The 55,499-nt window shown below is 64.6% G+C and carries 55 protein-coding genes and 1 tRNA gene (2 of these 56 running past the window's edge); 33 read left to right on the forward strand and 23 right to left on the reverse strand.

What is annotated here, in order from left to right:
* Positions 1-1,992, forward strand: partial view of a putative bifunctional diguanylate cyclase/phosphodiesterase gene (locus tag AC1DMY_RS05235; RefSeq protein ID WP_477163932.1) — the 3' portion only. Its footprint begins 759 nt before the window's first position; only the last 1,992 of its 2,751 coding nucleotides appear in the window; its start codon lies beyond the left edge, outside the window; the stop codon is at positions 1,990-1,992.
* 169 nt (positions 1,993-2,161) lie between these two features.
* On the opposite strand, the gene msrA is transcribed toward AC1DMY_RS05235, so the two are convergent.
* Positions 2,162-2,869, reverse strand: coding sequence for a peptide-methionine (S)-S-oxide reductase MsrA (msrA, locus tag AC1DMY_RS05240; protein WP_477163933.1), 708 nt, complete (start codon positions 2,867-2,869; stop codon positions 2,162-2,164).
* 179 nt (positions 2,870-3,048) lie between these two features.
* On the opposite strand from msrA, the gene AC1DMY_RS05245 reads away from it, so the two are divergent.
* Entirely contained in the window at positions 3,049-3,873 is an 825-nt protein-coding gene (locus AC1DMY_RS05245; RefSeq protein WP_477163934.1) for an arylamine N-acetyltransferase family protein, read from the forward strand.
* On the opposite strand, the gene AC1DMY_RS05250 is transcribed toward AC1DMY_RS05245, so the two are convergent.
* The 6 genes from AC1DMY_RS05250 to AC1DMY_RS05275 form a co-directional block, all read right to left on the reverse strand.
* Positions 3,874-4,095, reverse strand: a complete 222-nt coding sequence (locus AC1DMY_RS05250) for an RNA-binding S4 domain-containing protein (protein ID WP_441603426.1) — start codon at positions 4,093-4,095, stop codon at positions 3,874-3,876.
* Positions 4,096-4,109: 14 nt separating this feature from the next.
* Positions 4,110-4,544 carry a barstar family protein gene (locus AC1DMY_RS05255; protein WP_477163935.1) on the reverse strand — a complete coding sequence of 145 codons (435 nt, stop codon included), beginning with the start codon at positions 4,542-4,544 and terminating at the stop codon, positions 4,110-4,112.
* Entirely contained in the window at positions 4,541-4,957 is a 417-nt protein-coding gene (locus AC1DMY_RS05260) for a guanyl-specific ribonuclease (protein WP_477163936.1), read from the reverse strand. Before AC1DMY_RS05260 ends, AC1DMY_RS05255 begins: the two co-directional genes overlap by 4 nt.
* Positions 4,958-5,020: 63 nt before the next feature.
* Positions 5,021-5,863, reverse strand: a complete 843-nt coding sequence (locus tag AC1DMY_RS05265) for a DUF72 domain-containing protein (RefSeq protein ID WP_477163937.1) — start codon at positions 5,861-5,863, stop codon at positions 5,021-5,023.
* A gap of 87 nt (positions 5,864-5,950) precedes the next feature.
* On the reverse strand, positions 5,951-6,766 hold the full coding sequence (locus AC1DMY_RS05270; protein WP_477163938.1) for an AraC family transcriptional regulator: 816 nt from the start codon (positions 6,764-6,766) through the stop codon (positions 5,951-5,953).
* Between the two features lie 49 nt (positions 6,767-6,815).
* Positions 6,816-9,251, reverse strand: coding sequence for a DUF3772 domain-containing protein (locus AC1DMY_RS05275; protein WP_477163939.1), 2,436 nt, complete (start codon positions 9,249-9,251; stop codon positions 6,816-6,818).
* A gap of 86 nt (positions 9,252-9,337) precedes the next feature.
* Here AC1DMY_RS05275 and nfi point away from each other — a divergent pair, with 86 nt between their 5' ends.
* The gene (nfi, locus tag AC1DMY_RS05280; RefSeq protein ID WP_477163940.1) at positions 9,338-10,027 is read left to right on the forward strand and encodes a deoxyribonuclease V; all 690 of its coding nucleotides are present in this window, start codon (positions 9,338-9,340) and stop codon (positions 10,025-10,027) included.
* Positions 10,028-10,030: 3 nt separating this feature from the next.
* Here nfi and AC1DMY_RS05285 read toward each other — a convergent pair whose 3' ends face one another.
* Positions 10,031-10,387 carry a Fur family transcriptional regulator gene (locus AC1DMY_RS05285; protein ID WP_477163941.1) on the reverse strand — a complete coding sequence of 119 codons (357 nt, stop codon included), beginning with the start codon at positions 10,385-10,387 and terminating at the stop codon, positions 10,031-10,033.
* Positions 10,388-10,391: 4 nt separating this feature from the next.
* Positions 10,392-11,036, reverse strand: a complete 645-nt coding sequence (locus AC1DMY_RS05290) for a PadR family transcriptional regulator (protein ID WP_477163942.1) — start codon at positions 11,034-11,036, stop codon at positions 10,392-10,394.
* Positions 11,037-11,307: 271 nt separating this feature from the next.
* Between AC1DMY_RS05290 and AC1DMY_RS05295 the strand changes: the two genes are divergently transcribed.
* Together AC1DMY_RS05295 and AC1DMY_RS05300 are read left to right on the forward strand one after the other, a co-directional pair.
* On the forward strand, positions 11,308-13,164 hold the full coding sequence (locus AC1DMY_RS05295) for an ABC transporter ATP-binding protein (RefSeq protein WP_477164193.1): 1,857 nt from the start codon (positions 11,308-11,310) through the stop codon (positions 13,162-13,164).
* A gap of 131 nt (positions 13,165-13,295) precedes the next feature.
* A complete protein-coding gene (locus AC1DMY_RS05300) occupies positions 13,296-13,829 on the forward strand; it encodes a DUF6496 domain-containing protein (protein ID WP_477163943.1) in 534 nt (177 codons plus the stop codon).
* Positions 13,830-13,832: 3 nt separating this feature from the next.
* On the opposite strand, the gene AC1DMY_RS05305 is transcribed toward AC1DMY_RS05300, so the two are convergent.
* From AC1DMY_RS05305 to AC1DMY_RS05320, 4 genes are all read right to left on the reverse strand, one after another.
* Positions 13,833-14,276 carry a PaaI family thioesterase gene (locus AC1DMY_RS05305; RefSeq protein ID WP_477164194.1) on the reverse strand — a complete coding sequence of 148 codons (444 nt, stop codon included), beginning with the start codon at positions 14,274-14,276 and terminating at the stop codon, positions 13,833-13,835.
* Positions 14,277-14,278: 2 nt separating this feature from the next.
* Entirely contained in the window at positions 14,279-14,872 is a 594-nt protein-coding gene (locus tag AC1DMY_RS05310; RefSeq protein ID WP_477163944.1) for a TetR/AcrR family transcriptional regulator, read from the reverse strand.
* 84 nt (positions 14,873-14,956) lie between these two features.
* A complete protein-coding gene (locus tag AC1DMY_RS05315) occupies positions 14,957-15,583 on the reverse strand; it encodes a cytochrome b (protein ID WP_477163945.1) in 627 nt (208 codons plus the stop codon).
* A complete protein-coding gene (locus AC1DMY_RS05320; protein WP_477163946.1) occupies positions 15,583-16,668 on the reverse strand; it encodes a catalase family peroxidase in 1,086 nt (361 codons plus the stop codon). Before AC1DMY_RS05320 ends, AC1DMY_RS05315 begins: the two co-directional genes overlap by 1 nt.
* Positions 16,669-17,140: 472 nt before the next feature.
* Between AC1DMY_RS05320 and AC1DMY_RS05325 the strand changes: the two genes are divergently transcribed.
* From AC1DMY_RS05325 to AC1DMY_RS05375, 11 genes are all read left to right on the forward strand, one after another.
* Positions 17,141-18,259 (forward strand): acyltransferase family protein, encoded by a 1,119-nt coding sequence (locus AC1DMY_RS05325; protein ID WP_477163947.1) that lies wholly within the window; start codon positions 17,141-17,143, stop codon positions 18,257-18,259.
* 130 nt (positions 18,260-18,389) lie between these two features.
* Positions 18,390-18,815, forward strand: a complete 426-nt coding sequence (locus tag AC1DMY_RS05330) for a MerR family DNA-binding protein (protein WP_477163948.1) — start codon at positions 18,390-18,392, stop codon at positions 18,813-18,815.
* Positions 18,812-21,238 (forward strand): heavy metal translocating P-type ATPase, encoded by a 2,427-nt coding sequence (locus AC1DMY_RS05335; RefSeq protein ID WP_477163949.1) that lies wholly within the window; start codon positions 18,812-18,814, stop codon positions 21,236-21,238. The genes AC1DMY_RS05330 and AC1DMY_RS05335 overlap by 4 nt, the downstream gene beginning before the upstream one ends.
* Positions 21,239-21,336: 98 nt before the next feature.
* Positions 21,337-21,495, forward strand: coding sequence for a hypothetical protein (locus AC1DMY_RS05340; RefSeq protein ID WP_477163950.1), 159 nt, complete (start codon positions 21,337-21,339; stop codon positions 21,493-21,495).
* A gap of 86 nt (positions 21,496-21,581) precedes the next feature.
* On the forward strand, positions 21,582-21,986 hold the full coding sequence (locus AC1DMY_RS05345) for a ketosteroid isomerase-related protein (protein ID WP_477163951.1): 405 nt from the start codon (positions 21,582-21,584) through the stop codon (positions 21,984-21,986).
* A 3-nt stretch (positions 21,987-21,989) separates the two neighbouring features.
* A complete protein-coding gene (locus AC1DMY_RS05350) occupies positions 21,990-22,586 on the forward strand; it encodes a GNAT family N-acetyltransferase (protein ID WP_477163952.1) in 597 nt (198 codons plus the stop codon).
* Between the two features lie 11 nt (positions 22,587-22,597).
* Positions 22,598-23,890: a bifunctional tetrahydrofolate synthase/dihydrofolate synthase gene (gene folC / locus AC1DMY_RS05355; RefSeq protein WP_477163953.1), complete on the forward strand. Its 1,293-nt coding sequence runs from the start codon at positions 22,598-22,600 to the stop codon at positions 23,888-23,890.
* 61 nt (positions 23,891-23,951) lie between these two features.
* Entirely contained in the window at positions 23,952-25,016 is a 1,065-nt protein-coding gene (locus AC1DMY_RS05360; protein WP_477163954.1) for an SPOR domain-containing protein, read from the forward strand.
* Between the two features lie 35 nt (positions 25,017-25,051).
* On the forward strand, positions 25,052-25,657 hold the full coding sequence (locus tag AC1DMY_RS05365) for a CvpA family protein (protein ID WP_477163955.1): 606 nt from the start codon (positions 25,052-25,054) through the stop codon (positions 25,655-25,657).
* Between the two features lie 16 nt (positions 25,658-25,673).
* The gene (gene purF, locus AC1DMY_RS05370) at positions 25,674-27,149 is read left to right on the forward strand and encodes an amidophosphoribosyltransferase (protein ID WP_046971130.1); all 1,476 of its coding nucleotides are present in this window, start codon (positions 25,674-25,676) and stop codon (positions 27,147-27,149) included.
* 108 nt (positions 27,150-27,257) lie between these two features.
* The gene (locus AC1DMY_RS05375) at positions 27,258-28,067 is read left to right on the forward strand and encodes a ferritin-like domain-containing protein (RefSeq protein WP_477163956.1); all 810 of its coding nucleotides are present in this window, start codon (positions 27,258-27,260) and stop codon (positions 28,065-28,067) included.
* A 107-nt stretch (positions 28,068-28,174) separates the two neighbouring features.
* Here the strand turns inward: AC1DMY_RS05375 and AC1DMY_RS05380 are convergent, their stop codons facing one another.
* The gene (locus tag AC1DMY_RS05380) at positions 28,175-30,205 is read right to left on the reverse strand and encodes an acyltransferase family protein (RefSeq protein WP_477163957.1); all 2,031 of its coding nucleotides are present in this window, start codon (positions 30,203-30,205) and stop codon (positions 28,175-28,177) included.
* A 342-nt stretch (positions 30,206-30,547) separates the two neighbouring features.
* A tRNA-Pro gene (locus AC1DMY_RS05385) sits at positions 30,548-30,624 on the reverse strand.
* A gap of 200 nt (positions 30,625-30,824) precedes the next feature.
* On the opposite strand from AC1DMY_RS05385, the gene hisS reads away from it, so the two are divergent.
* Both hisS and AC1DMY_RS05395 read left to right on the forward strand, forming a co-directional pair.
* On the forward strand, positions 30,825-32,210 hold the full coding sequence (gene hisS, locus AC1DMY_RS05390; RefSeq protein WP_477163958.1) for a histidine--tRNA ligase: 1,386 nt from the start codon (positions 30,825-30,827) through the stop codon (positions 32,208-32,210).
* Between the two features lie 97 nt (positions 32,211-32,307).
* The gene (locus AC1DMY_RS05395; RefSeq protein ID WP_477163959.1) at positions 32,308-34,200 is read left to right on the forward strand and encodes an HAL/PAL/TAL family ammonia-lyase; all 1,893 of its coding nucleotides are present in this window, start codon (positions 32,308-32,310) and stop codon (positions 34,198-34,200) included.
* 124 nt (positions 34,201-34,324) lie between these two features.
* Here the strand turns inward: AC1DMY_RS05395 and AC1DMY_RS05400 are convergent, their stop codons facing one another.
* The 3 genes from AC1DMY_RS05400 to AC1DMY_RS05410 are packed head-to-tail and all read right to left on the reverse strand — an operon-like array spanning position 34,325 to position 36,960.
* Positions 34,325-34,951: a DUF998 domain-containing protein gene (locus tag AC1DMY_RS05400; protein ID WP_477163960.1), complete on the reverse strand. Its 627-nt coding sequence runs from the start codon at positions 34,949-34,951 to the stop codon at positions 34,325-34,327.
* A gap of 9 nt (positions 34,952-34,960) precedes the next feature.
* Positions 34,961-36,505: an MDR family MFS transporter gene (locus tag AC1DMY_RS05405; RefSeq protein ID WP_477163961.1), complete on the reverse strand. Its 1,545-nt coding sequence runs from the start codon at positions 36,503-36,505 to the stop codon at positions 34,961-34,963.
* Entirely contained in the window at positions 36,502-36,960 is a 459-nt protein-coding gene (locus AC1DMY_RS05410; RefSeq protein WP_477163962.1) for a MarR family winged helix-turn-helix transcriptional regulator, read from the reverse strand. Before AC1DMY_RS05410 ends, AC1DMY_RS05405 begins: the two co-directional genes overlap by 4 nt.
* 284 nt (positions 36,961-37,244) lie before the next feature.
* Between AC1DMY_RS05410 and AC1DMY_RS05415 the strand changes: the two genes are divergently transcribed.
* The 14 genes from AC1DMY_RS05415 to AC1DMY_RS05480 all read left to right on the forward strand — a co-directional run bounded on the left by AC1DMY_RS05415 (position 37,245) and on the right by AC1DMY_RS05480 (position 50,562).
* Positions 37,245-37,580 carry a YerC/YecD family TrpR-related protein gene (locus AC1DMY_RS05415; protein WP_477163963.1) on the forward strand — a complete coding sequence of 112 codons (336 nt, stop codon included), beginning with the start codon at positions 37,245-37,247 and terminating at the stop codon, positions 37,578-37,580.
* Complete coding sequence (gene hisG, locus AC1DMY_RS05420; RefSeq protein ID WP_477163964.1) at positions 37,577-38,470, forward strand: ATP phosphoribosyltransferase; 894 nt, start codon at positions 37,577-37,579, stop codon at positions 38,468-38,470. The genes AC1DMY_RS05415 and hisG overlap by 4 nt, the downstream gene beginning before the upstream one ends.
* Positions 38,471-38,497: 27 nt before the next feature.
* The gene (gene hisD / locus AC1DMY_RS05425) at positions 38,498-39,805 is read left to right on the forward strand and encodes a histidinol dehydrogenase (protein ID WP_477163965.1); all 1,308 of its coding nucleotides are present in this window, start codon (positions 38,498-38,500) and stop codon (positions 39,803-39,805) included.
* Complete coding sequence (gene hisC / locus AC1DMY_RS05430) at positions 39,802-40,899, forward strand: histidinol-phosphate transaminase (RefSeq protein WP_477163966.1); 1,098 nt, start codon at positions 39,802-39,804, stop codon at positions 40,897-40,899. Before hisD ends, hisC begins: the two co-directional genes overlap by 4 nt.
* Positions 40,896-41,960: a bifunctional histidinol-phosphatase/imidazoleglycerol-phosphate dehydratase HisB gene (gene hisB, locus AC1DMY_RS05435; RefSeq protein ID WP_477163967.1), complete on the forward strand. Its 1,065-nt coding sequence runs from the start codon at positions 40,896-40,898 to the stop codon at positions 41,958-41,960. Before hisC ends, hisB begins: the two co-directional genes overlap by 4 nt.
* Positions 41,960-42,550 carry an imidazole glycerol phosphate synthase subunit HisH gene (gene hisH, locus AC1DMY_RS05440; RefSeq protein WP_477163968.1) on the forward strand — a complete coding sequence of 197 codons (591 nt, stop codon included), beginning with the start codon at positions 41,960-41,962 and terminating at the stop codon, positions 42,548-42,550. The genes hisB and hisH overlap by 1 nt, the downstream gene beginning before the upstream one ends.
* The gene (hisA, locus tag AC1DMY_RS05445; RefSeq protein ID WP_477163969.1) at positions 42,547-43,275 is read left to right on the forward strand and encodes a 1-(5-phosphoribosyl)-5-[(5-phosphoribosylamino)methylideneamino]imidazole-4-carboxamide isomerase; all 729 of its coding nucleotides are present in this window, start codon (positions 42,547-42,549) and stop codon (positions 43,273-43,275) included. The genes hisH and hisA overlap by 4 nt, the downstream gene beginning before the upstream one ends.
* On the forward strand, positions 43,269-44,039 hold the full coding sequence (gene hisF, locus AC1DMY_RS05450) for an imidazole glycerol phosphate synthase subunit HisF (RefSeq protein WP_477163970.1): 771 nt from the start codon (positions 43,269-43,271) through the stop codon (positions 44,037-44,039). Before hisA ends, hisF begins: the two co-directional genes overlap by 7 nt.
* 25 nt (positions 44,040-44,064) lie before the next feature.
* Positions 44,065-44,697 (forward strand): bifunctional phosphoribosyl-AMP cyclohydrolase/phosphoribosyl-ATP diphosphatase HisIE, encoded by a 633-nt coding sequence (gene hisIE / locus AC1DMY_RS05455; protein ID WP_477163971.1) that lies wholly within the window; start codon positions 44,065-44,067, stop codon positions 44,695-44,697.
* Between the two features lie 256 nt (positions 44,698-44,953).
* Positions 44,954-46,348 (forward strand): FAD/NAD(P)-binding protein, encoded by a 1,395-nt coding sequence (locus AC1DMY_RS05460; protein ID WP_477163972.1) that lies wholly within the window; start codon positions 44,954-44,956, stop codon positions 46,346-46,348.
* Positions 46,349-46,474: 126 nt separating this feature from the next.
* The gene (locus tag AC1DMY_RS05465; protein ID WP_477163973.1) at positions 46,475-47,476 is read left to right on the forward strand and encodes a sulfate ABC transporter substrate-binding protein; all 1,002 of its coding nucleotides are present in this window, start codon (positions 46,475-46,477) and stop codon (positions 47,474-47,476) included.
* A 4-nt stretch (positions 47,477-47,480) separates the two neighbouring features.
* On the forward strand, positions 47,481-48,305 hold the full coding sequence (gene cysT, locus AC1DMY_RS05470; RefSeq protein WP_477163974.1) for a sulfate ABC transporter permease subunit CysT: 825 nt from the start codon (positions 47,481-47,483) through the stop codon (positions 48,303-48,305).
* Positions 48,302-49,165, forward strand: a complete 864-nt coding sequence (cysW, locus tag AC1DMY_RS05475; RefSeq protein WP_477163975.1) for a sulfate ABC transporter permease subunit CysW — start codon at positions 48,302-48,304, stop codon at positions 49,163-49,165. The genes cysT and cysW overlap by 4 nt, the downstream gene beginning before the upstream one ends.
* A gap of 278 nt (positions 49,166-49,443) precedes the next feature.
* Complete coding sequence (locus AC1DMY_RS05480; protein ID WP_477163976.1) at positions 49,444-50,562, forward strand: sulfate/molybdate ABC transporter ATP-binding protein; 1,119 nt, start codon at positions 49,444-49,446, stop codon at positions 50,560-50,562.
* 9 nt (positions 50,563-50,571) lie between these two features.
* On the opposite strand, the gene AC1DMY_RS05485 is transcribed toward AC1DMY_RS05480, so the two are convergent.
* The 4 genes from AC1DMY_RS05485 to AC1DMY_RS05500 form a co-directional block, all read right to left on the reverse strand.
* Entirely contained in the window at positions 50,572-51,603 is a 1,032-nt protein-coding gene (locus tag AC1DMY_RS05485; protein ID WP_477163977.1) for a C13 family peptidase, read from the reverse strand.
* A gap of 17 nt (positions 51,604-51,620) precedes the next feature.
* On the reverse strand, positions 51,621-52,307 hold the full coding sequence (gene mtnC / locus AC1DMY_RS05490) for an acireductone synthase (RefSeq protein ID WP_477163978.1): 687 nt from the start codon (positions 52,305-52,307) through the stop codon (positions 51,621-51,623).
* Positions 52,308-52,427: 120 nt separating this feature from the next.
* On the reverse strand, positions 52,428-52,994 hold the full coding sequence (locus AC1DMY_RS05495; RefSeq protein ID WP_477163979.1) for a 1,2-dihydroxy-3-keto-5-methylthiopentene dioxygenase: 567 nt from the start codon (positions 52,992-52,994) through the stop codon (positions 52,428-52,430).
* The gene (locus tag AC1DMY_RS05500; RefSeq protein WP_477163980.1) at positions 52,991-53,638 is read right to left on the reverse strand and encodes a methylthioribulose 1-phosphate dehydratase; all 648 of its coding nucleotides are present in this window, start codon (positions 53,636-53,638) and stop codon (positions 52,991-52,993) included. Before AC1DMY_RS05500 ends, AC1DMY_RS05495 begins: the two co-directional genes overlap by 4 nt.
* A 163-nt stretch (positions 53,639-53,801) precedes the next feature.
* Between AC1DMY_RS05500 and AC1DMY_RS05505 the strand changes: the two genes are divergently transcribed.
* On the forward strand, positions 53,802-54,134 hold the full coding sequence (locus tag AC1DMY_RS05505; protein WP_441603380.1) for a high-potential iron-sulfur protein: 333 nt from the start codon (positions 53,802-53,804) through the stop codon (positions 54,132-54,134).
* A gap of 464 nt (positions 54,135-54,598) precedes the next feature.
* Here the strand turns inward: AC1DMY_RS05505 and AC1DMY_RS05510 are convergent, their stop codons facing one another.
* Positions 54,599-55,499, reverse strand: partial view of an amino acid permease gene (locus AC1DMY_RS05510; protein WP_477163981.1) — the 3' portion only. 542 nt of this gene lie beyond the right edge of the window; 901 of the gene's 1,443 nt are visible here — the last part of the coding sequence; its start codon lies off the right edge, out of view; its stop codon occupies positions 54,599-54,601.

Here is a 55,499-nt window from a genome sequence, read left to right on the forward strand (position 1 = left end):
GCCATCCTGATGGTGGACGAAGAAAGCGGCCGCATCCTGGAGGCCAACCGCACGGCCATGCAGTGGACCGGCCGCGATGTGGACAAGCTCACTGGCGAGGCCCTGTCCACGTTCTTTACGCCGCTGCTGCATCGCGCCGATGGCGCCATCACCGGCGAGCTGCGCATGGCGGACGGCGAAATGCGCCCAGTCGAGATGCGCAGCAGCGTGACCCACTGGGGCTCGCAGAGCGTGCGGCAATCGATCCTGCGCGATATCACCGAACGGGTGAACCTGGAGCAGCAGCGACGCATCGCGTCGGAGGCGCTGGCCAGCATCGCCGAGGGCGTGATCATCGCCGAGGCGGATCGACGGGTGACGCGAGTGAATGCCGCGCATATCCGCATGACCGGCTTCACCGTGCAGGCCCTGCAGGGGCTGCGCTTCGACGATCTGCGTTGCCTGGCCGACGGCTCGCCGCTGCCCAACTCGGTGTGGGATGTGATCGAGGCCGAGGGCAACTGGGTCGGCGAGGTGCGCAGCCGCCGCATGGATGGCACCAGCTACCCCGAGCTGCTCAGCATCAGCGCCATCCGCAACCAGGAAGGCGAAGTGCAGCATTACGTGGCGGTGATCAACAACATCAGCACCGCCAAGGCAAACGAACAGCGCCTGCAATACATGGCCGCGCACGACACGCTCACCGGCCTGCCCAACCGGGCCGAGTTCGAGCGTCGCTGCGTGCAGGCGGTGACGACTGCCGAGCGGGAGCGTGGCATGGCGGCCGTCGTGTTCATCGACCTGGATGCGTTCAAGGCGGTCAACGACAGCTATACCCATGCGATCGGCGATCACCTGCTGGTGAAGGTGGCCGAGCGCATCGTCTATGAGCTGGGCGATCGCGGCGTGGCCGGGCGTATTGGCGGCGATGAGTTCACCGTGCTGCTGTCGGATCTGCACTCGCGCGAACAGGCGAGTGCGCTGGCGGGTCGTCTGCTCACGGTGCTGTCGACACCGTTTGCCGTCGGCGACTACGAGCTCGCGCTCAGCGCCAGCATCGGCATTGCCTGCTTTCCGCTCGACGGCACCGATGTGCCCACCCTGATCACCAATGCCGATGCCGCCATGTACGCGGCGAAGACCGAGGAGCGCAACGCGTTCCGCTTCTACTCGCCGCGCATGCAGGCCGACGCACGCCGACGTATCGCGCTGGCCTCGGAACTGCGCAAGGCGCTGTCGGAAAACGAGTTCCGCCTGATGTACCAGCCCACCGTGGAAATGCGTACCGGGCGCATCGTGGCGGTGGAGGCCCTGTTGCGCTGGTATCACCCGCAGCGCGGGCTGATCGCGCCGGGCGAATTCATCCCTATGGCGGAGAAGCTCGGCTTGATCCGGCGCATCGATCAATGGGTGCTGCAGGCCGCGTGCGAGCAAATGTCGGCGTGGGACAAGGCCGGCCTGCCGCCGCTGCGCATGGCGGTGAATGTATCGGCGAACTGGTTTGGGCAGGCCAACTTCGTCGACGAGATCCGCATGCTGCTGGAGGCGCGCCGCCTGGCGCCCGAGCGGCTGATGCTGGAGATCACCGAAGGTGCGATTCTTCGCCTGGGCGAGGAGATGGAGCGGACCCTGCACGCGCTGCACTCGCTGGGCGTGGGCGTGGCGATCGACGATTTCGGCACGGGCTACTCGTCGATGAGCTATCTGAAGCTGCGCGCCATCGATTACCTGAAGATCGACCAGAGTTTCGTCGCCGGCTTGCCGGATGACGTCAGCGATGGCGCGATCGTCGAGTCCATGCTGACGCTCTGTCGGCGCCTCGATATCAGCCCGATCGCCGAAGGCATCGAAACCGAAGAACAGCATCGCTTCCTGCTGCGTGCGGGGTGCACCGAAGGGCAGGGCTTCCTGTATTCGCGTCCGGTCGAGCCCGAGGTGATCGCCCAGTTGCTCAGCCCCGGACGGCGCCAGGGCAACTCCCACCTGCGCCTGGTACCGCCCGAAGCGGGTTGAGGGCCGGCTGACGGCGGCCAGGCGCCGCAGTGGAACAGGGTTGTCTTAAGGGCTTGTACAACCTATCGCCCAACGCCACCTACCCCTCACGTCATGGTGAGGGGGAAGGTGACCGTGACGGGATCCATCCAATGGAGTCAGGCGAGATCTTTGACATCGCCATCCACCCTCAGTGCAACGTCACGCTGACCACTTCACCCCGGTCAGGCACATACAACCCAGGAAACTGCTGCTGCAGATGCCTGACTTTCGGCGCATCGTTGAACACGATATACGGCTCATCGGGATGACGCTTCGCATAGTCCTGGTGATAGGACTCCGCGGCATAGAAACCCTTCAGCGGCACGACCTGCGTCACGATGGGATCGGCATAGGCATGGGCGGCGCTCAACTGCGCGATGTACGCGTTGGCAACGCGCTTTTGGTCGTCGTTGCCGTAGAAGATCGCCGAGCGATATTGCGTGCCCACATCCGGGCCCTGGCGATTGAGCTGGGTGGGATCAGTGGCTACCGAGAAGTAGACCTTGAGCAACTGGCCATAGCTGACCTTGCTGGGGTCGTAGACGATCTTCACGGATTCGGCGTGACCGGTGTCGCCATCGCTCACGCGATCGTAGTCGGCCGTGTTGGCGGCGCCGCCGGAGTAACCGGCCCACACTTTCTTCACGCCTTTGACGTGCTCGAACACCGCCTGCAGGCCCCAGAAACAGCCACCGGCCAGGACGGCGACCTGGTCACCCTGGGCGGGTGCGGCGTCGACCGCCGGATCGGGGATCACGGTGTTGTCGCCGGCAGCAGCCAGCGTGCAGGCGCCGAGGCCTGCCATCAGAAATAGGCCCGCGAGGGCCGGAAACAGCTTGAATCGGCGGATGCTCATGAAGGAACACTCCATCGAGGAGGGGGACGGCATGCCCGCAAAGTTACGCGAGCCTTGCTTCCTTATTCGCCGCCGGGTGGCTTCCGGTTACCTGCATCCTGACAGCTTGCGCCCGGCGGGTTGCGAAGGCCTCGCCAAGGCGGTGTTATCGTGCGGCATTCTTCGCCGTGGACGCTGCCATGCCGCACCAGCTCGATCTCGAGGGCTACCTGCAACGCATCGGGTTTGTCGGCGAGCCCCGGGCCGATGTGGCGACCCTGCGTGCACTCGCCACGGCGCATATCGCGGCCATTCCGTTCGAGAATCTCGATCCCTTGCTGGACGCACCGGTGTCGCTGGAGCTCGCGGCGATCGAAGCCAAACTGGTGAACGGCCAACGCGGCGGCTACTGCTTCGAACAGAATGCGCTGTTCACCGCGGTGCTGAAGGCGGTGGGCTTTGACGTCACCGGGCTGATTGCCCGCGTGCTGTGGAACCAGCCCGAGGATGTCGAGAGCCCGCAAACGCACATGCTGTTGCGGGTGGAAGTGGAGGGCGAGAGCTGGCTGGCCGATGTGGGCTTTGGCAGCATGGCGCTGGGCGGCGCGCTGCGGCTGGTGGTCGATGAGGCGCAGCCCACCTCACTGGAGCCATTCCGTCTCATCACCGATGGCGTGCAGTGGCGCATGCAGGCTCGGGTGAGCGAACAATGGCGCACGCTGTATCGGTTTCGCCTGCAGCCAGCGGAAGCGATCGATTATGTGGTCGGCAACCACTTCACCTCGACTTACCCTTCGTCGCTGTTCCGGCACAATCTCATTGTGGCGCGCACGCTGGCCGATCGCCGGCTTGCACTGCGCAACCGTGAGTTCGCAGTGCACGCCTTGGGCCACGAGTCGGTACGCCGCACGTTGCAGACTACGGACGAGACCAAGCGGGTGATCGAGGAGCAGTTCGGCATCCGCCTGCCCGCATCGCCGCTGCTGGACGCTAGGCTTGCCGCGCTGCCGATGCCCGAGGTTTGATCAGTCCAGCGCGTTCACGTGGATGACGAAGTCTTCCAGCTGCACCACCTGGCCCGCGTGGATCTTGCAGGTCTTGCGCAGTTCCTGCTGGCCGTCCACGTAGACGACGCCCGACGCCACGATGGCCTTGCCCGCGCCGCCGCTGTCGCATAGGCCGACCAGCTTCAGCAGCTGGTTGAGTTCCACGTAGTCGCGGTCCAGGTCGAAATCGATGTCTTGCATGGTGATGTGCTTACTCAGTCGTCGGTATCGTCAAAAGCGCTTTCGGGCAGCGCGAAGAACACGAAAAACGGGGCGCCGGCATCCTGCCAGTAGTCGACCGCTTCCTCGAGAATATCCAGCAAGGTGTCGAAGTCGTCCTCGTTGCGGCTGCGCATTTGTTCGGCGTGATCAAACAGCAGGATATAGCCGCTGGCCTTGAGCCAGGACAGATCGCGCATGCTGTCGGCCAGCGCATCCCAGTTGCGGCCAAAGTCGGCGGGCAGCTGCATCGCCTGGGTCAGGCGATCGAACAGCGCCTCGTGGTCGGTGTAGTCAGCCAGGCTGATGCGGCATACGCGCAGGCCCTGCATGCCGGCCGCTTCGGCCAGGGGCTCCAGATCCTCGCTGGTGACGAAGAAGATGCCGCCGTCTTCGGCATCGCCGAAATCGAGATCAAATTGCGCGCTCATCGGGAACCCTCGAACTGGCGAAACGTACGGTAGTGGTCGTCGGTGTAGTAGTAGGTCTGCGGTGGCGTGCCGCCGGTGATGATGCGCCGCGCGCCGCGGTAATCGAGTCCCGGCGTGTCCACCGTGTACTCGTGGTAATAGCCCTCGGGCTTGGCTGGCAGGCGTCCTTCGCGATTCTGGAACACCACGCCGTCCTGGCGATGCTCGTACGGGCCGCCTTTGGCGATACGCCGCAGGATGTCGGCTGCTTCCGGTGGCAGGAACGCTGGCAACGTCTCGCTGCGCGCGCTTGGCGCCGTCGCGTTTTGCGACACCACGCTGCCTTGCGGCACCGGCTCAGAGGTATGACGGCCCCACAGCAGTGCCGCCACGGCCAGCACGACCAGCAGAAGCAACGGTTTGAGTGCGCGCATGACGAAACGCCTGGTCGGAGTGGCGCGAGTGTAGATCGTTCGGCGTGCCCAGGCACGCGGACGTCAGCCCTTTTTATCCACCCGACGCTGCAACGACATGGCAGCGGCGGGGTTGCGTTCCTTCGCGCTGCTGATGAAGTAGATGAACACATCGCGCGGCGTCTGAGTTTTCAAGGGCGCCGACACGTGCGGCAGATCCGGCAGGTCATGGCCCTCGGCCCAGGCACGTGCGCGTGTGGTCCATATATCCAGGTCGCCCGATGGGTAGCCTGTCTCCAGTTGAGCCTCGCTGCGCATGAGGCGCGCGTAGGCGAAGTCGCCGGTCAGGTCGCCCAGCGACGGATGCTCCGGCGAGTCGGTGAACACGGTGGGGATGCGGTACGAGCGGGCCAGTTCCACGTAGCGTTCATCGAGAAAACTGGGGTGGCGCACTTCCAGCACATGGCGCATCGGCCGGCCATTGAGTTCGCGCGGCAACAGATCGAGGAAGGCGGCCAGGTCGTCGCCATCGAATGGACGCGTTGGCCTTAGCTGCCACAGCACTGGCCCCAGGCGATCGCCAAACTCGGCCAGGCCGCCAAACACAAAGCCATCGATGCCGCGACCGGCGTCGGCCAGTCGCTTGCCTTCGGTGACGTAGCGCGGTGCCTTCAGCGAGAACACAAAACCCTCCGGTGTTTCAGCCGCCCACTTGGCGTACGTCGTGGGCTTTTGCGCGCCGTAATAGGTGCCGTTGATTTCGATGGCGCGCAGGTGGCGGCTGGCGTATTCCAGTTCTCGACGCTGCACCAGGCCGGTGGGATAGAAGTTGTTGCGCCACGGCGCGAAGTTCCAGCCGCCGATGCCGACACGGATACGCGAAGCAGGACCCTGCGCGGGAGCAGGCGAGAACAGGTCGGCAGACATGGCGGGGACTCGAAGGGGATGGCCGATCATGCCACGGGCGAGATGAAGAGAGGCATCAATCCGCCGTGATGCTAGCGGATACCGTCTTCAGTCCAGGGGCAGATGATTCGGATACGGCCCGCGCGCCGCCATGAACGCCGTCGGCGTCATGCCGGCAAACTCGCGGAACTCGTGCACCAGATGCGCCTGGTCGCCGTAGCCGCCGTCGATGGCCACGCCGCTCCAGTCCACGGCGGTCGATCGATACACCGCATCCACCACATGGCGAAAGCGCATCAGTCGCGCGTAGCGCTTCGGACCCATGCCCACCTGTCGACGGAATAGACGGCCAAAGCGGTATTCCGACAGACCGATATCGCGCACTAGCGGACCGATGCGCGCCACCTGCGGACGTGCGCCGATTTCGCCCAGCGCATGCAGCACCTCGGGCGCCAGTTGCGGCTTGCGCATATGCGCGAGCAGCCATCGCTCCAGCAGTGCCAGCCGCTCGTGCGGGCAGGGCGTGTCCAGCAACTGCTCGCGCAAGCCTTGGGCGCTATGGCCGAAGATGTCTTCCAGGCCGATGTCCTGCCCCACCAGCGCCTCATGGTCTTCGCCGGTGAAGGCGTGCGCACCACCGGGATGGAACACCGCTCCCATCACACGCACCTGTTCGGCGGTGTCGATGATCTGGCTGCGCAGGCATGGTCCGCCGATGACCGTGGCGGCCGCTCGCAGGCAACGCCGGTCCGCGTCGTCGCTGTAGACGCGGGTCTCATCTTCATGGAGGTTGATGATCAGGGCCGCGCCCGGCACCGGCAGCACCCGCTCGAAGTGATGCGCAGCCGGCGGCATGTCCCAATCCCACAGGCGGGAAATCAGGGCGTTGAGCGGCGGCGCGGGGTCGACGACGTGATGTCCCATCGGCTGGCTCCGGGTGGTTCCTGGAGTTTAGGCCGATGGGTATGCGCTGTCAGGTCGGCTTGCCGGGAAAGACGGTGGTGGACGGACTTGGTGCGGTCGCCGGATCGTGCTGCATGGTGCGCACCACCATGTCCTGCGGCGTGGTGAGCGGCAGATCGGCCTTGCGCAGGCGGTCGAGGATCTCGAACAGCAAATCGCTCTTCACCGTGCCCGAGTCGCGCGGATTGTTCACGTAGGCGGTGCACACGAACATCATCGAGCCGGAATCGATGCTGTCCAGCTGCACCGTGGGCGCAGGCGTGTTGAGCGTCACCGAATGATTGCGCAGGATGTCGAAGATGATCTGCCGCACCTTGTTCGGATCGGTGCCCAGCGGCATCGGCAGGCGGATCTGCACACGGCCCTGCGCATTGGCCAGCGTCACGTTGCGCACGTTCTGGGTGATCAGCTGCGAGTTCGGCACGATCACGGTGGAACGATCGCCTTGCTGGATCTCGGTGGCGCGCACGTTGATGCGTTTGATGTCGCCTTCCACGCCGCTGATGCTCACCCAGTCGCCCACCTTCACCGGCCGCTCGGCCAGCAAGATCAGGCCGGAGATGAAGTTCTGCACGATCGCCTGCAGGCCAAAACCAATACCGACCGACAACGCGCTAGCCACCCAGGCGATGCTTTGCACGTCCACCTTCAACGTGCCCAGCACCAGCACGAAGACGAGGATACCGCCCACGTAGCCCAGCAAGGTCACGATGGACATCTGCATGCCCACATCCAGCGAGGTCTTGGGCAGCAGCTGCTTGCTCAGCCAGCGCTTGATCAGGCGCACGATGGCGTAACCCACCACCAGCACCACCATCGCATTGAAGATGCTGGTGGGATTGATGGTGAGCGTGCCCAGTGAGAGACCGTTGAAGATGCGCGTGCCGCGATCCACCAGTTCGTTGGCGCCCGCACCATAGGGCGCCAGGATCAAGGGGATGGCGAACATCAGCAGGAACGCACGGCCGACGCCGGAAAGCACGGTCGCGGTCTGTTCAAGCCGGGCTGGCGCGACGCCAAAATTTTCCTGCAGCCGGACACCAGTGCGCGAGTCGGGCGAGAGCAGCGATTCGCACAGATCGTTGATCAGGTGCATCAGCACATACAGCGCGGCGATCAGGAAGCCGGCGCGCAGCATCTGCCTCGCCACGTAGAAGGCGAGCGCGATATAGCCGGTGAGCACCGAGATCAGCGTGATCAACATGCCCAGGAACGCGCACAGCACGAGTATGCCCACCCACAGCGGTCGGGCCGCCGGCGTTCCACCGCTGCTGAGCAGGGCGCGACGCGCACGGCTCATGATCACCAGCGCATAGGCCACCAGTCCGCCAATCAGCGTGGCGGCCAATGCATTCGCGGCCATGGCCGTGGAAAGGCTGGCGCTGATGTCGTTGGTCACGCGCTCGATTACGCCCAGCAGCAAGGCGCTGTACGCCATCAGGCTGGGGAAGGGCCACAGGCGGGTGGCGAGATTGTCGGAGATCGGCGGCAGTCGCCACGACGGATGCTTCACCATCAACAGGGCGCGTCCCAGGCCTGCCATGGTCGCCACGTAGAACATCAGGCGCACCAGCGGGCGCACCAGCTCGTCCAGGTCCTCGTCGAACACGCCGTTCCAGTTCACCGCCAGATAGATCAGCCACGCGGCGATGCCATAGATCAAGGTCGTGCCGACGGTGACCACCACGGCCATGGCGCTGCGGCGCAGATGACCCGACGGCAGGTAACGGGCCGCGATGTCCAGCATCTTGTATTCGAACACACGCCGCCCACCCGCGAGCAGCAGGACGGCGGCGCTCAGGCACAAGATGAAGGGCGGGCGATTGGCCGGCTGCCAGGCTTGTGCGAGCGCGCCCTGCACGGCCTGCGAGAGCTGCCTGAAGTTGCCGCTGTCATCGGGCAGGTTCTGCGCGAACCGGCTCCAGAACGCCATGCTCAGCGGCGACGCGCTGCGCTGGCTGATCTGCGCCTGGAACAGATTGCGGCGCAGCGCGGCGATTTCGGTGAGCAACTGCTGGCTCTCACGGCTGATCAGTTTGGACTGGGTGAGCTGACCGGTGAGGTCGGTCTGGTCCTTGGTCAGCTGCTTGCGCTGGCTCGCCACTTCCGGCGTTTCCGCCGGGGCGCCTTTCGCAGGTGCGGGGCCGAGCACATCGAGCTTGGCCTTCAGCGCATCGGCCTGCGGAGCCAGGCTGGCGGTCAGCTGGTCGGCCTGCTGCTGCAGCGCCTGTGTCTTGCTGCGTGCGTCGGTGAGTATGTCGTCGGTGAGCGTAGACTTGTTGGTCAGCGTCTTCTTGACCTGGTCGAGCTGCGTGCTCAACTGATCGGGCGTGGCGAGCACGGCCTGCTGGATCTGCCCGTTGTTTGGGGTGTCCTGGGCCAGTACGGGAGAGGCGCCAGCGACGGCGAATAGAAGGATCAGCAGCAAGCGAGACAGGATAGGCATGCGGGCATGATCCCGACCGGTCCTGAACCGGTCAATGAATAAATGTTTTGACGGTGTGTTCAGGCCCGGGCATTCACGCTCTCTTGATGAGCGCATTCGAGGTCGCCAACGCCATGCCGCCATGGGACGGAAACGTCGCCAAGGCTCGTCTGCTGCAGACCGAACTGGCGGCGCAGGTGCGGCTGGTGGACGACTATCGGCCGCTACGCCATGTCGCCGGCGTGGATGTGGGTTTCGAAGATGGCGGTGCGGTGACGCGTGCTGCGGCGGTGCTGATCGACGCGCAGACGCTGCTGCCGATCGCAGAAATTGTCGCGCGACAGCCGACCCGCATGCCCTATATCCCCGGGCTGCTCTCGTTTCGCGAGCTGCCTGCCGTGCTGCAAGCCTTGTCGGATCTGCCGGCATCGCCGGATCTGGTGTTCGTCGATGGGCACGGCATCGCGCATCCGCGACGGCTGGGCATCGCTGCGCATCTGGGCGTGGTCACCGGCTTGCCTACCATCGGCGTGGCGAAATCCATTCTGGTTGGCGTGCACGAGGAAGTAGGGCCGCACCGCGGCGACCGTCAGCCGCTGGAATACAAGGGCGAAGTGATCGGTTGCGTCCTGCGCAGCAAGGATCGGATCCGGCCCTTGATCATTTCGCCGGGGCACAGAGTCAGCATGGCGACCGCGCCGGAGCTGGTGCTGGCGTTTGGCACGAAGTATCGATTGCCCGAGCCCACGCGGCTCGCTGATCGGCTGGCCTCGCGTCGGGGCACCCTGCGTCGCTGATCTTCAGCTAGTCGCGCGAACCAATCGATAGCCGAACGCTGCTGCCAGCCTCGCCACCGCAGCAATCGCTTCAGGCTGCCGGGACACCGATTCGCTCGATGCGCCCAGCCGCCAACGCGCTCGCTCGTGCGCCACGGCACGCGAACTGGCCAGCCCGTGCTGTTCCAATTCGCGCAAAAAACGATACACCGTGCCGAGGCTGGTGCGTGGTTCCAGGGCTTGTGCCCGGCACATCAGTTCCACTGCATCGGGCTCGTCGCCTGCCTCGTGCAGCACCTGCCAGATCGCCAGGCGCGGAGGCGTGGCACGCATGCCCGCCTGCGCCAGCCGCTGGTGAACATCGACCGGCGCAGTAGACATGGCCTCAGGCATCCTTGTTGCCCTTGGCAATCTCTTCCGCGGCCTTGCGGATGATGTCGCCGATGCGCTTCACCTCATCGGTGTTCCACGGACCGCCGTGCATGAACAGCGCACGCTTGAGGCTGTGCATCGCTTCGCGCAAGGCCATCGGGGCGGCGGCGCGGGCGAACATCTTGGCGGTCTGCTCCATGCGCGACATCACCGTATCCACGGCTTCCTTGTTCTCGGCGAGAAACGCCTTGCCTTCGGCGGTGATGGTGTAGAGCTTCTTGCCGCCGTCGTTTTCCACGCTGGCGTGACCCAGTTCCTCGAGCAGGGTGAGGGTGGGGTAGACCGCGCCAGGGCTGGGCGAGTAGGCGCCGTCGAACATCTCCTCGATGGTGCGGATCAGTTCGTAGCCGTGACGCGGCTGTTCGGCGATCAGCGCGAGCAGGATGAGCTTGAGGTCGCCGTGACCAAACACCCGGCCCCCGCGGAAACGCCCACCCATGCCACCCCAGCCGCCTTCACCCTCGTCGTCCCCGAAACCCCGGCCGCGTCCGCGCCCACGGCCCATGCCGATGGCCTCGCGGGCCCAGGCGTCGCGGCCTTCGTGGCAGTGGTGGTGGTGATGCGAGTGGTGCCGATCAAACAAATGACGAAATCCCATGACTAACTCCGATATATCGTAAGTAACAGTCTTAAGATATATCGTGAGATTCGAAAAATGCAAGGGCGCCCGTCTTCACGGCGCCCCGGTCCCCTGTGGGAGCGCACCCTGTGCGTGAACGCCGCGCGAGAGCGCCGCCCCGGTTGATATGCCGCCGCAGTCGCGCACAGGGTGCGCTCCCACAACTTGAAACTCCCGTGACTCGCCTTCACCCAAGTGCTATCAAGCGCCCCTCCCGCGCCGCCGCCTCCCCAAGGACGACCTCCCCATGCTGTTCCGCTGGTTCGAATCGCTGATCGACGCGTTCCGCGAACCCGTCGACGGCATGCCGCCGTCGTCGGTCTGGCGCTTCTATGTGTTCTATCTGCGCCAGGTGTGGCCGGTTTTCGCGGCCGCGCTGGTGGTGGGCTTTGGCGTGGCGCTGGTGGAGGTGTCGCTGTTCGGCTTCATCGGCAGCATCGTGGACATGGCCAAGGGTGCGCCGGTGGCCGACTTCTTCCACCTGCACGGCAACGAATTGCTGTGGATGGGTTTCGTGGCGTTGATCGCACGCCCGATCCTGATCGGCGCGCACGACCTGCTGGTGAACCAGGCCATCGTGCCCAACCTCACCAACCGCATCCGCTGGCAGAACCATCGCTACGTGATCCGCCAGAGCCTGGGCTTTTTCCAGAACGATTACGCCGGCCGCATCGCCAACCGCATCATGCAGACCTCCGGCGCGCTGCGTGAATCGGCGGTGCAGATCGTGGATGCGATCTGGTACGTGGCGATCTACACCGGCAGCGCGATCTTCATGTTCGCCAAGGCCGATGTATGGCTCGCCGTGCCGCTGGTGGTGTGGCTGGTCGCCTATGTGGCCACGCTGCGCTATTTCGTGCCGCGCACCAAGGAGCGTTCGTGGCGCCAATCGGAGGCGCGCTCGCGCCTGATGGGACGCATCGTCGACGGCTACAGCAATATCCTCACGCTGAAGTTGTTTGCGCATACGCAGCGCGAGGAGGCGTATGTCGCCGACGCCATGGGCGAGCAGATCAAGCGCATGCGCGCCATGACGCGCCTGACCACGGCGATGGACATCACCATCACGACCTTGAACGGTTTTCTGATCGTCGGCACCTCGGCGCTGGCGCTCTGGCTGTGGAGCCAGGGCAAGGTCACGGTGGGCGCGATTGCGCTGAGCACCGGTTTGGTCATCCGCATCAACAACATGTCCGGCTGGATCATGTGGGTGATCAACGGCATCTTCGAAAACGTCGGCACCGTGCAGGACGGCATCGAGACCATCTCCAAGCCGCGTACTGTGCAGGATCGCGATGGCGCCATGCCGCTGGAAGTGACCGAAGGCGGCGTGCACTTCGAGGACATCCACTTCCACTATGGCAAGCAGGGCGGTGTGATCGCCGGCCTCGATCTCAAGGTGCGCGGCGGCGAGAAGATCGGCGTGGTCGGCCCCTCGGGCGCCGGCAAATCCACCCTGGTGAATGTGCTGCTGCGCCTGTACGACCTCGAAGCAGGGCGCATCCTGATCGATGGCCAGGACATCGCCCAGGTCGCGCAGGAAAGCCTGCGCGCGCAGATCGGCGTGGTCACGCAGGACACTTCGCTGCTGCATCGCTCGATCCGCGACAACCTGCTGTACGGCCGCCCGGATGCCACCGAGGCGCAGGTGATCGAAGCCGTGCGCAAGGCGCGCGCCGAGGAATTCATTCCGCAATTGATCGATGGCGAAGGCCGCGTGGGCTACGACGCCCACGTGGGCGAGCGCGGCGTGAAACTCAGCGGCGGCCAGCGCCAGCGCATCGCCATCGCGCGCGTGCTGCTGAAAGATGCACCTATCCTGATCCTGGACGAAGCGACCTCAGCGCTGGATTCGGAAGCCGAGGCGGCGATCCAGGACAGCCTGGAAGTGTTGATGCGTGGCAAGACCGTGATCGCGATCGCCCATCGACTGTCCACCATTGCGCGCATGGATCGCCTGGTGGTGATGGACAAGGGTGAGATCGTTGAGACCGGCACACATGCGGAACTGATCGCGCGTGGCGGCCTCTATGCGCGTCTCTGGCAGCGCCAGACCGGTGGTTTTGTCGCGGCGGAGGATCCGGCCGAGGACAACGCGCTGGCGTGAAAGCAGGCGAGCATGTCGCATCCACTGCTGCCATCGCTGTGAATATTCCCCAGTCGCCTGAGCTTTATTTTGTTCTGCATTTCACGGGCACCACCGCAGCATGGTCGGCGCACACGCAGTGGAGTTTCGACATGCCTACCGAACGCGCTTTGGCGCGCGCCCGCAAAGATCAGCGCCAGGGCAAGTCGGCCAGCACCCAGGCCGGCGAGTTCGTGCGCGAGGAAATCGAGCGCATCCGCGAAGGCGTGCATGGCGCCCGTTCGCCGGAGCAGGCCATAGCGATCGGGCTGTCGCAGGCGCGCCGAGCCGGCATTGACGTGCCGGCGCAGAAAGGCGCCAAGAGCACGCGCAAGAAACCGGTAGCGAAGAAACGCGCAACAACCAAGGCCGCCTCGGCCAAGCGTAGTCGCGCCGCGCTGGATGCGCTCAAGCGTGAGGGCACCGCCTCGGCTTCGCATACAGCACTGTCCAGGCACGCGCGCAAGGCCGCCGCTGCTCGCACGCCAGCGGAACGTTCCGCCGCCGCGAAGAAGGCGGCGCGTACCAAGGGGCCTGCCGTTCGCAAGGCCGCGGCGAAGAAGGCCGCCGCGACAGGCGCCAGCAGCCGTGCGGCGGGCGCCGTGCGCGCTGCGCGTACGCGCGCCATGCGCTCGCGCGCACGCTAAGTCCTAGCGGTCGAATACCAGCAGCGTTGAGGTGGCCGTGCCATACAGCCGGCCCTGCGCGTCCATCAGGCTGGCTTCCGCAAAGGCCACGCGGCGCCCGATGGTGCGTACGCGGCCTTCGGCGCGAACGCGGCCGGTATCGCGCGTCATCGCTTTCTGAAACGTGACCTTGAGCTCCAGCGAGGTATATGCCTGCTCGGCCGTGAGCCGCGAATGCACCGCGCAGCCGCAGGCCGAATCCAGCAGCGCGGCGAAATAGCCACCATGCACGATGCCCATCGGATTGTAGGCATGCACGCCGGGCACACCTTCGAAGGCAGCGAAACCTTCGCCCACGTCCACGAGATCGAAATCCAGCGAGTCGCCGATGCCCGGGCGCTGGCCGGACGCGATGAAGGCGCGCAACTGTTCCAGCCCGCTCAGGCCCCGGCCGATCTCATTGATCATGCTCACGGTGCGGACTCCAGGCCCAGGCGTTTTTTCAACAGCTGCCGCGAATCGGCGAGGATCGCATCTGAACGCTTGGCGTCCGTCTCCACGCGGGCAAGCGACAAGGCGCCGACCAATTCGGAGACGGTGGAACGAGCCAGGGTCTGCGGATCGCTATAGCCCAGCGCGCTGAATCGTTCCGCCATGGCGTCGGTGAGACGGCGCGCGCCGTCGGCAAACAGCTCGCGGGTCAGTTCGGGGAGACGCGGCAGATCCGAGGCCAGCGCGGCCATGGGACAGCCGCTCGCGCGGGCGTCGCGGTGCTTTTTCGACAGATAGAAATCGATGTAGTTGGCCAGCCCCTGGGCGGGGGCGTGGCCTTCCATCTCATGCTTCAGGCGTGCGCGCGACTCCTCGAACATCTGCTCGATCGCCGCCGTGACCAATTCGTCCTTCGACTTGAAGTGGGCATAGAAGCCGCCATGCGTGAGCCCGGCCTCGGCCATCACGCCGGCGACGCCGATGCGGTCGGGACCGTCCTGGCGGATGGCCTTGGCGGCCACTTCCAACACTTTGCTGCGGGTTTTCTGTTTGTGTTCGGCGTCGTAACGCATGGCCGCTCCACGTAGTTTGTATGATTTCAATCATACTATTGACAGCGGACACCGCAAGTGGCAGAGCTCTGAGACGCCGCCGCCTCACGGACGCGGCGGCTCGCTCGAGGGTGGTTCGCTAGCCGCAGGGGCCACAACGACCGGTTCCACGATGACCGGTGCACGTCGCGGGAAGGTCATGCTGGGCAGCACGTCGTCGCGTCGTATCAGCCCGTGGAAAAGCGCGGCGCCCATGTGTCCCAGCACGGTGACAAAAAGCAGATAGGCCAGCCAGCGATGCGTGACTCGAAGCCAGGCATACGTCTCACCGTTGAACGACAGCAGCGGGGGCAGATGCCACGATCCGCCGAGCGAGATCGGGTAGCCGCCCGCCGAAAGCATCGCCCAACCGACCAGCGGCAGCGTGAGCATCAGAGCGTAGAGTACCCAGTGCGAGGCATGCGCCACCCATTGCATCATTAGCGGCATATCGGCCGGCAAGGGCGGCGGCGGATGGCGCCATCGCACGGCAAGGCGGATCAGGGCCAGCACGAAAATGGTCGCGCCCAGCGGTTTGTGGATGGCGAGCAGCCATTGGTGCTTTTCTGACACGGTCGACACCATGCCCACGCCGACAAACAGCATGGTCAGGATCAGCAAGGCCACCAGCCAATGCAGCAGGCGCGCCAGCGGGTGAAAAGCGCCGGGGTAGGTAGCGTGCTTGGCGTTCATTACGGGTGCTCCGAGGGCGTGGTCGCGCGCGCGGCGCCGGGGATGTGCGCTTCTTCGCTGGTGCGGCGCAGATAGGACACGGCGTAGGCTGCGGAGCGTGCCGGCAGCAGCGGGTCGTCGGAGATCGCAATGCCCTCGGGAACAATCGTCGGGTCGTAATTCACGTCGCGGCAGGGGCCGCTGTCCTGTGCCTGCTCACTCTCGATCACCAGGGTGCCAGCGTCGATCGTGTGGCGATCGGCCGGCCATTGCTTGGTCGCGTCATTGGTGGGGTCGCCGGGCTCGGCCAGGGTCACCCTCAGCTGCCAGCGCTGAGGGCCTTGCGCCAAACGCTGTTGCAGGTCCTTGGCCAGATAATCCGGGTCGCCGGCTTGCGCGCCGGTGCCTGCATCGTCGTTTGCCACGGGTGTGACTTTCCAGCGCACCGCGTGGCGCTTTCCGGTGCCGTCGACGAAGTAGAACGCGTTGAGCCCCTCATAGGTCTCGGTGACGAAGCTCGCCGAGGGCTTGGCCGTCTTTACCCAGGCCAGAAATGCGCCGGTTTCCGGGTGTGAGGCGAAGAAGGCGCCCACCTTCTTCGGATCGGGCTTGCCGGTGGCCGGGTCGGGCAGGGTCGCCACCAGCTGATCGTAAAACGCTTGCGGCGTCGCCACCGGAAACACCGGCATGCTGTTCATGCCGGTGCGCCACTGCTCGCCATGGGGTAGCGCAAAGCGCAGCGCGAAGCTGCGTATCGGCACGCTGCTGTCGGGCGCATAAGGATTGCCGCCGGGCAGGGCAAAGCGGCCCACCACCGGTGTGCGACTACCCGCTGCAAACACACTGGCCGTGGAATACGCCGCGGCCTCACCGTTGCTTTCGAAATAGCCCGCCACGCACACGCCTTTGGCATGGTTGCGCCGGAAACCAGGGTGCACGCCGCCGCCTTCCTGCAGCGTATTCACCAATAGCCGCGAGGTAAGTCTTTGCGGCGTCAGCCAACCGGCGACATAGGCAAACGCGCCGGCGAGCACGGCCACGGCAAGGCCGATAACCGCCCACCTCCAGGGTTGATGTGAGGGTGGCTGACGAGATGGATCGGTCATGCGGCGCTCCCGAGATCGCAGGTTGAATATCCTGACTTCGTCTTGCGGCAGCAGCCGGTTACCTCGGCGCCGCGCGGCGTCTCCACGCCGGATGAGCATAGGCTCTGGGGGGGTGAAGGGGTCGTAGTGATTAAAAGCTGCCACCGGACATAAGTCGGTGGCAAAGCGAGAAATTTTGGCGCAGTGAACGTCCGGGTCGGGGCTTCAGTGCCACGGCTAAGAGCCATTTGAAGTCCAATGACAGAGCTGCCGCCCACCGTGGGGGAGCGATATGGCAACGCATTCAATCGTGCCGGGCACTAACAGAGCGGAGCGATGAAACGGTCCCGCCGTCGCCAGCAGCACCGATGGATGGTATCGCCCAGTGTGCGTGCCCACTTTGGGAGGAAGCTGAAAATGCCGGTTCAAGCGGGTTTCAAGCTCGCCGTTCGGATTGCGACATGTTGAACGCCTCGAGCCATCGGCAACCCGCATGAAAATCAGGTTTGCCCATCAGCTGCGCGCGATTGCGGCGCTATCGGTGGTCATCAACCACTATTGGGGCATCTTCTTCGCGCCCGGCGTGCGCGCGTTGATCGGGACGCCGGCCAGTTTTGTGCCGTTGAAGCCGGCCTATGCGCAGCACGTATTGTCGCCGGCATGGGGCGGATTCTTCTACGGCGTTTTCGGTGTCGCCGTGTTTTTCCTGATCAGCGGATTGGTCATACCGATCAGCCTTAGAAATATTTCGACCGGGCAATTTCTGACGAGACGGTTTTTCCGCATTTATCCCGTCTACTGGTTCTGCCTGTTGATAAGCATCGCCATGTACTTCATCTGCTCTTGGTACTGGTCGACACCGTTGTCGGACAGAATCAACGTTTCGTTCCTGGCAAGGAATATCCCGCTCGTCCACAGTGCGGCTGGATTGCCTTCGCTGGATTTCGTCAGCTGGTCACTGGCGGTGGAGCTCAAGTTCTATGTGTTCTTTGCGCTGGTAAGCATGCTCGGAAAAAGTGCGCATCAAGTCATGCTGCTGTCCATTGGTTTCATGACCTTGTGTTGCGTCGTTGCTTTCTTCTCGACTCAAGGGACCCATTTCGTATCCGTGGTTTCAAACGCAGTATCGGACATGAAATTCATCACGTTCATGTTCCTTGGCTGCCTGTTTTACTACGTCCTCTATCGCGAGCTGAGCGCCAAGGTCGCGCTTGGTTATGGGGTCATCATCTATGGCCTGTTCGTGACGATCAATGCCTGCTACGGAACAGGCCTCTTTGGGGCGCTGACGAGAAACTACACTTATGCGTTGATGCTGTTTTCGCTGTGCTATCTGCTTCGAAGCGGGTTCAAGCAAAACAGGGTCATCGACTTCCTGGCCGACATCAGCTTTCCGCTGTATCTGGTTCACTCCATGATCGGCTACGTCGCCATGCCCATCCTGATCAGCAAGGGCGTTGCCTTCACGTTCGCATGGATGATCAGCCTGGGTGTGGCCATCCTCGTCGCATTCCTCGTCCATAGGTATGTCGAAATTCCCGTGAATAACTTGGGCAAGAGGCTGTCCAGCCCCAAGGAGAGCGGGGCCGCCGAGTACTGCGGGCTGGCTTGATTGCCCTGCGCGAGAAAGGCGCCCGAGCTGGCTAACCACGTTCGCTTTCCGCCCATGGCGGACCTCAATGGAATGCGGGACAGAGTGGCACTTGACTCTGGACCTAGATCAAAGGTCTAGACTTGGTCCCATGAATACTCCCCACACCTCCATGACCATAGGCGCCGTCGCCCGACGCGTCGGCGTCGCCATCGACACCATTCGCTACTACGAGCGCGAGGGGCTGTTGCCCGAGCCGCTGCGCCGGGCATCGGGTTACCGTAGCTATGACGAAGGCGCCGTGCGGCAGCTTCGCTTCATCCGCCGTGCGAAGGATCTGGGTTTCACGCTGGAGGAGATCCGCGACCTGCTGGCCTTGTCGGCCGATCGTCATCGCGGCGTCAAGGCAGTGAAGAAACGCGCGGAAGAACGGCTGGCCGCCATCGACGAACGCATCGCCGAACTGACCCGTGTGCGTGACGGTCTCGAACAACTGATCGAGGCATGCCCCGGTCACGGTTCGCCCGATCAATGTCCCATCCTGAAGGCCTTGACCGATCAGGATGACGACGCATGAGCACGGAGAAGCATGCATGCTGCAGCGCCAAGGCAGCGGCCGAGCTGGTGGCGACGTCGACGAGTTGCGGTGGGCCTGCAGTCGAAGCCGTGGCTACACACCACCAGCACGAACACGGCGCATCCCATCACGATGAGGCTACGGTGAAAGATCCCGTATGCGGCATGACAGTGGATCCGGCCAACGCCAGGCATCGCGCCGAACATCATGGCGAGACTTACTATTTCTGTGCGCAGCGCTGCAAAGAGAAGTTTCTTGCAGACCCTTCGCGCTTTATGAACGCATCGGCCGAGCCGCCTCCCGTCATTGAAGGAGCGGTCTACACCTGCCCGATGCATCCGGAAGTGCAGCAGGCCGGGCCGGGTCACTGCCCCAAGTGCGGCATGGCGCTGGAGCCGATGATGCCCAGCCTCGACGAAGACGATGGCCACGAATTGCGCAGCATGTCGCGCCGCTTCTGGATGCTTGCCGCGTTGACGCTGCCGGTGTTTGTGCTGGCGATGGGGCCGCATCTGTTCGGCTGGCAGTTGTCGGCGCCGTGGAACGCGATAGCCGCGTGGGCGGAAGCCGCCCTGTCCACCGTCGTGGTGCTCTGGGGAGGTGCGCCGTTCTTCGCGCGCGGTTGGCATTCGCTCAAGCCGTGGTCGCCGAATATGTACACGTTGATCGCGCTTGGCACGGGCGTGGCATGGCTTTACAGCGCGGCCGCGTTTCTCGTGCCGTCGTGGTTCCCTGCGGGGTTTCACCAGATGCATGGCCGGGTCGGCGTGTATTTCGAATCGGCGGCGGTGATCGTCGCGCTGGTTACGCTCGGCGATTTCCTTGAGCTGCGTGCGCGACGTCGCACCGGCGCGGCGCTCAAGGCCCTGCTGGGGCTGGCGCCGAAGGCGGCGCGGCGCATCGATGCCGACGGCGCCGAGCATGACGTGCCGCTCGAAGCCGTCCATGCGGGCGACCGGTTGCGCGTGCGTCCCGGTGAAAAAGTGCCAGTGGATGGCGTGGTGCTCGACGGCAGCAGCCATGTGGACGAGTCCATGCTCACCGGTGAGCCGCTGCCTGTCGCCAAACGCAAGGGCGAGCAGGTCACGGGCGGCACGCTAAACCAGGATGGCGCGTTGCTGATGCGCGCGGAAAGAGTTGGCGCCGCGACCGTGCTGTCGCAGATCGTGACGCTGGTGGCGCAGGCGCAACGCAGCAAGGCGCCACTGCAGCGCACGGCGGATCGTGTTGCTGCCTGGTTCGTGCCTGCCGTAGTGGCGATAGCGACATTGGCGTTTGTGTTGTGGGCCTGGCTCGGGCCCGAGCCTAAGCTCGCTTATGCCTTGATCGCGGCCGTATCGGTACTGATCATCGCGTGTCCATGCGCCCTTGGCCTGGCCACGCCGATTTCGATCATGGTGGCCAGTGGTCGCGCCGCACAGCATGGCGTGTTGTTCCGCGATGCGGCGGCCATCGAATCGCTGCGCGCCATCGACACCGTGGTTGTCGACAAGACCGGCACACTCACTGAAGGAAAGCCGGCGCTGAAGACAGTCGTGAGCCTCGGCAAGCTGCCGCGCGCCGAACTGCTCGCGATGGCGGCGGCCTTGGAACGGCTCAGTGAACATCCGCTGGCGCGAGCCATCGTCATCGGCGCGGATGCGGAAGGCATCGTCGTGCCGCAGGTCTCGCAATTCCGCAGCGTGACGGGTGCCGGTGTGGAAGGCGAAGTGGATGGGCACGCGGTGACGCTGGGCAACCATCGTCTATTGTCCAATGCCTGCGTGCCGCTGGACGACGAGGTGGGCGCGCGTGCGGACGCCCTGCGCGGCGAAGGTGCCACGGTGATGTTTCTCACCATCGACGGCGCACTCGAAGGGCTCGTCGCCGTGGCTGATCGCATCAAACCCAGCACGCCGCAGGCGCTTGCGGACCTGCGGGCGCAGGGACTGCGCATCGTCATGCTCACTGGCGACAACCTTGCCACGGCCGGCGCCGTCGCCAGTGCCCTGGATCTCGATGAAGTGCACGCGGACATGTCGCCGACCGATAAGGCAGAGGTGATCCAGCGGTTGCAGAGGCAAGGCCATCGGGTGGCCATGGCGGGCGACGGCATCAACGACGCCCCGGCACTGGCCGTCGCCGATGTCGGCATCGCCATGGGCAGTGGCACCGACATCGCGATGGAGAGCGCGCAGGTGACCCTGGTGAAGGGAGAGTTGAGCGCCATCGTGCGCGCGCTCGCGCTGTCGCGGGCCACGGTGCGAAATATCCGCCAGAACCTGTTCTTCGCCTTCGTCTACAACGCCGTGGGCGTGCCCCTGGCCGCGGGCCTGCTGTATCCGTGGCTGGGCGTAATGTTGTCGCCGATGGTGGCGGCTTTGGCGATGAGCCTTTCGTCGGTGTCGGTGGTGGGCAATGCGCTCAGGCTGCGGCAGGCGTGATGCTTGTCACCTGCGATGGCTGACGCCGCGCCCTGCCGCAAAAGCTCGCCTCGACCGATGATTTCTCCCGCACCGATGGGGTGCGGGGAGGAATCGTCATGAACGTCATCAACGACACGCGCAGTACGCTGGAAAAGCACATGCCCTTGCTGGTCGGTCTGCTCGCCGCCTGGCTTGCCGGCAAGGCGCTGAAGAAAATGTTCTGGACTGCGTTTGGCATGTACTGGGCGCTGAAGGCGACGGGCATCCATTTCTGAGTCACGGCGTGTGTAACCGCGGGGCAGGGCATGATCGAGCGCGATACATGCTTTAAGCTGTGCGCCCCTTGCCCAAGGAAGCCGCCATGTCTGCCAGCATCGCTTTGATCGCCCGTTACTACGATGCATTCAATCGCGGCGACTGGGAGGCCATGCTCGACTGCCTCGCCGACGACGTGGCGCACGACATCAACCAGGGCCATCGCGAAAGCGGGCGCGACACTTTCCGCGCCTTCCTCGCACGCATGCAGCGCAGCTACCGCGAAGAGCTGCGCGACATCGTGCTGATGGCGAGCGCTGATGGCGCGCATGCCGCAGCGGAGTACGTCGTGCATGGTCAATACCTCGCCGACGACGAAGGGCTGCCACCTGCTCACGGCCAGCGCTATGTGCTTCCGGGCGGGGCCTTCTTCGATATTCGCGATGGCCGCATTGCGCGCATCAGCAACTACTACAACCTGTCCGACTGGGTCGCGCAGGTGACTGGCTGAGTCATGGGCGTGCGCATCCTCACCAGTGTGGGCGAGGCGGTAGGGCCGCACCTGGAGGCCTTGGCACGCCTGCGCATCGCGGTGTTCCGCGATTACCCGTATCTGTACGACGGCGACATGGCTTACGAGCAGCGCTATCTGGAAGCGTACGCCCGCTCGAGGCGCAGTGTGTTCGTGCTGGCGCTCGATGGCGACGAAGTGGTGGGCTGTTCCACCGGCATTCCGCTGGTCGATGAAGTGCCTGCCATCCAGCAGCCGTTCGTGGCGCGCGGCACGCTCCTGGGCGACGTGTACTATTTCGGCGAGTCGGTGTTGTTGCCGGCGTATCGCGGGCAGGGCATCGGCCATCGCTTTTTTGATGTTCGCGAACAGCATGCGCGCGCGCTGCCGGGTTATCGCTGGACGGCGTTTTGCGCCGTGGAGCGCGCCGGCAACGATGCGCGCCAGCCGCCCGCCTATCGACCGAACGACACGTTCTGGCACAAGCGCGGCTACCAGCGCCAGGACGATATGTTCTGCGAGCTGGACTGGACCGAGCTCGACGCCATCGCGCCTACCACCCACCGCCTGCGTTTCTGGCTACGTCCGTTGGACGCATGAATACTGCAACTATGACCCGCACTCTCGACGAATGGCTGTCGTACCAGGAACGCGTGAACGTGCGCAGCATCGAGCTGGGCCTTGATCGCGTGCGTGCCGTTTGGGAACGCATGGGTGCGCCGGCGCCGGCGCGCCGGGTGATCACGGTTGGCGGCACCAACGGCAAAGGTTCCACGGTGGCCATGCTCGAAGCCACGCTGAGGGCCGCAGGCCAGCGCGTGGGCTGCTACACCTCGCCGCATCTGCTGCGGTACAACGAACGCATCCGCATCGACCGACATGACGCGGAAGACGATGCACTGGTCGCCAGCTTCGAGCGCATCGAGGAGGCGCGAGGCGAGATACCGCTGACCTATTTCGAGTTCGGCACGCTCGCGGCGCTGGATCTATTTGCGCGTGCAGGGCTGGATGTCGCCGTGCTCGAAGTGGGGCTGGGTGGCCGGCTCGATGCGGTGAACATCATCGACGCCGACGTGGCTGTGATCACCACGGTCGATCTCGACCATATGGATTGGCTGGGACCGGACCGCGACAGCATCGGCGTGGAAAAGGCCGGCATCGCGCGGGCAGGGCGCCTGGCCGTGGTCGGTGAAATCGATCCGCCTGCAGGCCTGCTCCAGGCGCTGGAACGCATAGGCGCGAAGGTCGAGCGGGCTGGCATGGATTTCAGCGTGGAGCGGCTGTCGACGGGCTGGCAGTGGCGTCATCGCGATGGAACGGCATGGACGCTGCCCGATCCGGCGCTGGCCGCACCGGTGCAATACGCGAACGCGGCTGCATCGATTGCCGCGTTGCACGGCTTGCAGCAACAGGACGCCGTGCTCGCAGCGAAGGATCTCGCGCTCGCTGCCGCAGTCGGCGTGCGCTCCGCGCGGGTGGCGGCACGCCTGCAGGTGCTGGCCGGCGATCCGACCCTGGTGGTGGATGTGGGCCACAACCCGCAAGCGGCGCGTGCGCTGGCCGAGTGGCTGGACGCGCGCCCTAGCGTGCGCGTGCATGCCGTCTATGGCGCGCTGTCCGACAAGGATGTGGCTGGTGTGATCGGGGCGCTGGGGACGCGCATCGCGTACTGGCATCTGGCCGGGCTGGCGCAGGACACCCCGCGCGGACTGTCGGCCGAAGCGCTGGCCGAGCAGCTGGCGGCCGTGTTGCCCGGTGCGGGCTATGAGGTCCATGCCGACGTCAGCAGCGCACTGAAGGCGGCGAAATCTTCAGCCACGCCTGGCGAATGCGTGCTCGCTTTCGGCTCGTTTTACGTCGCGGCGGCAGTGCTTGCTGAATCGGGTGGGGCCTATTCGGCCTGAGCGGCAGCTGGCCCGGCTATAATCGCCCCGTTCTCGCATCCCCGCCCGCTTGGAGCCCGCCTTGAAAACACGTCTGCTGGGAGCTGCCGTTCTCATCGCGCTGGCTGTGCTGTTTGTGCCGATGTTCATCTCCAGCAACCCGCCGACCACGAGTGGCGACGAATCGGTGAGCCTGGCGATCCCGCCGGCACCCGATCGCGACCTGCAGACCAAGACCATGAGCCTGACGCCTGGCGCGGCCCCGTCATCCAGTGCGGCGGCGGCACCCAAGCCGGTCGTGCCGGCACCGGCGGCTACGGCTACCCCGGTGGGCTCGTCCGATCAGCTGGCGACAGTGAACATCGGTTCCAACCGTCCCAAGGACGTGGAAACCGACCCCACGGCCGGCCAGAAGCCTGAACCCACGACCGTGACGCGCCCGGGCTCCAGCGCCTCCCAGCCGGTCATCCCGGCGCAGGGCAAGGCCGCCACCGGTGTGACGGGCTCGGCCACCACCACGGCCGGCAAGGCGACGACGCCTGCCGTCATTCCTGCCCAGCAGGAACCGGCCACGCCGCCGGCGACCGCCGCGCATGGTTCCTATTCGCTCAATCTCAGCGCCTATGCGTCCAGCGCCAGCGCCCAGAGCCTGATCCAGCGCGTGCGCGGTCTGGGTTACCCAGCTTCGGGTCGCACCATCAACCAGGGCGGCAAGCCGCTGACGATGGTGACGGCAGGTCCGTTCGAATCCCGCGCCGCCGCCGAAGCGGCACGCCTGAAGATCACCCAGACCATCCCGGGAGCGCCGGCACGCCTGGAAGGCAGCGCCTCCACGCCCACCCAGGACGATGCACCGGCGGCCAAGCCGGCAACGCCTGCGGCCAATACGGCAGCGGCGCCCGCATCGCATCCCGGCGGCTGGGCCGTGCAGGTAGCCGCCATGGGCAGCCAGAATGACGCCAATGCGCTGCGCGACAAGCTGCGCGCCAACGGCTTCGATGGTTACGTGGATACGGTCAATGCCAACGGCAAGCAGCTGTGGCGCGTGCGTGCGGGCCCTCAGACCCAGCGCGCCGATGCCGTGCGCGTGCGTGACCAGATCAAGAGCAAGCTGGGCGTGGACGGCAACGTCGTCACCGCTCCGTGAACTTCAACCTGAACCAGCGACGGTAAGGTGACCCGGTGAATTGGGCCGACTACATCATTCTTGCCGTACTGGGCGTCTCGGTCTTGATTGGCCTGTGGCGCGGCCTCATTTCCGAGGTATTGGCGCTGGCCATCTGGATCGTGGCGTTCTGGGTGGCCTGGACCTACGGCCCCAGCGTGGCGGCGTATTTCGAACACAGTATCCAGCTGCCGTCGGCGCGGATCCTGGTGGGCTACGGGCTTTGTTTCATCGTGGTGCTGATCGTGGGTGCGCTGCTGCGCTTCCTGGTGAGCAAGCTGGTGGAAAGTACCGGACTATCCGGCACCGACCGCCTGCTCGGCATGGTGTTTGGCTTCGTGCGCGGCGTGCTGCTGGTGACGCTGGCGGTGTTCCTGCTCGGGTTTACCGCGTTCACGCGCGATCCCTGGTGGCACGATTCGGTGTTATTGCCGCAGTTCAAGGGAATGGCTGCGTGGCTGGGTGAGCGCGTGCCGGAGAATGTCCGTCACTACCTCAATCCGCAGCCCCTGCTAGACCATTTACCCGCCTTGCCAGCGGGCATGCCAGGCGCTTCACCAGCGACTGGGCATGAAACCCATCCTGCGACCGCAACCACGGCCGCTCCGGCAGCGACTTTCTAATACAGGCTTTCAAACCATGTGCGGAATCATCGGCATCGTCGGCACCAGTGAGGTCGCCGCGTCACTTTATGACGGTTTGACCGTGTTGCAGCACCGTGGCCAGGACGCCGCCGGCATTGCCACGGTCGATGGCGCGCGACTGCGCCTGCACAAGGGCAACGGCTTGGTGCGCGACGTGTTCAACCAGACCTCGATGAGCGGCCTGCGTGGCCGCATCGGCATCGGTCATTGCCGCTATCCCACGGCCGGTTCCGAAGGCTCGGCCGAGGCGCAGCCGTTCTACGTGAACTCGCCTTACGGCATCGCGTTCGCGCACAACGGCAACCTGGTCAACACCGAGCAGCTGCGTCGCGAGATGTTCGAAGACGACCGCCGCCACATCAACACCGATTCCGATTCCGAAGTGCTGCTCAACGTGCTGGCGCACGAGCTGCAGATCCAGGATCGCATGGCGCTCACGCCCGACCACATCTTCAAGGCCGTGGCTGGCGTGCATCAGCGCGCGGCTGGCGGCTATGCGTGCATCGCGCTGGTGCTGGGCTACGGCCTGCTGGCGTTCCGCGATCCCAACGGCATCCGTCCGCTGGTGCTGGGCGAGCGCGTGACGCCGGAAGGCCGCGAATACGCCGTGGCGTCCGAGTCGGTGGCGCTGGATATCCTCGGCTTCAAGCGTCTGCGCGACCTGGACCCGGGTGAAGCCGTCATCATCACCGACGATGGCCAGCTGCATGCGCGCCATTGCTCCGAGGGCGCCACCCATGCGCCGTGCATCTTCGAATACGTCTATCTCGCCCGTCCGGACTCGATGATCGAGAACGTGTCGGTGTACAAGGCGCGCCTGCGCATGGGCCAGAAGCTGGCCGAGAAGATCCTGCGCGAGCGCCCGGACCACGGCATCGAAGCGGTGATCCCGATCCCCGACACGGCCCGCACCGCCGCATCCGCGCTGGCGGAAGCGCTGGGCGTGCCGTTCCGCGAGGGCTTCGTCAAGAATCGCTACATCGGCCGCACCTTCATCATGCCGGGGCAGGGCGAGCGCGTGAAATCCGTGCGCCGCAAGCTCAATCCGGTCGAGCTGGAATTCCGCAAGAAGAACGTGCTGCTGGTGGACGACTCCATCGTGCGCGGCACTACTTCGCGCCAGATCATCCAGATGGCCCGCGAGGCCGGTGCGCGCAACGTGTACTTCGCTTCCGCCGCGCCGCCGGTGCGCTACCCGAACGTGTATGGCATCGACATGCCCGCCGCGTCCGAGCTGGTGGCCTCGGGCCATTCCGAGAAGGAAGTGGAGAAGGTGCTCGGCGCCGACTGGCTGATCTACCAGGACCTGAAGGACCTGGTGTGGGCAGTGCAGGACGGCAACGAGAACCTGAAGCACTTCGACACCTCGTGCTTCTCCGGCGAATACGTGACCGGCCTGGACAAGCAGTACCTGCAGCAGATCGAAATGCTGCGCTCGGACGACGCCAAGGCGGCTCGCCGCAGCGCCTAAGAGCTACCTCTACCTCACACCTGTGGGAGCGCACCCTGTGCGCGACTGCCTCGACGCAACGTGTCGCATGTCGCGCACAGGGTGCGCTCCCACAGTAGAGTCGCTGCGATGACCGACCTCCACGCCGCCGCCAAGCGCTGCCTCGACGCCACCGATCCGGCGGAAAAGCTGCGCCTCACCCACGCCACCTGGGAAGCGCTCCTCGCCGGTGAATTGCGTCCCGACGACGCCTCGCCCGCGCCCGAGCAGATCGGCGCACCGGGTCGCCCCGAATTGCCCCGCCTGGTACCGCAGCGACAGGTGCCTCATCGCGGCCTCGGTTCCGCCGAAGGTCGTGCCGCGCTGGTCCACGCCGTGGCGCACATTGAATTCAACGCGATCAACCTCGCCTGGGATGCGGTCTACCGCTTCCGCGGCAAGCCGCAGGCCTACTACCGCGACTGGGCCAGCTGCGCGAACGACGAGGCACGCCACTTCACCCTGTTGTCAGGCCGGCTGGCCGAACTCGGTCACGCCTACGGCGACTTCGATGCGCACAACGGCCTGTGGGAAATGGCCGAGAAAACCGCCCATCACGACACCGCGCGCATGGCGCTGGTGCCGCGTGTGCTGGAGGCCCGCGGCCTGGACGTGACGCCGGGCATGATCGAGCGCCTGCGCTCGTTGGGTGACGAGCGCACAGTGGCCGTGCTTGAGGTGATCTTGCGTGAAGAGGTGGCGCACGTAGCGGCGGGCACACGCTGGTTCCGGCATTGCTGCGAACGCGATGGGCTGGAGCCGCGCGAGACCTTCCTCGATCTGCTGCGCGATTATATGGGTGCCACCCTGCGCGGCCCGTTCAACCGGCCGGCGCGGCTCGAAGCGGGTTTCGATGAGGAAGAACTCGATCGCCTGACCGCACTCGCATCGCAAGTCTGAGCGACCTGTTGGTGCGCTGAGCGTCGATCTGCGCACGCCGGCGCCTTGCGCCTTGGCGCGAAGGCATCCTTCAACGCGTGTTGCCCCCGCACCGAACGGACATAGCTCTACTTGGCCGTCACGAACGCCTCAAATGACGGTACCAGCAAGCGACTGCCGTAACCGCTCAAGTGATCGCCGTCAAAGAACAGCGGCTTGTCTTGGCGGTACTCGCTGCAGGTCGCAGCGGGAGGGCACAAGATCGGGAAAGGATCCCAGATGGAGACGTGATCATTGGTCGCCGCTATTTGCGCCAGCGCGTCGATGACGGGTCTGCGATAGGCCACAGCTTCAGCGCGATCGACCTCGGAACCTGGCTTACAAATGGGGTTGGTCCGATTGTAATTCTCCGCACATCGGAACGTCGGCGACCTGAAAATCGGTTTGGGAGCCTCGAATACAACGCGAACACCCAGATCCGTAAATTTCCGGACAGCGGCGGTTCCTTCGATGACTGCCTTTTCTCTGCCGGCTACCGCTTGGGCACCGAAGATCCTGTTCTTGACATCCTCGTCAGTGAATTGAGCCCACTGATCGACGAACCGGGGCAGGCGAAGCGAGGGGAGAAACACGACGTCTCCGGCGCGGACCTTGCCAAGCAAGTCGGCAAGTGAGGCCTGCGTGTTCGCTTTGCAGTCTCCATCGTCTTCGCGCCCAGGTTGCAGGCTCAGAAAAGGACACCCGCCGTTCTGATAGATGACCACCGGGGCGCCCGTTTCCATGGCATAGCTGCTGTATAGGGCGACGTAGCCGATGGCGTGGGAATCACCCAGGGCAAATACCCGCGGCCCGGTCACGGGGGCTTCGCAGTTCTTTCGGACAAAGCTCAAGTAGAAGCCGGTGCCAATCGGAGTCATGGTCGGCTTTACGACACAACCAGGGTGCTGTGCGCTGGTGGTGAGCCCGACGGGATACCAATCCGAGGCATGGCGCGCGACCGTGCTGAGGGAAATCTTGGGCTGCTTGGCCTCAAGTTTGGACGCAGCCTTGCAGCCCACTGCAATCAGCGCGATTCCCGCAAAAACGACGACGGCTTGTTTCAGCCTGCGTGCTGCCCGGCGCGGTGGTACCTCGACCCAGTAATACGATGCGATGGACAGGATCGCCACGATCAGAAGCGCAGCAAGGATATGCGCTGGGCGTTCCAGTCCAGTCGTCCATCGAAAAAGCACAAATACCGGCCAATGCCACAGATAAAGCGAGTAGGAAATTTTTCCTATGAAGCGGGGCAGGGGGCGCGTCAGAAGAACCGCGGCGATGCCACCCGGCCGGCCATGAAGAAAGCCTAGTACGGCCGCCGTGGCCACCACAGGCAAGATGCAGGTCGGAAAGGGTGCGTGCTCGGATTTGGCCGTGACCAATCCTATGAGTAGCGCAATCGCTGCCAGGTCTCCCGACACGGCAAACCAGCGACGCGGTTCGCTCGCCTTTGTAAAGGAATGGCCGCGCAGCGACATAAACTGGAAAAGAAGCACGCCAACGCCCAGCTCCCAGAAGCGTCCCCAAGTCAGATAGAACGCCTTGGTTTCGTTGACCTGGGCCAGCCAGATCGCGCAGATGAAAGAGGCGATCAGCGCAAGGGCGAAAAGCGCGGTGGAAACGCGTTTGCGCTGGTAGATCCATGCGACAAAAAGGATGGGGAAAACCAGGTAGAACTGCTCTTCGACAGCTAGGGACCAAGTGTGCGTAAAAGGATTGAATTCAGCGATCGGCGAGAAGTATCCGGTGCCCTGCGCCAGTACGAAGTTCGACAGGCCGAAAAAAGCGTAGAAGCCTGTTTCCTGGTTCGAGCGGGAAAGCCAGGCGTCGGGTATGAGCAGGGCCAAGGCCGCTGACGTGGCCACCAAGCACACCACCAGTGCAGGCGTGATGCGAGCCAGTCGCCGTGAGTAGAAATAGAGGAAAAACTTCGGAAGGCTGAGTCGCTCAATCGTTCCAACGGATCCAGCCACTACAAAGCCGGAAATGACGAAAAAAACATCGACGCCGGCAAAACCCCCAGGAAGCCAGTGCGGATTCAAGTGGTAGACGATGACCGACAGCACGGCCATGGCCCTGAGCCCGTCGATGTAGGGAGCGTAGAGAACCTTATTACTCATGCGCAGGATGCCGGTGATAAGGCGCGGATCTTAGCGCATGCGTCCGTAGCCCCCTCCCGAGGTGAGCGGCGGCGGAGGGGCGACGACCGGCAATTGTGCGGCATGCCGATGGGGCATCGAGCGTGTGGCAATCGAATGCCATTTGGATGGAGAGCACGCCTGCGGTGACCCGGCGCGAGATGGCTCGCGTTTGGCCGCGCGAGTTCCGGGATCGTGGCGCCAATTCCTCCTGCGGGCGCTGGATACTGCCTTGGCCGTTGCGAAACGGCCCCAGCGCATCGCCCAATAAAAAAGCCGCCCTGCTRGGCGGCTTTTCTACCCTTGAAATTCAAGGTTTTAACTTGGTCGGGGTGACATGATTCGAACATGCGACTTCTACGTCCCGAACGTAGCGCTCTACCAGGCTGAGCTACACCCCGTGGGAGCCGCGTATCTTAATGACACCTCGGAGGCTTGGCAACAGTTGCGGGGGAAATTTTCTTCACAAACGTCGGTCGGCGCGTCGCAGGGCGTTTGAGCAGGGTCTTGGGGCGGCCTTCTGCTAATCTATACGGCTCTGTCGGACAGGTTGCCAACCGGCGTTGGCCGACGTTTTTCACACCGCTAAGCAGAGGACTTCATGGCGCTTACCCAGGCCCGCACCATGCCCGGCGTGCTCGAGCTGCTGCCGCTCGACCAGATCGCGTTCCAGCGCATGCTCGACGTGATCCGCCGCAACTATGAGCGCTTCGGTTTTCTGCCGGTGGAAACGCCGGTGATGGAATTCTCCGACGTGCTGCTCACCAAGACGGGCGGTGAGACCGAGCGCCAGGTCTATTTCGTGCAGTCCACCGGCGCCTTGAACAACGCCGACAAGGGTGAAGGCGTGCCCGAGCTGGCGCTGCGCTTCGACCTCACCGTGCCGCTGGCCCGCTACGTGGCCGAGCACGAGCACGATCTGTCGTTCCCGTTCCGCCGCTACCAGATGCAGCGCGTCTACCGTGGCGAGCGCGCCCAGCGCGGCCGCTTCCGCGAGTTCTACCAGTGCGACATCGACGTGATCGGCAAGGACAGCCTGTCGGTGCGTTACGACGCTGAGCTGCCCGCGGTGATCTACAGTGTGTTCCGCGAACTGAACGTCGGCGCGTTCACCATCCAGCTCAACAACCGCAAGCTGATGCGCGGCTTTTTCGAGAGCCTGGGCGTGGTGGATGGCGAGCAGCAGACCCTGGTGCTGCGCGAAGTGGACAAGCTCGACAAGCGCGGCGCCGATTACGTACGCGACACGCTGATCGCCGAGCCGTTCGGACTGAGTGCCGAGACGGCGCAAAAGATCCTCGACTTCGTGCAGGTGCGTTCCACCTCGCTGCAGGACGCGCTCGACAAGCTCGACGCGCTCGGCGCCGGTCCCGAAACGATGGAGCAGGGGCGCGCCGAACTGAAGGAAGTGCTGCAGCTGATCAACGCCTTCGGTGTGCCGGAATCGCATTACGCCTTGAATTTGTCGATTGCGCGCGGCCTGGACTACTACACCGGCACCGTCTACGAGACGACGCTCAACGATCATCCGCAGATCGGTTCGGTCTGCTCCGGTGGTCGCTATGAAAACCTCGCCGGTCAGTACACTAAGTCGCATCTGCCGGGCGTGGGCATTTCCATCGGTCTCACCCGCCTGTATTGGCAGCTTCGCGATGCCGGGCTGATCGGCACCGCGCGCAGCACGGTCGACGTGCTGGTGACCCAGATGGACCCGGCGCAGCTGCCGGCCTATCTGGCCGTAGCCAGCGAATTGCGTGGCGCGGGCATCGCCACCGAAGTGGTGCTCGATGGCGGCAAGCTCGGCAAGCAGTTCAAGTACGCCGACCGCGCGGGCATCCGCTTCGTGATCGTGCTGGGTGAGGACGAGCTGGCCAAGGGTGTGGTGACCGTGAAGGACCTGCGCCGCGAGGACCAGTTCGAAGTGTCGCGCGCCGATTTGATCAAGACGCTGCGTGTGGAACTGGCTCAGGCCGAAATCGGCGCCTGAGCGCGGCTCGCACCATCATCCGCCGCTGCAACCGTGAGGCGCGGCGGCTGCAACACACAACCCAATCCGAGATGGCCCGTCCGGGCTGGAGCCAAGCATGACCGCAAAGACGATACTCCTGGACGGCAACAGCCTTACCCGCGATCAACTGGTGGCAGTGGCCCGCCAGGGTCTGCGCGTGGAGCTCGATGACGCCCAGCTCAAGCGCGTGCAGCGCGCGGCCGATTTCCTTGCCGACAAGGTGAGCTGTGGCGAACCCACCTATGGCGTCACCACCGGTTTCGGCAGCAATGCCGACAAACTGCTGGGCGCGCATCGCCTGCGTGATGAACTGCCGGGCGGCAACCCGGACAAGCCCGAAGGCACGCTGCTGGAAGAACTGCAGCACAACCTGATCACCACGCATGCGGTGTGCGTCGGTAAGCCCTTCGCGCCGGAAGTCGTGCGCGCGATGCTGGTGATCCGCATCAACACGCTGATGCGCGGCCATTCGGGCATCCGCGTGGAAACACTCAAGGCACTCACCGCGATGCTCAACGCCGGCGTGGTGCCGGTGGTGCCGGAGAAGGGTTCGGTGGGCGCCAGTGGCGACCTGGCGCCGCTGTCGCACCTGGCCATCGTGCTGCTGGGCGGTGGCGAAGCGTTCTATCAGGGCGAGCGACTGGATGGTGCACAAGCGCTCAAGCGCGCTGGGCTCATGCCGATCCGCCTGTCCTTCAAGGAAGGCCTGGCGCTGAACAACGGCACGGCGCAGATGCTGGCGACCGCGGCGCTCGCGCTGGATGAGCTCGAACATCTACTGGAGCTCGCCGATCTTGCGGCTGCGATGACGCTCGATGCCTTTGCCGGCCGCAGCGGCGCCTTGCGTCCGGAAGTGCATGCGCTGCGTCCGCATCCGGGTCAGGTCGACGCCGCCGCCCACGTGCGCGAGCTGCTCACCGGCAGCACCCTGGTCGACATTCCCTATCACCTGGTGCCGCGCTTCAAGCAGTGGTCGGCCGAGGCGTGGACCGATCCCGCCGATCAGGCACTCACGTTCGATATCGGCTGGGATTGGGTGCCAGCCAACCAGCGCCATGGTCGCGAAGCGTTCTACGCGCGCTTCTTGCCGTTCAAGGGCGGCAAGAAGCACCAGCCGCAGGACGCCTACTGCCTGCGTTGCATGCCGCAGGTGCACGGCGCCGTGCGCGATGCCTGGGCGCAGGCCTGCCGCGTGATCGACGTGGAACTGAACTCGGTCACCGACAACCCGCTGATCTTCCCCGATGCGGAAGACGCACAATTCATCGAAGATCAGGTGATCTCTGCCGGCCACTTCCACGGCATGCCTCTGGCCTTGGCCATGAGCTACGTGAAGGCAGCGATTCCGGTGCTCGCGTCGATCTCCGAGCGTCGTCTCAACAAGCTGGTCGATCCGGCCACCAACGATGGTCTGCCGGCGTTTCTTACCGGCAACGAGGACGGCACCGATTCCGGCTTCATGATCGTGCAGTACACCGCCGCCGCGCTGGTGAACGATCTGGCCACGCGTGCGCATCCGGCCAGCGTGTACTCCGTACCGACCAGTGCGAACGCGGAAGATCACGTGTCGATGGGCGCCAACGAAGCGCGTCACGTGCTGGAGATGATGGAAGATCTCGGCTACGTGCTGGCGATGGAGCTGTACACCGCCGCACAGGCGCTGGACTTCCGCCAGGCCATGCTCAACGCCGCGCGCCGGCTTGCCTCGCGTGGCGACTGGCAGGCCTTGGCCGGCAAGGTGGCCAATGCACCGCGCGAAGACCACGCGCATTACGCGCAGTTCGTGGAAGAGGTGCAGCAGCTCACCGCGGCGCTGACCAACGTGGGCGATTTCCATGCGGGCTCGGCCGTGCGCAAGGCTCACGATGCCTTGCGTCAGCGCATCGATTTCATGCCGCGCGACCGGGCGATGGATGGGGATGTGCGGACGATTTGCGAGCTGGTGCGGCAGCGGGTGTTTGCGAAATAAGTGCGCAGAGAAGGGTCGCTCAGGCGGCCCTTTTCTTTGGTGGCTTTGGGCGGGTTGGGTCGCGCACAGGGTGCGCTTCCACAGGGCTAGCCGAACCTCTGTGGGAGCGCACCCTGTGCGCGACTCAATCCAGCGACGAGCTCACCCGCCACAATTGCCGCGCCACCCACGCAAGCCACAGCAGTATCAGCACGATCAGCGCCTTCTGCGTGAGCCCCGGCGGCAAGCCCTTCCACAACGCCAACACCCACATCTGCACAAACGCCAGCCACGCCAGCGCAACGCCGATATATCGACCACTCTGCAAGCGCGGGTCACGCAGCCAGCGCGTCGACAGCACCAGCATGGCGACCACGAGACAGAGAAAGGTGGCTTGCGCCGCCTCGCCATGGATCAGGCGCGCGAGGTCTTCCCTGGGCGTGTGCTCGTACAACACCGTCCAAGCGACCACGGGCAAGGCGAGGGCGGCGGCTAGCAAGAGGGCGCTTGCGAGCCCGCTACGCAAGCTGGCGCGGGTGACTCGATAACTCGACCACGCAAGGCACGACAGCGCACTCGCCATCAGATAGTACGCGCCACGCAGCCAGCCACCGCCCGCGCCGCGCAGATACGCGCTCAGTGGCATGGCAATCGGATCGAGATCCGTGCGCGACACTTGCAGCACGCCCGCCGTCAACGCGAACGCGAACACAACGAAAGCCATCCATCCGGCCGCTATCGCCAGTGGTGCGTTTCGTTGTGAAGTGATCATGCGGTTCCTTTAGTCAGCGACGGGAGCCGGCGCCCGATGATGATGATCGCTCAAAGGCACTTCCGGCAGCAGCAGGATGAGCACGAAGGCGCACGCCACGATGCACGCCCCCACAGTGAAGGTGGACGCGATCGCATGGCGGTACATCTGCACCGCAGCATCCGTTACCTGAGGCAACGCATGGCTCGCCATGCCGCCGCCCTCGGGCGACATGCTCACGGCCGGCACGGCTGCGCTGCCGTGGCTGCGCAGCTGCCAGGCGAGGATCGCGCCCGAGCCAGCCACGCCGACCAGGCCGCCCAGCGAACGGAAGAAAGTGAGCGTGGCTGTGCCCACGCCGCGATGAATCGGCGCCAGGGCACTTTGCACGGCAATTGTCACGTTCGGCATCACCAGGCCCAGGCCAAGGCCGAGCGCGAAGATGGCCGGCTCGATGATGCCCAGGCTTTGCGCGGTGGCCGCGCTCCACGCCAGCACGCCAAAGGCCAGCGTCGCCAGCGCAAGGCCTGCTACTACCGTTGGCTTGTAGCGTCCAGCGCGCATCAGTACACGTCCATTGAACAGCGACGACAACGCGATGCCTATCATCATCGGCCCAGTCAGCAGGCCGGAGGTCGCCGGACTCACACCCATCACCAGCTGGAAGAACAGCGGGAAAAACAGACTCGCGCCCATCAGGCCCATGAAGGTCAACGCCATCACCAGGCTGGCGATCACGAACAGGCGATTGTGGAACAGGTCCAGCGGCAACACTGGCTCGGGTTCGTGCTTCACGTGCCGCACGAACATCACGCCCGTGGCCAGCGCGAATGCGCTGAGCGCCACGATCGGCGGCGACGTCCACGGCCACTGGCCGCCGCCCAGCGGCAGCACCAGCAGCAGCGCCACGGTGCAACCCGTCATCAGTACGGAACCCAGATAGTCGATGCGTCGCGCATGCAGCGGCGTGTATTGCCTCAGTGTGCGGCTGATGATCACGAACGCCACCGCGCCCACCGGCAGGTTGACGAAAAAGATCCAATGCCAGGACAGCAGATCGGTGATGACGCCGCCCAGCACCGGGCCAACCACGCTGCACAGCGCGAAGATGCCGGCCACTACGCCCTGTCGTTTGCCGCGTTGCGTGGGCGGCACCATGTCGCCAATGATGATCTGCGCCAACGGCAGCAGGCCTCCCGCGCCGATGCCCTGGATGGCGCGGAACACGATCAGTTCGAGCAAGTTGCTCGCGACGCCGCATAGTACGGAGCCGAGCAGGAACATGAAGATGGCGAAGTAGAGCACCGGCTTGCGGCCGTACTGGTCGCTCAACTTGCCGTAAAGCGGCATGGTGGCCGTGGAAGCGAGGATGTACGACGTCACCACCCACGACAGATGGCTCATGCCTCCCAGATCGCTCACGATGCGGGGAAGGGCGGTGGCGACAATGCTTTGATCGATCGCACCCAGCGCCAGCACGATCACCAGGCCGGCAAAGACGCGGCTGATCTCGTGCTCCGTGGCGGGATGGATGGCTTCCGTGGATGCCTCGAGGGTGGCGCTGGGAGTGCTCATGCGTCGATGTCGTTCAATTCGATGTCGTTCAAGGCGGGAAGGGCGGCCCAAAGCGCAGCGCGCGACGAGGGCGGGAGCTGCAGCAGCGCCTTGGTGAGCTGGTCGGTGCGGCGCCGGCGCTTGGCCTCGATGACGGCACGTCCATGGGCGGTTGCCACCAGGCCCACGCGTCGTCGGTCGCCCTCGGCCGGGTCGGTGCGTTTCACCAGCCCGGCGGCCACCATGCTGTTGATATGCCCGGTCATGGTGGGGCTGCGCAGGCCTTCCAACTGGGCGAGTTCGCCCACGCCGATGCCCGGGTTCTCCAGCACGTGGAGCAGCAGGGGGAGCTGTACCAGCGAGATGTCCTGGTGGTCCGAGTGGCGGCGCAGCTGGCGAAACAGCCGGCGCAGTGCCGGTCGCAACTGCTCGGCCAGTTCGCGGGCATCGCCTTCGGTGGGTAGCTTCTGGCTCATGAGGGGCTGGTCAGGTAAATAGATAGGCTACCTATCTAATTTAGCCCAGATCGGGTCGGTTGGCGAGTGCTGTGGTCAGGGCAGGGGTGCGCCCCAGGCAGCAACAGGCGGCAAACAACTTGCCTTGATCGGGGCCTGAGCAATCGAATCACGGTGCTGGCCCGCAAGATCTTGCTGGCCGCAGGGCAAGCCAGGGCCCTGTTTATGGCCGTCGCCGCGCGGGGTTGCCTCGGCCGTCCGACGCACGTATTATCCATTCCACTGTATTAACGCATTAGTACATTATGAAGCGCCGATCGATCGATCCCGAGCTGCCCGCCGAGTCTGCCGAGTTGAGTCTGTGCGAGGCATTGCTGTCGCTGAAGAACGCCGAGGAGATGTCGGCCTTCCTGCACGACTTGTGTACCCCCGCCGAGCTTGAAGTGATGGTGGACCGCTGGCGCGTCGTGCCTTATCTGCTTGACGAAGTGTCGTATCGCGAGATCCACGAACGCACGGCGGTGAGCATCACCACCATCGGGCGCGTCGCGCGCTACCTCAACCAGGGCAGTGGCGGCTATCTCGCCGCGGCGGCCCGCGCCGCGCGCCGCCGTGCAGCGACGAAGAAGGCAAAGGCATGAAACCGCGCGACCGACTGCGCATCGCGATGCAGAAATCCGGCCGTCTTACCGAGCCGGCGCTGGAATTGCTCAATCGCTGCGGGCTCACGTTTCGCCAGAGCCGCGACAAGCTGTTCTGCTTTGGCGAAGGCGAACCTGTCGACCTGTTGCTGGTGCGAGACGACGATATTCCCGGCCTGATTGCGCAGGGAGTGTGCGATTTAGGCATTGTGGGCCGCAACGTGCTCAGCGAATACCGCTTCACCGGCGGCCTGGACGGCCCGGCGCTGGCCGAATGGCGGCCGCTGGGCTTCGGACGTTGCCGCCTCTCGGTAGCAGTGCCGCAGGATCTCGATTATCGCGATGCCTCGCAGCTGCAGGGCAAGCGCATCGCCACGTCGTACCCGGGCCTGCTGGGCGAATGGCTGCGCGAGCGCGGCATCGATGCCGGCGTGGTGACGCTGGCCGGTTCGGTGGAGATTGCGCCCCGCCTTGGCACGGCCGATGCCATCTGCGACCTCGTACAGAGCGGCGGCACCCTGGTCGCCAATCAGTTGCGCGAAGCGGACGTGCTGTTGGAGAGCGAGGCCGTGCTGGCCGGCCCGCAGGTGCTGCCCACGGACGAGCGCGGCGACATGATCGAGCTGCTGCTCAAGCGCCTCGATGGCGTCATCCAGGTACGCGAGTCACGCCTGCTTTTGCTGCAGACCTCCCGTGGCGCGCTGGACGCCGTGATTCGGCTCTTGCCGGGCGGTCCCCAGCCGACCCTGCTGCCGGTGGCGGGGCAGCCGGATCAACTCATGTTGCAGGCGTTGTGTGCCGGCGAGGTCAGCTGGCGCCAGCTGGAAGAGATCAAGAAGGCCGGTGCGCGCGAAATGTTCGTGCTGCCGGTCGAGAAGATGCTTGCGTGATGCAGGCGCAATGAACGAGCCGAACGTATGAACCGCCTAGATTGGAATGCCTTGGATACGCAGGCGCAGCGCGCAGCGCTGTCGCGACCGGCGCAGTCGCGCGCCGAGAGTTTGCGCACTGGCGTGGAGCAGATCGTCGCCCGTGTGCGCGCGGACGGCGATCTCGCGTTGCGCGAACTCACCGCCAAGCTTGACCGCTGCGAGCTGCACGCCATCGAGGTCACTGCGCAGGAATGGCGCGAGGCAGAAGCTCGGCTGGCGCCGGCACTCAAGGCCGCCATCGAGGAAGCCGCGTCGCGCATCGACGCCTTTCATCGCGCAGCCGCACCGCAACCGGTGGCACTGGAAACTGCCAGTGGGGTCCGGGTGGAACGCATGCTGCGGCCGGTTGGTCGCGTGGGCTTGTATGTGCCCGCCGGTAGCGCGCCGCTGCCGTCCACCGCGTTGATGCTCGGCGTGCCCGCGCGCATTGCCGGTTGCCCAGAAGTGGTGCTGTGTTCGCCCGCGCGTCCCGACGGTCGTTGCGATGACGCGGTGCTATTCGCCGCGCGCATCACCGGCGTGCACCGCGTGTTCAAGCTCGGCGGTGCACAGGCGATCGCCGCCATGGCGTATGGCACCGAGTCCGTGCCCAAGTGCGACAAGCTGTTTGGTCCGGGCAATGCCTGGGTGACCGAGGCGAAGCTGCAGGTATCGGGTGATCCCGAGGGCGCGGCCATCGATATGCCAGCCGGTCCGTCCGAAGTGCTGGTGATCGCCGACGAGCATGCCAACGCCGCCTTTGTTGCCGCCGATCTGTTGTCCCAGGCCGAGCATGGGCCGGATTCGCAGGTGATCCTGCTCAGCCCGTCGTCGTCGCTGCTGGATGCGGTTGAGGCGGAAGTGGCCAGCCAGTGCGCGGCCTTGCCACGCGCCGAGATCGCCGAAAAGGCGCTGGCGCAGAGTCGCCTGATCGCCGTGTCATCACTGGCGCAGGCGGTGCAGGTGAGCAACCGATACGCGCCCGAACACTTGATCCTCCAGGTCAACGAGCCGCGCGCCTTGCTCGATGCCGTGCAAAGCGCAGGCTCGGTATTCCTTGGCGCGTGGACGCCCGAATCCGTGGGCGACTATTGCAGCGGCAGTAACCACGTGTTGCCGACCTATGGCTATGCGCGCAGTTACAGCGGTGTCTCCGTGGCGAGCTACCAGAAGCAGATCACCGTGCAGGAGTTGTCGCCGGAGGGCCTGCGCACGATTGGTCCATGCACGGCCACGCTGGCGGCCGCGGAGCAACTGGAAGCGCATCGTCGTGCCGTGACGTTGCGTCTCGCCGCGCTGGAGGATGCGGCATGAGCGTGCTTGACCTGGCACGTCCCGAGATCCGCGCGCTGCAGCCGTATTCGTCGGCGCGCATGGAAGCCAGCGGCGGCAGCGTATTGCTCAATGCGAACGAATCGGCGTGGGCGCCGCCGGGCGACGGCGGTCTGGCCTGCAACCGCTATCCCGATCCGCAGCCAGCCGCCCTGGTGGAAGCGCTGGCGCAACTGTACGGCGTGCGTCCATCGCAGATCATCGTAGGACGTGGCAGCGACGAAGTCATCGACCTGCTGGTGCGCGCGTTCTGCCGCGCCGGTGACGATGCGATCGCAATCCAGCCGCCCACTTTCGGCATGTATGCGGTGAGCGCGCAGATCCAGAACGCCGGCATCGTGGCCGTGCCGTTGCAGCCGGATTTCACGCTGGACGTGGACGCGGTCCTCGGCGCCATCACGCCAGCGGTGAAGCTTGTGTTTGTGTGCACGCCGAACAATCCGACCGGGCAACTGGTGCCCTTGCGCGACGTGACGCGTCTCGCACAGGCACTGACCGATCGCGCGGTGTTGGTAGTGGACGAGGCCTATATCGAATTCTCCGACGCACCCAGCGTAGCGCCGCTGGTGAATCAGTTCGACCATCTCGCCGTGCTGCGCACGCTGTCGAAGGCATGGGCGCTGGCAGGCGCACGCATCGGCAGCCTGGTGGCGAACGAGGACGTGATCGGCTTGCTTCGACGCATCATCGCGCCTTATCCCTTGCCGCGCCCCTGTGTGGCTCTGGCCATGCAAGCCTTGTCTGAAGAAGGTCGGGCTTCCGCGCGTTCGCATATCGCCATCGTGTGCGAACAGCGTGAACGCATGTATCGCGCGCTTGCCGAAATGCCTGGTGTGCGTGAAGTACTGCCTTCGCACGCCAATTTCCTGGCCGTCCGTCACGATGACGCGGCCGCCGCCTATCAGCGCCTGCGGAACGCCGGCATCCTGGTACGCGACATCCACCGCTATCCGCAGCTGGGCGATGCACTGCGCATCTCCATTGGTTTGCCGGAGGAGAACGACCGGGTGCTCGAGGTACTGCAGCAGACAGCTGAGGCAACGGTAGACGGGACAGCTGCAGGACAACGTGCATGAGCCGCAAGATTCTCTTTATCGATCGCGATGGCTGCCTGATCGAGGAGCCGGAAGATTTCCAGATCGACAGCTTTGAAAAATTCGCGCTGCTGCCAGGGGTGATCGCCGCTCTACAGCGTTGCGTGGCCGCCGGTTATGAGCTGGTGATGGTGACCAATCAGGACGGCCTGGGCACCAGCAGTTTTCCCGAAGAGGATTTCATCGGGCCGCATGAATTGCTGATGCGTATCCTAGCCTCGCAAGGCATCAAGATCGGCGAGGTGCTGATCGACCGCAGCTTCCTGCATGAGCGCAAGGACACCCGCAAGCCTGGCATTGGCATGATGCGTCACTATCTGGCGGACGACGGCTGGAGCCGCGCCGCGTCGGCCATGGTGGGCGATCGCGAGACCGACCTGCAGTTTGCCGCCAACATGGGTGTACGCGGCTTCCAGGTGGGCTCCAATGGCCTCGGTTGGGATGAGGTCGCGCACCTGTTGCTCGATGCGCCGCGCCGGGCGACGGTGGAGCGCAACACGCGCGAAACGCGCATCACGGTGAGCGTGAATCTTGACCAGAGCGCGGAGCCGCAAATCCACACCGGCCTGGGCTTCTTCGACCATATGCTGGAACAGATCGGCAAGCATGGCGGCTTCGCCCTGGCGCTGCGCTGCGATGGCGACACGCATATCGATGAGCATCACACCATCGAGGACTGCGCGCTTGCGCTGGGCCAGGCACTACGCCAGGCGCTGGGAGACAAGCGTGGCATTGGCCGCTACGGTTTCGTACTGCCCATGGACGAAGCCCAGGCAAGCGCGGCGCTGGATCTTTCGGGTCGTCCGTATTTCGTCTTCGAAGGCCAGTTCCCGCGTGAGCGCGTGGGAGACATTCCCACCGAGCTGATCCCGCATTTCTTCCGCTCCCTGTGCGAAACGCTGGGGGCCAATCTGCATCTGAGCGTGCAGGGCGAGAATGCGCACCATATGGTCGAAGCCTGCTTCAAAGTGGTGGCGCGCACGCTGCGTCAGGCGATCCGGCGCGAAGGCAGCGAGCTGCCCAGCACCAAGGGAGCGCTGTGATGAGCGTGGTGCTGGTCGATGCCGGCGGCACCAATATCGGCTCGGTGCGCTACGCGCTGCAGCGCCTGGGCGTGGAGGCGGCGCTGACGTCGGATGCCGATGCCATTCGCACTGCCGACAAGGTGATCCTTCCGGGCGTAGGCGCGGCAGGTCCTGGCATGGCGCGTCTGCACGAGCTCGGCCTGGTGGAGCTGATGCGCTCGCTGACCCAGCCGGTGCTGGGCGTGTGCCTGGGCATGCAGTTGCTGTGTGAGCATTCGGAGGAGGGCGATACCGCCTGCCTCGGCGTGATACCCGCGACCGTTCGGCGCTTCACCGAGCAGCCGGGATTGCGCGTGCCGCACATGGGCTGGAACCAGCTGCAATGCCAAGGCGAGCATCCTCTGCTGGATGGTCTGGTTGATGGCGACTGGGCGTACTTCGTGCACAGTTACGCGGTACCCACGGGCGATCACGCCCTGGCGGTTACCGATTTTGGCGGCGACTTCAGCTCGGTCATCGCGCGCGGCAACTTCCATGGCATGCAGTTTCACCCGGAGCGTTCGGCCAAGGTCGGCGCCCGCCTGCTGAAGAACTTTCTCGAACTATGAGTTTTACCGTCATCCCCGCCATTGATTTGCGCGCCGGTCGTGTCGTTCGCCTCAAGCAGGGCGATTACGCGCAGCAGACCACGTATGACTTCGACCCACGCACGCTTGCCCGTGATTACGCCCAGGCCGGCGCCCAATGGTTGCATCTGGTGGATCTGGATGGCGCCCGCGGCGGCAGCCTGGAGAACCTCGCCGTGATCGAATCCATTGCCAGCGACGGCATGCGCATCCAGGCCGGCGGTGGCGTGCGTTCCGAGGCCGACGTGCAGCGACTGTTCGATGCCGGTGTGTCGCGCGTGGTGCTTGGCAGCCTGGCGATCCGCGAGCCGGTGATGGTGGAAGGATGGCTCGCCGCGCGTGGCGTCCAGCGCTTTACCCTCGCCTTGGACACCTTGTATCGCGACGGCGCCTGGCGCCTGCCCAGCGCCGGCTGGACGGAGACCGAATCCAGCACGTTGGACGAACTTGCGCCGTGGTATGCGCAGCGCGGCGCCAAGCATCTGCTGTGCACCGACATCGATCGCGACGGCATGCTCGCGGGCTTCAATCTCGATCTGTATCGCCACCTGGCGACGACGGTGCCTTCGATGGCCGTGCAGGCTTCCGGTGGCGTTCGCTCACTGGACGACATTCGAGCGGCGCGCGACGCGGGCGCTCACGGCGTCATCCTTGGCCGTGCGCTGCTCGAAGGCCGCTTCACCGTGAAGGAGGCGCTTGCATGTTGAGTCGACGCATCATTCCCTGCCTCGATGTACGCGACGGCAAGGTGGTGAAGGGCGTGCGCTTCCGCGACCACGTGGTGATGGGCGAGATCGTCGATCTCGCACTGCGCTATCGCGACGAAGGAGCGGACGAACTGGTGTTCTACGACATCACCGCCAGTCCGGAAGGGCGCGGCGTCGATCACGGCTGGGTCGAGCGCGTCGCCAGCGTCATCGATATTCCGTTCTGCGTGGCGGGCGGCATTCGCAGCGTGGAGGAAGCACGAGCCGTGCTGCATGCGGGCGCGGACAAGATCTCGGTCAACTCGCCCGCACTGGAGCGGCCTGACCTGATCGGCGAGTTGGCCGCAGCGTTCGGCGTGCAGTGCGTGGTGGTCGGCATCGACAGTCTGCGTGATGCGGACGGCGAATGGCATGTGCGTCAGTACACCGGCGATCCCTCGCGCACGCAGGCCTTGCCGCGCCGCACACTGGACTGGATGGTCGAAGCACAGCAGCGCGGCGCCGGCGAGATCGTGCTCAATTGCATGGGCAGTGATGGCGTGCGGCAGGGTTACGACCTGGAGCAACTGGCCGCCGTGCGCAAGTTTTGCCTGGTGCCGCTGATTGCATCGGGCGGCGCCGGCACGGCGGAACATTTTCGCGATGCCTTCCTCACTGCCGATGTCGACGGCGCGTTGGCTGCCAGCGTTTTCCACTCCGGCGCCATCGCCATTCCCGTGCTCAAGCAGTCGCTTGCTGCGTCGGGCGTCGTCGTACGCACGTAATCACGCAAGCCATCGGGTAATCACCATGAACTCCATCACCCTCGATCCCGCCCGACTCGACTGGAACAAAGGCGACGGCCTGCTGCCCGCCATCGTCCAGCATTGGCTGACGGGCGAGGTGTTGATGCTGGGCTATATGAATGCGGACGCCTTGGAGGCGACGCAGCGGCTGGGCAAGGTCACCTTCTACAGCCGCAGCAAGCAGCGTCTGTGGACCAAGGGGGAATCGTCCGGGCATGTGCTGACGCTCAAGTCGGTGCGCATGGACTGCGATGCCGATACCTTGTTGCTGCAGGCCGCACCGCATGGGCCGACCTGCCACAACGGCACCAGCAGTTGTTTCGGCAGCGAAGTGCAACCGCCCTTGGGTTTCCTCGCCGAACTCGATGCGTTGATCGAACAACGACACGCACAGCGTCCGGCTGGCAGCTATACCACCCAGCTGTTTGAAGGCGGCATTCGGCGCATGGCGCAGAAAGTGGGCGAGGAGGGCGTGGAGACTGCGCTCGCCGCGGTGGCACAGGATGACGAGGCCTTGCTGGGCGAAGCGGCCGACCTGATCTATCACCTCACCGTCGCACTGCGGGCGCGTGGACTGGGACTTTCCGACGTGTCCGCCGTGCTCACCCAGCGTCATGCGGCAAGCGTGTCGTCATAACCTCCTGGGAATGAGCCACGTCACAACTGCACGGATGGCTAGCGAGGCCTTAACGGCGGCTGTGATTTCTTGTTGCCCATGGATTGAGGTGCTTGCACTACGTGCGGCACGAAGCCATTGAGGCGACCGAGCCGCATCACGGTCTTGGGATGTGAAGGCTGTTTTCACCTGGGATTTCTTTCAAGGGGACGCAACGCGTAGTGATCTGCCCAGGGGCAGACCGCCGGGGGTTGGCGTCCCATTCGAGGATCGCGTTATGGCTGATGTGGCAGTGATCGGTGGTGGGGCGGCGGGCGCGGCGGCGTTCGGCGAACTGCTGGCGCGATTCGATGGCGGCACGGTCCACTGGATCGTGGGCCAGCACGCGCCAGGCCGTGGCGTGGCCTACGCCACCAGTGACAACCAGCATCTGTTGAACGTACGCGCCGCATCCATGGGGGTGTTCCAAGAGCATGCCGAGGATTTTCTCCAGCATGCATCACGGCAGCTTGGCCAGGTGAAGGGCACGGATTTCCTGCCGCGCCGGCTGTTCGGTGATTTCATCCAGGCGCAGGTTGGCGCGCGCATCGATGCGGCGCGTCGTGCTGGACGCAGTTTTCGCATCCACCCGGAAAGCGCGCGCGAAATCGTGTCGCGCGGCGAGGGCGGCTATGCGGTACGCGTGGGCGCCGAGCGTTGGCTGGAAGTTGGTGAGGTGGTACTGGCGGTGGGCGCGCTCGCGCAACGTCCATTGCGTACGGTATCGACCACTGCGCTCGCCAGCGGCGCTTATGAACTCGACCCTTGGCGCCTGGATCGTCATCCGCTGGCGCCTCGCCGGGTCATGGTGATCGGCACCGGCCTGACCGCGGTCGATACGCTGCTATCGGCCGCCATCCGGTGGCCGCATACCGAGCTGGTGGCAGTGTCGCGCCATGGCTTGTTGCCGTTCAACCATTCGGCGCTGCCCTTGGCGCCCTATGCGCAACAGGAGGCGCTCAATCAGGCCTTGCTGGCCAGCGACGGTCCCGCCGCCATGTTGCAGTGGGTGCGTCGTGCACTAAACGAGGGCGGCGATACCGACTGGCGCAGCATCATCGACGGCATGCGCCCGATCAATGCCCAGCTCTGGCAACAGCTCACGCATGCGCGTCGACGCCAGTTCCTGCGTCATGCGCGCTGGATCTGGGAAGCGGCACGTCATCGCATGGCGCCGGCGACGGGCGAGGCGATCTACCAGCTGCAGGAAGAGGGCAGGCTGCAGGTGCTGGCCGCGCGCGTGCTCGATGTCGACGGCTCCGCGCCGCTGCAAGTGAGCTTGCGCGAGCGGGCGACCCAGCTGGTCAGCGTGCTGGAAGCGGATCTGGTGATCCAGGCAACAGGTCTGGATACCGCCGTGGCGTACGGCGCCCACGACCTGTTGTCGCAACTGCTGCGCGATGGTCTTGCCACCGCCGACCCCTTGCAGCTGGGCGTGCTGGCCCAGGCCGACGGCCAGCTCGTACATGCCGATGGCCGGCCGCAGCCAGGCCTGTACGCGATCGGTTCGTTGTTGCGCGGCAACCTGTGGGAATGCACGGCCATGCCGGAGATCCGTGCGGCGGCGCACCGTCTGGCCGTCCATCTATCACCGGCGGTTGTTGCGCGCGAGAGTGCGGGCGAGCTGCCCTGAAGCGCAAATCAGACGATTCCGCGCTGATATTGCGCAGGGTCGCGACATGAGGATATGCCATATTGCGATTTCGCCCGTTCGCCGGCCAACGCTAGTCTGCTGTCTGATCCTGCCGCAGGAGGCGCCATGAAGAAGTCCATCCTCGTATTGCTGGGCGCTGTCGGCGTGCTGCTGACCGCCGCCGTTGCCGCCAAGGATGTCTCGCTGCTCAACGTTTCCTACGACCCCACGCGCGAGCTCTACCGCCAGATCAATACGGCATTTGCCGCGCAATGGAAGGCGCAACACGGCGACAGCGTCACCATCCAGATGTCGCACGGCGGTTCGGGCAAGCAGGCGCGTTCAGTCGTCGATGGGCTGCCCGCCGACGTAGTGACGCTGGCGTTGGCCTATGACATCGACGCCATCGCCGATCGTGGCCTGCTGGCCAAGGATTGGCAGAAGAAGCTGCCGAACAACGCCACGCCGTATACCTCGACCATCGTGTTCCTGGTGCGCAAGGGCAATCCCAGGGGCATCAAGGACTGGGGCGATCTAGTGCGACCGGGTGTGCAGGTGGTGACACCCAACCCGAAATCTTCCGGTGGCGCGCGCTGGAATTTCCTGGCCGCCTGGGGCTACGGGCTCAAGCAGCCCGGCGGCAGCGATGCCACGGCGAAGGCCTATGTGAAGGAACTCTTCAAGCATGTGCCGGTACTCGATACCGGTGCACGCGGCGCCACCAATACCTTTGTGCAGCGGGGCATCGGCGATGTGCTGATCGCCTGGGAGAACGAAGCACTGCTTGCCCAGCGTCAGCTGGGCAACAACGCGTTCGAAATCGTTGTGCCTTCGATCACCATCGTGGCCGAGCCGCCGGTGGCCGTGGTCGACAGCAATGTCGACAAGCACGGCACGCGTGCCGTGGCGCAGGCCTATGTGGAGTTCCTGTATTCGCCACAGGGTCAGGAGATTGCCGCGAAGAACTTCTATCGTCCGCGTTCGCCCGATGTATATGCGCGCTTCGCCAGCCAGTTCCCGGCCACGCATACTTTCACCCTGGGCGATCTGTTCGGTGACTGGCGCCAGGCGCAGGCGAAGTTCTTCAACGATGGCGGCGTCTTCGACCAGCTAGGCGTGGGTAGCTGAGTTCATGCGTCGGCGCGTGCTACCGGGATTCGGCATCAGCCTCGGTTATGCGCTGGCTTATCTCGGGCTGATCGTCTTGCTGCCTTTGGCAGCCTTGGCGTGGAAGGCGTCGGGGATTGGTTTCGAGGGTTTGCTGCGCCTGCTGTCTTCGCCGCGCACGCTCGCCGCGCTGCGACTGAGCGTAGTTGGAGCCGTGGTGGCGGCCTTGGTCAATGCCGTGATCGGCTTGCTGGTGGGGTGGGTGCTGGTGCGCTATCGCTTTCCAGGACGTCGTTTGTTCGACGCCCTGGTAGACCTTCCGTTCGCCTTGCCGACCGCGGTGGCCGGCATCGCGCTCACCACGCTCTATGCGCCCAACGGCTGGCTGGGACAGTGGCTGGAGCCCTTGGGCATCAAGGTGGCCTACACGCCGCTGGGCGTGTTCGTGGCCATGGTGTTCGTGGGCTTTCCTTTCGTCGTGCGTACCTTGCAGCCGGTGCTGGCGTCGCTGGAGCTCGATGTCGAAGAAGCGGCCGAGAGCCTGGGCGCACAACGTTGGCAAACCTTCTTCCGGGTCATCCTGCCGATGCTCGCGCCGGCGTTGCTGACGGGCTTTGCGCTGGCGCTCGCGCGTGCCGTCGGTGAATACGGATCGGTGATCTTCATCGCCGGCAATATCCCGATGCGCTCGGAAATTGCACCCTTGCTGATCGTGCAGAAGCTGGAGCAGTTCGACTACGCGGGCGCCGCGGCGCTGGGCGTGGCCATGTTGACCATATCGTTTGCCTTGCTGGTGCTGGTGTCGCTGCTGCAGCGCTGGAGCCATCGCTGGCAGGAGCGCTCGCTATGACTGCCGTGATGCGCTCCCGTCCGGTGGCGTGGCCGCGCCGCGTGGTGCATGTGGTGCTGATCGCCCTGGCGCTGGTCTTTCTGGTGCTGTTCCTGTTGCTGCCGCTCGCAACCGTGTTCGTCGAGGCTTTTCGGCAGGGCGTGGCGCCGTATCTGGAGGCGATCAACCAGCCCGAAGCGCTGGCCGCCATCAAGCTCACGCTGCTGGTGGCGGTGATCGCCGTGCCGTTGAACCTGGTGTTCGGCGTGGCGGCTGCCTGGTCCATGACGCGCTTCGAGTTTCCCGGGAAGGCCCTGCTTGGTGCCTTTATCGACCTGCCGTTTTCGGTGTCGCCAGTCGTATCGGGCCTGGTCTATGTGTTGTTGTTCGGTGCGCAAGGCTGGTTTGGGCCGTGGCTTGACAGTCATGGCATCAAGATCATCTTCGCGGTGCCCGGGCTGGTGCTGGCCACGATCTTTGTGACGCTGCCGTTCGTCGCGCGCGAACTCATACCCTTGATGCAGGCCCAGGGCAGCGAGGAAGAGGAAGCTGCGCGCGTGCTGGGCGCCAGCGGCTGGCAGATGTTCTTTCGCGTCACCTTGCCCAATATCCGCTGGGCGTTGCTGTATGGCGTGCTGCTCTGCAATGCCCGCGCCATGGGCGAGTTCGGCGCGGTGTCCGTGGTGTCCGGCCATATCCGCGGGCTGACCACCACCATGCCGCTGGAAGTGGAAATGCGTTACAACGAATACGAATACGTCGGCGCCTTCGCGATTGCTTCGCTGCTGGCCCTGCTTGCGTTGCTGACGCTGGCGCTGAAGTCCCTGCTGGAATGGCGCTACGGCGATGAGATCGCCGCGCATGCGCCCGGTGGGCATTAAGGAAGTTCTGATCAATTGGACATGGGCGGCATGACTCCAGAGAGTTCGCAGGGTGTGAGGCGTGGCGCAGCCCAGGCTGGTGGCCTGGGCAAGACGCGCCTCGCGCCCTGCGGACTCTCTGGAGATCACCCCAAGGGCCGTTCTGTCTGTCCGCCGCTGTGCGTCGCAACGATTCGACAGGCGGCCAGCCTGCCTTCATCGTCGCAACACCCAGCGGCGGACAGACAGAACCGGTGCCGCCCATGTCCAATTGATCAGAGCTTCCTTAAGGGTGCGGCATGACGCTTGAACTGTCCCGACTCCATCGCCGTTTCGCCGGGTTCCAGGCGCTGGATGACGTGAGCCTGAGCATCGCCCCGGGCGAGTTCCTCGCCTTGCTCGGGCCATCCGGTTCGGGCAAGACCACACTGCTGCGCATACTTGCCGGCCTGGACTATCCCGATAGTGGCAGCGTGCACAACGATGGTGAGAATTTTCTTGCCCAGCCGGCACGCGAGCGTCGCATCGGCATGGTGTTCCAGCATTACGCGTTGTTCCGGCATCTGACGGTGATCGAGAACATCGCCTTTGGATTGCGCGTGCGGCCATGGCGGCTGCGCCCGTCGCGCAGCGAGATTCGTGCGCGTGTCGATCGGCTGCTGCGTCGCGTGCAACTGGAAGGAATGGGTGCGCGCTATCCGGCCCAGCTGTCCGGTGGCCAACGGCAGCGCGTGGCGCTGGCGCGTGCGCTCGCCGTCGAGCCCGACATGCTGCTGCTCGACGAACCGTTCGGCGCGCTCGATGCGCAAGTGCGCGTGAAGCTGCGACGCTGGCTGCGCGAACTGCACGAGGAGCTGGAGCTCACGACCGTCTTCGTCACCCACGACCAGGAAGAAGCGCTCGAACTGGCCGACCGCGTGGCTGTGATGAACAACGGGCGTATCGAGCAGGTTGGCACGCCCGAAGTCATCTATCAGCAGCCGGCCACGCCGTTTGTCTGCGAGTTCATCGGCAAGGTGAACCGGTTCAACGTGTGGAGCGGTGATCAGGGTTTCGCCGCCGGCAATTGGTCGCTGCAGGACGACCCGTGGCAGGGACGTTTCAGCGAGGCCGTGGCCTATGTGCGTCCCGAACAACTACGGCTGGCGGCTTCGGCCTCGCAACCGGCCTGGGATGCGCGCCTGCGCCATATCTATCTCGCTGGCAGCGTGGCGCACCTGGATCTTTACGTGGCCTCGCTTGATCTCTCGCTGGAAGCGGACGTGGCCAGTGAAGATCTGTCGCGACTGGGCCTGCAGGCCGGCATGGAGCTACGCGTCGCGCCGCGTGGTGCGGTGTTGTTTCCGCTTGATCGCGATGGCAGGCCGCTGAGCGCGGAACGCTGGATCTGGCAGGCGCGCAGTCCCGTGCCTGCCTAGGGACGCGACTCAGCGCGAACCGGTGGGGCGATCCAGCACCGCCGCCGGGACGGCCGGCTTGAATGCCACCGCCGGTCCTGGCGTCACATGCTTGCGCCATAGGGCGAGCTGCGCGGCAATGCCGTCGCCGGCATTCATCTGCGGCTCCGACGGCGTCAGCTTGTCCTTCGCTTCCCACTGCGCGATTTCAGCGGATGCCTGGCGGAACGCTTCCATGAAGTCCGGCGTGCGATTGAGTCCATCGACCAGCCAGGCGCGACCGAAATACGTGATGTCCGAATCCGTGCCACAACCGAAGGAGCTGCGATCCGAACGCGCCGCCGTGATTACCAGCGTGCCGGCTCCTTGCAGCGTGGGCACAAAGCCGCCCGAGTAGCAGGCATTGACCACCACGACCTTCCACTTGAAAGGACGCTTGCTGAGGATATCCGACAGATCACTCGCGCCGATCTGGTCCAGCGGCAGCGGATCCATGTCCACCAGCAGATTGTGGTCTTCATCGCCGTGGGTGGTGAGGTAGAGCAGCAAGATGTCCTCGTCCGGCTTCATGAGGCTGGCCAGGCCGTCGAGCGTGGCTTCCAGATTGCTCCAGCTGGCCAGCGGATGCTTTTCCAGCGAGCCCGGATTGTTCTCCAGCACCATCACGTGGGTGTCCGCACCGAAGCGCTGGGGAAACATCTTGGCGGCGTATTCCGCTTCGTTGCGGAACACATCCTCGCCACCATCGGCGCCGAACGCGACGACGTAGAGGTTGGGGCGGCCGGCGGTGCGCGGGCCAAGCTCAGCGAGCGCCTTCTGCACCATCGTCCGCTGGCCGTACATCACTTGCTCGGGCGAGGGCGCCTGCGAAGGCCAGTTGTCGCTGGAGGTACTGTCGTCGTCGGTGGTTGCGCTGGTGCTCGCGGGTGTGGGCGCGCTCGCGCCAGCCGCAGGCAGCTGGCCTTGCTCGGCGACCGGCGTCTGCGCCGTGTGACGCGCCAGGCCAACCATGAGCAAAACGCCGGCTGCAAATGCGAGCAGGGCGATCAGAGCGGTACGCATGGCGGGAGCCCGTGAGGTCAGAGAACGATGTCGTCGAACGTGCGATAGGCCGGATGGCGCGGCGCATCGGGGATCTCGAGCGGCTCACGCAGCAGCCAGCCGGTGCGCATGCCTGCGTCACGGGCGGCATCGAGTTCTTCCACGATGTCCGACAGAAACAGGATATGCGCCGGCTGTTCGCCGAGCGCCTCGGCAATCAGCTCGTAGGAGCGGCGCTCGCGCTTGGGGCCGGTTTCCGTATCGAAATAACCCGCGAACATCGGCGAGAGATCACCCGCGTCGCTATAGCGGAAGAACAGCTTCTGCGCCGGCACCGAGCCTGACGAGTAGACGTACAGGTGCAAACCGTCCGCACGCCAGGCGTGCAGCCTGGCCGACACTTCCGGATAGACGTGGGCCTGGAAGTCGCCCGCCTCGTAGCCTTCCTGCCAGATCATGCCCTGCAGCGCCTTGAGCGCGGTGGACTTGCGGTCTTCCCGGATCCAGCGCAGCAGCAGCTCGATCACTTCCTGGCGCGGCGCTTCGACGATGCCTTCTTCCTTGGCCGCCTCGTGCAGCCAGAACTGCACCTCGGGCTTGTCGCCGTGCGTCTCGATGAAGGCCGGCAGCCGCTTATAGGCGTACGGAAACAGTACGTCCTTGACGAAGCTGATCGAGCTGGTGGTGCCCTCGATATCGGTGACGATGGCGCGGATGACGGTCATACATAAAGCCAGGGAACAGGAGCGACAAGCTTACCCGTCGCTGGGGTCCCCGGCGAGCGCCGCTACGCAGGTTCTTGATCCCGTTCACCTGCCGGGCCGGCAGCGGCCCGGAGGATCGCTTCAGGCGGCCGCAGTCGATGCGTGCGGCGTCATGCGGGGGAACTGCTGCGCGATGTCTTCGCCGGTGAACTGCGCGACCCAGCCTTCCTTGTTGGTGAACAGGCGAATGGCCACGAAGTAGGGCGACTCGCTCATGTCGAACCAGTGGCGGGTGCCGTCCGGCACGCCGATCAGGTCGCCTTGCTCGCACAGCACGTCGTACACCTTGCCGTTCACATGCAGGGTGAACTGGCCGGCGCCGGCGACGAAGAAGCGTACCTCGTCCTCGCTGTGGGTGTGCTCGCTGAGAAACTTCTGGCGCAGCGTGGCGCGATCCGGGTGATCGGGCTTGAGGCTGATCACGTCGACCGCCTGGTAGCCCGCTTCGGCCATCAGCCGGTCGATGTCGCTGCGATAGGCGGCGATCACTTCATCCTGGCTGGCGCCGGGGGCGATCGGTTGGTTCGCTTCCCATTGTTCGAAGCGCACGCCGATCTTGGCCAGTTCGCGCGAGATGTCCGCATGCTCGGCATGCACCGACAGCGGGGCTTGGGGTTGGGTGTCGCTGAAAATACGCAGGCGGCTCATGCGGAGAGGCTCCTCAAGTCGAGTTCGCAGCCGAGCAGGAATTCCAGCGCTTCCAGATGGCGGCGCGTCTCGGCCATGTCGCGGCCCCAGGTGTAGATGCCGTGACCGTTGATGAGATAGGCGTGCAGCGAGCGGCCGCTGTCGAGCCAGGCTTCCACCTGCGCGACGAGCTCCGGCATGTGCTGCGTGTTCGGGAATACCGGGATCGACAGCTCGGCATCGTGCGTGGTCTGTCCGGCAATGGCTTTCTGCAGCTCCCAGCCTTCCAGCTTCACCACGCCGTCGCGGGCGAACAGGCGTGAGGCCACGCTCTGCGTGCGCGAATGCGTGTGCAGCACCACGTTGATCTCGGGAAAGCGGCGGTAGATCTGCGTGTGCAGGTCGGTTTCCGCGCTGGGGCGCGCGCTGGTGCCCACGGCCTGGCCGTTCATGTCGATCAGCATGATGTCGTCGCGACCGAGCTTGCCCTTGTCGCGGCCGGAGATGGTGATGGCCGCGTGATCGCCGTCGATGCGCATGGAGAAATTGCTGCTGGTGGCAGGCGTCCAGCCGGCGGCCGCAAGCTCGCGCGCTGCATCGGCAATCGCGTCGGAACGCTCGGCGAACAGCGCGGGGGAGATCGTGTCGGGGAGAACCTGGCTCATGATGTATGGACGTCCAAATGAGTTGCCACTATACCACGCCGGTTTCCGGCATATGCCGAAAATGCGATCCATTCTCACGACTTATCGCGAGCGCGAGTAGCATCGGTCCAAGGTTTGTCACGGGCGTGGCGAACGTGAATGTTTCAAGACGGAGGTTGGACCTATGTCGCATGAGAAAGATATCGAATCGCGTCGCCGTTTTCTCAAGGCCGCAGCCGGAACGGCTGTTGCCGCGGCCATGATCGGCTCCCTGCCGCGTGTATCCCGCGCTGCCGATCTGCCGCACCTGGCTGACTCCGATCCGACGGCCAAGGCGCTCGGTTACGTCGAAGATGCCAGCAAATCGACCGATGCCAAGCGCAAGGCGGGCGATGTCTGCTCCAACTGCCAGTTCTATACCGGTGCTGCAACCGGCTACGGTCCGTGCCAGCTGTTCCCGGGCAAGGCGGTGAATGCGAAGGGCTGGTGCGTATCGCACGCACCCAAGAAAGCCTGATCGCAACACGCTGCACAACGGAAGGCCGGCATGCATGCCGGCTTTTCTTTGCGCGTGACATCAGCGTCACGCACGCGACGACGCGTTTTGCATCGACATTTTGCTGCTGATGGGTAGCGACTCGAACCGAAGAACTCGGTGAGAGAGAAGATGCTGCCCAGACGCGTCAGGCCAAGGAGCTGACCCGCCTGACGCGCCGGGCGGCAATCCGGGGCCCACTGCCAAGTGATTACCACGGAGCACAGATGATACTCCCGGCCAGGCATTTTTGGGCCTGTGGCGGCCAAAATTTTCTCGAAAAAGTCTCGTTAAATCCAACAAAAACAATGACTTGTTGGACTATTAGAGATTGGCGATCACGAATAGCCTTCCGGGGCCTATCATTCCTTCCTGGCGCGCAGGGTGCGGCTTTTCGGATTTTCGGCGACGTTGGCGGCAGATCGCCGCCAAGATCGCCAGGCCCTTCAGGAAGCGCGGCGGAGACGGCTGTGACGGATGCCGTAACCGAAGTAGATCGCCAGGCCGATGACGGTCCATATGATCATCAACAGCCAATTGAACCAGGCCATGGCGCCCAGCAGGGCCAGGCAGCTGAGCACGCCGGCGGGGCAGATAAACCAGACCCACGGCACGCGGAATCCACGATGCAGCTGCGGAGCCGTGTAGCGAAGGATCAGCACGCCTGCGCACACCGCCACGAAGGCGATCAAGGTGCCCATCGAGGTGAGATCGGCCAGCAGGTCCAGCGGAAAAATGGCAGCGAGCACGGCGATGCCAATGCCGGTGATCACCGTGTTGATGTGCGGCGTGCGGTGCTTGGGATGAATGCGGTTGAAGATCGGAGGCAGCAGGCCGTCGCGCGACATGATCATGAAAATGCGCGGTTGCGCGATGATCATGACCAGGATCACCGACGACAGGCCGATCATCGCGCCGATCTCCACCACCCAGCGCAGCCAGCCCAGTTCCGGATGGTTCTTGATCGCCGTCACCACCGGTTCGCTGGTGCCCAGCTCGGTGTACGAGATCAGGCCGGTCAGCACCGCTGCCATCGCCAGATAGAGGATGGTGCAGATCACCAGCGACACCAGGGTGCCGAACGGCAGATCGCGCTGCGGGTTCTTGCATTCCTGCGCCGCCGTGGAGGTGGCCTCAAAGCCGATATAGGCGAAGAACACCATCGCCGCGCCGCGCATGATGCCAGACCAGCCATATTTGCCAGGCGCTTCATTGGCGGGAATGAACGGATGCCAGTTGGCCGGATCGATATAGCGATAACCCGCCACCACCACCACGATGATCAGGCCCACCTTGAGCGCCACCATCAACACGTTCAGGCCCGCCGATTCGCGGATGCCGACGTAG

The organism is Dyella sp. 01L423, assembly GCF_056399945.1.

What these genes read in the sequence shown, in the direction of transcription:
- hisB (WP_477163967.1), top strand. Translation starts at nt 40,896, where the DNA reads ATGAGCCGCAAGATTCTCTTTATCGATCGCGATGGCTGCCTGATCGAG.
- hisH (WP_477163968.1), top strand. Translation starts at nt 41,960, where the DNA reads ATGAGCGTGGTGCTGGTCGATGCCGGCGGCACCAATATCGGCTCGGTG.
- cysW (WP_477163975.1), top strand. Translation starts at nt 48,302, where the DNA reads ATGACTGCCGTGATGCGCTCCCGTCCGGTGGCGTGGCCGCGCCGCGTG.
- AC1DMY_RS05375 (WP_477163956.1), top strand. Translation starts at nt 27,258, where the DNA reads ATGACCGACCTCCACGCCGCCGCCAAGCGCTGCCTCGACGCCACCGAT.
- hisF (WP_477163970.1), top strand. Translation starts at nt 43,269, where the DNA reads ATGTTGAGTCGACGCATCATTCCCTGCCTCGATGTACGCGACGGCAAG.
- AC1DMY_RS05340 (WP_477163950.1), top strand. Translation starts at nt 21,337, where the DNA reads ATGAACGTCATCAACGACACGCGCAGTACGCTGGAAAAGCACATGCCC.
- AC1DMY_RS05260 (WP_477163936.1), bottom strand. Translation starts at nt 4,957, where the DNA reads ATGCGCGCACTCAAACCGTTGCTTCTGCTGGTCGTGCTGGCCGTGGCG.
- AC1DMY_RS05415 (WP_477163963.1), top strand. Translation starts at nt 37,245, where the DNA reads ATGAAGCGCCGATCGATCGATCCCGAGCTGCCCGCCGAGTCTGCCGAG.
- msrA (WP_477163933.1), bottom strand. Translation starts at nt 2,869, where the DNA reads ATGAGCATCCGCCGATTCAAGCTGTTTCCGGCCCTCGCGGGCCTATTT.
- AC1DMY_RS05305 (WP_477164194.1), bottom strand. Translation starts at nt 14,276, where the DNA reads ATGATCAATGAGATCGGCCGGGGCCTGAGCGGGCTGGAACAGTTGCGC.
- AC1DMY_RS05270 (WP_477163938.1), bottom strand. Translation starts at nt 6,766, where the DNA reads ATGGGACATCACGTCGTCGACCCCGCGCCGCCGCTCAACGCCCTGATT.
- mtnC (WP_477163978.1), bottom strand. Translation starts at nt 52,307, where the DNA reads ATGACCGTCATCCGCGCCATCGTCACCGATATCGAGGGCACCACCAGC.
- hisA (WP_477163969.1), top strand. Translation starts at nt 42,547, where the DNA reads ATGAGTTTTACCGTCATCCCCGCCATTGATTTGCGCGCCGGTCGTGTC.
- AC1DMY_RS05460 (WP_477163972.1), top strand. Translation starts at nt 44,954, where the DNA reads ATGGCTGATGTGGCAGTGATCGGTGGTGGGGCGGCGGGCGCGGCGGCG.
- AC1DMY_RS05300 (WP_477163943.1), top strand. Translation starts at nt 13,296, where the DNA reads ATGCCTACCGAACGCGCTTTGGCGCGCGCCCGCAAAGATCAGCGCCAG.
- AC1DMY_RS05335 (WP_477163949.1), top strand. Translation starts at nt 18,812, where the DNA reads ATGAGCACGGAGAAGCATGCATGCTGCAGCGCCAAGGCAGCGGCCGAG.
- AC1DMY_RS05465 (WP_477163973.1), top strand. Translation starts at nt 46,475, where the DNA reads ATGAAGAAGTCCATCCTCGTATTGCTGGGCGCTGTCGGCGTGCTGCTG.
- AC1DMY_RS05350 (WP_477163952.1), top strand. Translation starts at nt 21,990, where the DNA reads ATGGGCGTGCGCATCCTCACCAGTGTGGGCGAGGCGGTAGGGCCGCAC.
- AC1DMY_RS05275 (WP_477163939.1), bottom strand. Translation starts at nt 9,251, where the DNA reads ATGCCTATCCTGTCTCGCTTGCTGCTGATCCTTCTATTCGCCGTCGCT.
- hisC (WP_477163966.1), top strand. Translation starts at nt 39,802, where the DNA reads ATGAGCGTGCTTGACCTGGCACGTCCCGAGATCCGCGCGCTGCAGCCG.
- AC1DMY_RS05495 (WP_477163979.1), bottom strand. Translation starts at nt 52,994, where the DNA reads ATGAGCCGCCTGCGTATTTTCAGCGACACCCAACCCCAAGCCCCGCTG.
- AC1DMY_RS05400 (WP_477163960.1), bottom strand. Translation starts at nt 34,951, where the DNA reads ATGATCACTTCACAACGAAACGCACCACTGGCGATAGCGGCCGGATGG.
- AC1DMY_RS05505 (WP_441603380.1), top strand. Translation starts at nt 53,802, where the DNA reads ATGTCGCATGAGAAAGATATCGAATCGCGTCGCCGTTTTCTCAAGGCC.
- cysT (WP_477163974.1), top strand. Translation starts at nt 47,481, where the DNA reads ATGCGTCGGCGCGTGCTACCGGGATTCGGCATCAGCCTCGGTTATGCG.
- AC1DMY_RS05250 (WP_441603426.1), bottom strand. Translation starts at nt 4,095, where the DNA reads ATGCAAGACATCGATTTCGACCTGGACCGCGACTACGTGGAACTCAAC.
- purF (WP_046971130.1), top strand. Translation starts at nt 25,674, where the DNA reads ATGTGCGGAATCATCGGCATCGTCGGCACCAGTGAGGTCGCCGCGTCA.
- AC1DMY_RS05480 (WP_477163976.1), top strand. Translation starts at nt 49,444, where the DNA reads ATGACGCTTGAACTGTCCCGACTCCATCGCCGTTTCGCCGGGTTCCAG.
- AC1DMY_RS05345 (WP_477163951.1), top strand. Translation starts at nt 21,582, where the DNA reads ATGTCTGCCAGCATCGCTTTGATCGCCCGTTACTACGATGCATTCAAT.
- nfi (WP_477163940.1), top strand. Translation starts at nt 9,338, where the DNA reads ATGAGCGCATTCGAGGTCGCCAACGCCATGCCGCCATGGGACGGAAAC.
- hisIE (WP_477163971.1), top strand. Translation starts at nt 44,065, where the DNA reads ATGAACTCCATCACCCTCGATCCCGCCCGACTCGACTGGAACAAAGGC.
- AC1DMY_RS05410 (WP_477163962.1), bottom strand. Translation starts at nt 36,960, where the DNA reads ATGAGCCAGAAGCTACCCACCGAAGGCGATGCCCGCGAACTGGCCGAG.
- AC1DMY_RS05395 (WP_477163959.1), top strand. Translation starts at nt 32,308, where the DNA reads ATGACCGCAAAGACGATACTCCTGGACGGCAACAGCCTTACCCGCGAT.
- AC1DMY_RS05405 (WP_477163961.1), bottom strand. Translation starts at nt 36,505, where the DNA reads ATGAGCACTCCCAGCGCCACCCTCGAGGCATCCACGGAAGCCATCCAT.
- AC1DMY_RS05255 (WP_477163935.1), bottom strand. Translation starts at nt 4,544, where the DNA reads ATGAGCGCGCAATTTGATCTCGATTTCGGCGATGCCGAAGACGGCGGC.
- AC1DMY_RS05500 (WP_477163980.1), bottom strand. Translation starts at nt 53,638, where the DNA reads ATGAGCCAGGTTCTCCCCGACACGATCTCCCCCGCGCTGTTCGCCGAG.
- folC (WP_477163953.1), top strand. Translation starts at nt 22,598, where the DNA reads ATGACCCGCACTCTCGACGAATGGCTGTCGTACCAGGAACGCGTGAAC.
- hisD (WP_477163965.1), top strand. Translation starts at nt 38,498, where the DNA reads ATGAACCGCCTAGATTGGAATGCCTTGGATACGCAGGCGCAGCGCGCA.
- AC1DMY_RS05325 (WP_477163947.1), top strand. Translation starts at nt 17,141, where the DNA reads ATGAAAATCAGGTTTGCCCATCAGCTGCGCGCGATTGCGGCGCTATCG.
- AC1DMY_RS05310 (WP_477163944.1), bottom strand. Translation starts at nt 14,872, where the DNA reads ATGCGTTACGACGCCGAACACAAACAGAAAACCCGCAGCAAAGTGTTG.
- hisG (WP_477163964.1), top strand. Translation starts at nt 37,577, where the DNA reads ATGAAACCGCGCGACCGACTGCGCATCGCGATGCAGAAATCCGGCCGT.
- AC1DMY_RS05380 (WP_477163957.1), bottom strand. Translation starts at nt 30,205, where the DNA reads ATGAGTAATAAGGTTCTCTACGCTCCCTACATCGACGGGCTCAGGGCC.
- AC1DMY_RS05485 (WP_477163977.1), bottom strand. Translation starts at nt 51,603, where the DNA reads ATGCGTACCGCTCTGATCGCCCTGCTCGCATTTGCAGCCGGCGTTTTG.
- AC1DMY_RS05265 (WP_477163937.1), bottom strand. Translation starts at nt 5,863, where the DNA reads ATGTCTGCCGACCTGTTCTCGCCTGCTCCCGCGCAGGGTCCTGCTTCG.
- hisS (WP_477163958.1), top strand. Translation starts at nt 30,825, where the DNA reads ATGGCGCTTACCCAGGCCCGCACCATGCCCGGCGTGCTCGAGCTGCTG.
- AC1DMY_RS05285 (WP_477163941.1), bottom strand. Translation starts at nt 10,387, where the DNA reads ATGTCTACTGCGCCGGTCGATGTTCACCAGCGGCTGGCGCAGGCGGGC.
- AC1DMY_RS05330 (WP_477163948.1), top strand. Translation starts at nt 18,390, where the DNA reads ATGAATACTCCCCACACCTCCATGACCATAGGCGCCGTCGCCCGACGC.
- AC1DMY_RS05315 (WP_477163945.1), bottom strand. Translation starts at nt 15,583, where the DNA reads ATGAACGCCAAGCACGCTACCTACCCCGGCGCTTTTCACCCGCTGGCG.
- AC1DMY_RS05245 (WP_477163934.1), top strand. Translation starts at nt 3,049, where the DNA reads ATGCCGCACCAGCTCGATCTCGAGGGCTACCTGCAACGCATCGGGTTT.
- AC1DMY_RS05290 (WP_477163942.1), bottom strand. Translation starts at nt 11,036, where the DNA reads ATGGGATTTCGTCATTTGTTTGATCGGCACCACTCGCATCACCACCAC.
- AC1DMY_RS05320 (WP_477163946.1), bottom strand. Translation starts at nt 16,668, where the DNA reads ATGACCGATCCATCTCGTCAGCCACCCTCACATCAACCCTGGAGGTGG.